At 65.1% G+C, this 57,671-nt stretch carries 50 protein-coding genes and 2 pseudogenes (2 of these 52 only partly in view); 37 read left to right on the forward strand and 15 right to left on the reverse strand.

Annotated elements, in window-relative coordinates; translation table 11 throughout:
* On the forward strand, positions 1–558 hold the 3' portion of the coding sequence (locus KTR40_RS04010) for a DUF998 domain-containing protein (RefSeq protein WP_139028160.1). It extends 204 nt beyond the left edge of the window; the window shows 558 of its 762 coding nt (coding positions 205–762); the start codon falls outside the window, past its left edge; the stop codon is at positions 556–558.
* Here KTR40_RS04010 and KTR40_RS04015 read toward each other — a convergent pair.
* Positions 551–1,180, reverse strand: a complete 630-nt coding sequence (locus tag KTR40_RS04015) for a hypothetical protein (protein ID WP_228405328.1) — start codon at positions 1,178–1,180, stop codon at positions 551–553. The two genes, KTR40_RS04010 and KTR40_RS04015, sit on opposite strands and share 8 nt — an antisense overlap.
* Positions 1,181–1,212: 32 nt before the next feature.
* Between KTR40_RS04015 and KTR40_RS04020 the strand changes: the two genes are divergently transcribed.
* Positions 1,213–2,043, forward strand: a complete 831-nt coding sequence (locus tag KTR40_RS04020; RefSeq protein ID WP_228405329.1) for an inositol monophosphatase family protein — start codon at positions 1,213–1,215, stop codon at positions 2,041–2,043.
* Here the strand turns inward: KTR40_RS04020 and KTR40_RS04025 are convergent.
* Complete coding sequence (locus tag KTR40_RS04025; protein WP_228406017.1) at positions 2,040–3,587, reverse strand: HNH endonuclease signature motif containing protein; 1,548 nt, start codon at positions 3,585–3,587, stop codon at positions 2,040–2,042. The genes KTR40_RS04020 and KTR40_RS04025 overlap by 4 nt on opposite strands.
* A gap of 151 nt (positions 3,588–3,738) precedes the next feature.
* On the opposite strand from KTR40_RS04025, the gene pcrA reads away from it, so the two are divergent.
* The 5 genes from pcrA to sucD all read left to right on the forward strand — a co-directional run bounded on the left by pcrA (position 3,739) and on the right by sucD (position 10,691).
* Entirely contained in the window at positions 3,739–6,282 is a 2,544-nt protein-coding gene (gene pcrA, locus KTR40_RS04030; RefSeq protein WP_139028163.1) for a DNA helicase PcrA, read from the forward strand.
* Positions 6,283–6,374: 92 nt separating this feature from the next.
* Entirely contained in the window at positions 6,375–7,667 is a 1,293-nt protein-coding gene (locus KTR40_RS04035) for a glycosyltransferase (RefSeq protein ID WP_228405330.1), read from the forward strand.
* A gap of 6 nt (positions 7,668–7,673) precedes the next feature.
* Positions 7,674–8,384: a hypothetical protein gene (locus KTR40_RS04040; protein WP_228405331.1), complete on the forward strand. Its 711-nt coding sequence runs from the start codon at positions 7,674–7,676 to the stop codon at positions 8,382–8,384.
* A 223-nt stretch (positions 8,385–8,607) separates the two neighbouring features.
* Positions 8,608–9,777, forward strand: a complete 1,170-nt coding sequence (gene sucC / locus KTR40_RS04045) for an ADP-forming succinate--CoA ligase subunit beta (RefSeq protein ID WP_228405332.1) — start codon at positions 8,608–8,610, stop codon at positions 9,775–9,777.
* Between the two features lie 11 nt (positions 9,778–9,788).
* A complete protein-coding gene (gene sucD / locus KTR40_RS04050; RefSeq protein ID WP_013599990.1) occupies positions 9,789–10,691 on the forward strand; it encodes a succinate--CoA ligase subunit alpha in 903 nt (300 codons plus the stop codon).
* 139 nt (positions 10,692–10,830) lie between these two features.
* Here the strand turns inward: sucD and KTR40_RS04055 are convergent.
* The 3 genes and pseudogenes from KTR40_RS04055 to KTR40_RS04065 all read right to left on the reverse strand — a co-directional run bounded on the left by KTR40_RS04055 (position 10,831) and on the right by KTR40_RS04065 (position 13,374).
* Positions 10,831–12,035, reverse strand: a pseudogene (locus KTR40_RS04055) (IS30 family transposase).
* A 498-nt stretch (positions 12,036–12,533) separates the two neighbouring features.
* On the reverse strand, positions 12,534–13,016 hold the full coding sequence (locus tag KTR40_RS04060; RefSeq protein WP_228405333.1) for an SRPBCC family protein: 483 nt from the start codon (positions 13,014–13,016) through the stop codon (positions 12,534–12,536).
* 16 nt (positions 13,017–13,032) lie between these two features.
* Positions 13,033–13,374, reverse strand: a complete 342-nt coding sequence (locus KTR40_RS04065) for a helix-turn-helix transcriptional regulator (RefSeq protein WP_139028171.1) — start codon at positions 13,372–13,374, stop codon at positions 13,033–13,035.
* 148 nt (positions 13,375–13,522) lie between these two features.
* On the opposite strand from KTR40_RS04065, the gene KTR40_RS04070 reads away from it, so the two are divergent.
* The 9 genes and pseudogenes from KTR40_RS04070 to KTR40_RS04110 all read left to right on the forward strand — a co-directional run bounded on the left by KTR40_RS04070 (position 13,523) and on the right by KTR40_RS04110 (position 24,133).
* Complete coding sequence (locus KTR40_RS04070) at positions 13,523–13,927, forward strand: tautomerase family protein (RefSeq protein WP_228405334.1); 405 nt, start codon at positions 13,523–13,525, stop codon at positions 13,925–13,927.
* Between the two features lie 186 nt (positions 13,928–14,113).
* Positions 14,114–15,139, forward strand: coding sequence for a 5-dehydro-2-deoxygluconokinase (iolC, locus tag KTR40_RS04075; protein WP_228405335.1), 1,026 nt, complete (start codon positions 14,114–14,116; stop codon positions 15,137–15,139).
* The gene (locus KTR40_RS04080) at positions 15,136–16,071 is read left to right on the forward strand and encodes a deoxyribose-phosphate aldolase (protein WP_228405336.1); all 936 of its coding nucleotides are present in this window, start codon (positions 15,136–15,138) and stop codon (positions 16,069–16,071) included. The genes iolC and KTR40_RS04080 overlap by 4 nt, the downstream gene beginning before the upstream one ends.
* Positions 16,072–16,105: 34 nt before the next feature.
* Positions 16,106–18,055, forward strand: a complete 1,950-nt coding sequence (gene iolD, locus KTR40_RS04085) for a 3D-(3,5/4)-trihydroxycyclohexane-1,2-dione acylhydrolase (decyclizing) (RefSeq protein ID WP_228406018.1) — start codon at positions 16,106–16,108, stop codon at positions 18,053–18,055.
* A gap of 32 nt (positions 18,056–18,087) precedes the next feature.
* Positions 18,088–19,599, forward strand: a pseudogene (locus tag KTR40_RS04090) (CoA-acylating methylmalonate-semialdehyde dehydrogenase); the annotation flags it as partial.
* 180 nt (positions 19,600–19,779) lie between these two features.
* The gene (locus tag KTR40_RS04095) at positions 19,780–20,691 is read left to right on the forward strand and encodes a sugar phosphate isomerase/epimerase (protein ID WP_228405337.1); all 912 of its coding nucleotides are present in this window, start codon (positions 19,780–19,782) and stop codon (positions 20,689–20,691) included.
* 46 nt (positions 20,692–20,737) lie between these two features.
* A complete protein-coding gene (locus tag KTR40_RS04100) occupies positions 20,738–21,751 on the forward strand; it encodes a Gfo/Idh/MocA family protein (protein WP_228405338.1) in 1,014 nt (337 codons plus the stop codon).
* Positions 21,752–21,791: 40 nt separating this feature from the next.
* The gene (locus KTR40_RS04105; RefSeq protein ID WP_228405339.1) at positions 21,792–22,664 is read left to right on the forward strand and encodes a sugar phosphate isomerase/epimerase family protein; all 873 of its coding nucleotides are present in this window, start codon (positions 21,792–21,794) and stop codon (positions 22,662–22,664) included.
* A gap of 11 nt (positions 22,665–22,675) precedes the next feature.
* Complete coding sequence (locus tag KTR40_RS04110; protein WP_228405340.1) at positions 22,676–24,133, forward strand: sugar porter family MFS transporter; 1,458 nt, start codon at positions 22,676–22,678, stop codon at positions 24,131–24,133.
* Between the two features lie 92 nt (positions 24,134–24,225).
* On the opposite strand, the gene KTR40_RS04115 is transcribed toward KTR40_RS04110, so the two are convergent.
* From KTR40_RS04115 to KTR40_RS04125, 3 genes are all read right to left on the reverse strand, one after another.
* Positions 24,226–25,248, reverse strand: a complete 1,023-nt coding sequence (locus KTR40_RS04115) for a Gfo/Idh/MocA family protein (RefSeq protein WP_228406020.1) — start codon at positions 25,246–25,248, stop codon at positions 24,226–24,228.
* Positions 25,249–25,360: 112 nt separating this feature from the next.
* Positions 25,361–26,380, reverse strand: a complete 1,020-nt coding sequence (locus KTR40_RS04120; RefSeq protein WP_228405341.1) for a sugar phosphate isomerase/epimerase — start codon at positions 26,378–26,380, stop codon at positions 25,361–25,363.
* Positions 26,377–27,555, reverse strand: coding sequence for a Gfo/Idh/MocA family protein (locus tag KTR40_RS04125; RefSeq protein ID WP_228405342.1), 1,179 nt, complete (start codon positions 27,553–27,555; stop codon positions 26,377–26,379). Before KTR40_RS04125 ends, KTR40_RS04120 begins: the two co-directional genes overlap by 4 nt.
* Before the next feature lie 153 nt (positions 27,556–27,708).
* Here KTR40_RS04125 and KTR40_RS04130 point away from each other — a divergent pair, with 153 nt between their 5' ends.
* The 8 genes from KTR40_RS04130 to KTR40_RS04165 all read left to right on the forward strand — a co-directional run bounded on the left by KTR40_RS04130 (position 27,709) and on the right by KTR40_RS04165 (position 36,049).
* Positions 27,709–28,722 (forward strand): LacI family DNA-binding transcriptional regulator, encoded by a 1,014-nt coding sequence (locus KTR40_RS04130; protein WP_228405343.1) that lies wholly within the window; start codon positions 27,709–27,711, stop codon positions 28,720–28,722.
* A 155-nt stretch (positions 28,723–28,877) separates the two neighbouring features.
* Positions 28,878–29,873 carry a substrate-binding domain-containing protein gene (locus KTR40_RS04135; protein ID WP_228405344.1) on the forward strand — a complete coding sequence of 332 codons (996 nt, stop codon included), beginning with the start codon at positions 28,878–28,880 and terminating at the stop codon, positions 29,871–29,873.
* Between the two features lie 52 nt (positions 29,874–29,925).
* Positions 29,926–30,975 (forward strand): ABC transporter permease, encoded by a 1,050-nt coding sequence (locus KTR40_RS04140; RefSeq protein WP_228405345.1) that lies wholly within the window; start codon positions 29,926–29,928, stop codon positions 30,973–30,975.
* Positions 30,976–30,987: 12 nt separating this feature from the next.
* On the forward strand, positions 30,988–31,923 hold the full coding sequence (locus tag KTR40_RS04145) for an ATP-binding cassette domain-containing protein (RefSeq protein WP_228405346.1): 936 nt from the start codon (positions 30,988–30,990) through the stop codon (positions 31,921–31,923).
* Between the two features lie 95 nt (positions 31,924–32,018).
* Positions 32,019–33,014 carry a Gfo/Idh/MocA family oxidoreductase gene (locus tag KTR40_RS04150; protein ID WP_228405347.1) on the forward strand — a complete coding sequence of 332 codons (996 nt, stop codon included), beginning with the start codon at positions 32,019–32,021 and terminating at the stop codon, positions 33,012–33,014.
* A gap of 115 nt (positions 33,015–33,129) precedes the next feature.
* The gene (locus KTR40_RS04155) at positions 33,130–34,224 is read left to right on the forward strand and encodes a Gfo/Idh/MocA family oxidoreductase (RefSeq protein ID WP_228405348.1); all 1,095 of its coding nucleotides are present in this window, start codon (positions 33,130–33,132) and stop codon (positions 34,222–34,224) included.
* Positions 34,224–35,009 carry a TIM barrel protein gene (locus KTR40_RS04160; protein ID WP_228405349.1) on the forward strand — a complete coding sequence of 262 codons (786 nt, stop codon included), beginning with the start codon at positions 34,224–34,226 and terminating at the stop codon, positions 35,007–35,009. Before KTR40_RS04155 ends, KTR40_RS04160 begins: the two co-directional genes overlap by 1 nt.
* Positions 35,006–36,049: a Gfo/Idh/MocA family oxidoreductase gene (locus tag KTR40_RS04165; RefSeq protein WP_228405350.1), complete on the forward strand. Its 1,044-nt coding sequence runs from the start codon at positions 35,006–35,008 to the stop codon at positions 36,047–36,049. The genes KTR40_RS04160 and KTR40_RS04165 overlap by 4 nt, the downstream gene beginning before the upstream one ends.
* Positions 36,050–36,063: 14 nt before the next feature.
* Here KTR40_RS04165 and KTR40_RS04170 read toward each other — a convergent pair whose 3' ends face one another.
* Positions 36,064–36,513 carry a MarR family winged helix-turn-helix transcriptional regulator gene (locus tag KTR40_RS04170; protein ID WP_139028187.1) on the reverse strand — a complete coding sequence of 150 codons (450 nt, stop codon included), beginning with the start codon at positions 36,511–36,513 and terminating at the stop codon, positions 36,064–36,066.
* 139 nt (positions 36,514–36,652) lie between these two features.
* Between KTR40_RS04170 and KTR40_RS04175 the strand changes: the two genes are divergently transcribed.
* A complete protein-coding gene (locus KTR40_RS04175; protein WP_228405351.1) occupies positions 36,653–37,864 on the forward strand; it encodes an MFS transporter in 1,212 nt (403 codons plus the stop codon).
* Positions 37,865–37,976: 112 nt separating this feature from the next.
* Here KTR40_RS04175 and iolB read toward each other — a convergent pair whose 3' ends face one another.
* Both iolB and KTR40_RS04185 read right to left on the reverse strand, forming a co-directional pair.
* A complete protein-coding gene (gene iolB, locus KTR40_RS04180; RefSeq protein WP_139028189.1) occupies positions 37,977–38,870 on the reverse strand; it encodes a 5-deoxy-glucuronate isomerase in 894 nt (297 codons plus the stop codon).
* A 17-nt stretch (positions 38,871–38,887) separates the two neighbouring features.
* Positions 38,888–39,628, reverse strand: coding sequence for a GntR family transcriptional regulator (locus KTR40_RS04185; protein WP_228405352.1), 741 nt, complete (start codon positions 39,626–39,628; stop codon positions 38,888–38,890).
* Positions 39,629–39,830: 202 nt separating this feature from the next.
* On the opposite strand from KTR40_RS04185, the gene KTR40_RS04190 reads away from it, so the two are divergent.
* On the forward strand, positions 39,831–40,988 hold the full coding sequence (locus tag KTR40_RS04190) for an LOG family protein (protein WP_228405353.1): 1,158 nt from the start codon (positions 39,831–39,833) through the stop codon (positions 40,986–40,988).
* Positions 40,989–41,016: 28 nt separating this feature from the next.
* Here the strand turns inward: KTR40_RS04190 and KTR40_RS04195 are convergent, their stop codons facing one another.
* Both KTR40_RS04195 and KTR40_RS04200 read right to left on the reverse strand, forming a co-directional pair.
* Complete coding sequence (locus KTR40_RS04195) at positions 41,017–41,961, reverse strand: matrixin family metalloprotease (RefSeq protein WP_228405354.1); 945 nt, start codon at positions 41,959–41,961, stop codon at positions 41,017–41,019.
* A gap of 27 nt (positions 41,962–41,988) precedes the next feature.
* On the reverse strand, positions 41,989–43,179 hold the full coding sequence (locus KTR40_RS04200) for a VIT1/CCC1 transporter family protein (protein ID WP_228405355.1): 1,191 nt from the start codon (positions 43,177–43,179) through the stop codon (positions 41,989–41,991).
* A 255-nt stretch (positions 43,180–43,434) separates the two neighbouring features.
* On the opposite strand from KTR40_RS04200, the gene KTR40_RS04205 reads away from it, so the two are divergent.
* Positions 43,435–43,668 (forward strand): hypothetical protein, encoded by a 234-nt coding sequence (locus tag KTR40_RS04205; protein WP_139028193.1) that lies wholly within the window; start codon positions 43,435–43,437, stop codon positions 43,666–43,668.
* A 103-nt stretch (positions 43,669–43,771) separates the two neighbouring features.
* On the opposite strand, the gene KTR40_RS04210 is transcribed toward KTR40_RS04205, so the two are convergent.
* Positions 43,772–45,289 carry a sodium:solute symporter gene (locus KTR40_RS04210; protein WP_228405356.1) on the reverse strand — a complete coding sequence of 506 codons (1,518 nt, stop codon included), beginning with the start codon at positions 45,287–45,289 and terminating at the stop codon, positions 43,772–43,774.
* A gap of 260 nt (positions 45,290–45,549) precedes the next feature.
* Between KTR40_RS04210 and KTR40_RS04215 the strand changes: the two genes are divergently transcribed.
* Positions 45,550–46,125, forward strand: coding sequence for a helix-turn-helix domain-containing protein (locus KTR40_RS04215; protein ID WP_139028195.1), 576 nt, complete (start codon positions 45,550–45,552; stop codon positions 46,123–46,125).
* Positions 46,126–46,255: 130 nt separating this feature from the next.
* Here KTR40_RS04215 and KTR40_RS04220 read toward each other — a convergent pair whose 3' ends face one another.
* Positions 46,256–47,083, reverse strand: a complete 828-nt coding sequence (locus tag KTR40_RS04220) for a type IV toxin-antitoxin system AbiEi family antitoxin domain-containing protein (RefSeq protein WP_228405357.1) — start codon at positions 47,081–47,083, stop codon at positions 46,256–46,258.
* A gap of 304 nt (positions 47,084–47,387) precedes the next feature.
* On the opposite strand from KTR40_RS04220, the gene speB reads away from it, so the two are divergent.
* From speB to KTR40_RS04265, 9 genes are all read left to right on the forward strand, one after another.
* A complete protein-coding gene (gene speB / locus KTR40_RS04225; protein WP_228405358.1) occupies positions 47,388–48,452 on the forward strand; it encodes an agmatinase in 1,065 nt (354 codons plus the stop codon).
* Between the two features lie 5 nt (positions 48,453–48,457).
* Entirely contained in the window at positions 48,458–50,167 is a 1,710-nt protein-coding gene (locus tag KTR40_RS04230) for a thiamine pyrophosphate-binding protein (protein ID WP_228405359.1), read from the forward strand.
* A 149-nt stretch (positions 50,168–50,316) separates the two neighbouring features.
* The gene (locus KTR40_RS04235) at positions 50,317–50,787 is read left to right on the forward strand and encodes a MarR family winged helix-turn-helix transcriptional regulator (RefSeq protein ID WP_228405360.1); all 471 of its coding nucleotides are present in this window, start codon (positions 50,317–50,319) and stop codon (positions 50,785–50,787) included.
* Between the two features lie 11 nt (positions 50,788–50,798).
* The gene (locus KTR40_RS04240; RefSeq protein WP_228405361.1) at positions 50,799–52,418 is read left to right on the forward strand and encodes an MFS transporter; all 1,620 of its coding nucleotides are present in this window, start codon (positions 50,799–50,801) and stop codon (positions 52,416–52,418) included.
* A gap of 163 nt (positions 52,419–52,581) precedes the next feature.
* Entirely contained in the window at positions 52,582–54,315 is a 1,734-nt protein-coding gene (locus KTR40_RS04245) for an ABC transporter ATP-binding protein (protein ID WP_228405362.1), read from the forward strand.
* Positions 54,312–56,381, forward strand: coding sequence for an ABC transporter ATP-binding protein (locus KTR40_RS04250; protein ID WP_304940891.1), 2,070 nt, complete (start codon positions 54,312–54,314; stop codon positions 56,379–56,381). Before KTR40_RS04245 ends, KTR40_RS04250 begins: the two co-directional genes overlap by 4 nt.
* Positions 56,382–56,497: 116 nt before the next feature.
* Positions 56,498–56,914 carry a thioesterase family protein gene (locus KTR40_RS04255; RefSeq protein ID WP_228406024.1) on the forward strand — a complete coding sequence of 139 codons (417 nt, stop codon included), beginning with the start codon at positions 56,498–56,500 and terminating at the stop codon, positions 56,912–56,914.
* A gap of 82 nt (positions 56,915–56,996) precedes the next feature.
* The gene (locus tag KTR40_RS04260) at positions 56,997–57,230 is read left to right on the forward strand and encodes a PLDc N-terminal domain-containing protein (protein ID WP_139028201.1); all 234 of its coding nucleotides are present in this window, start codon (positions 56,997–56,999) and stop codon (positions 57,228–57,230) included.
* 71 nt (positions 57,231–57,301) lie between these two features.
* A protein-coding gene (locus tag KTR40_RS04265; protein WP_228405363.1) for an McrB family protein crosses the window boundary here: on the forward strand, positions 57,302–57,671 show its beginning. Its footprint extends 1,862 nt past the window's final position; 370 of the gene's 2,232 nt are visible here — the first part of the coding sequence; its start codon is at positions 57,302–57,304; its stop codon lies off the right edge, out of view.

Genomic DNA, 57,671 nt, shown 5'->3' on the forward strand with positions numbered 1-57,671 from the left:
GTCTATGACGGCCGCCAGGTGTGTTCCCCGCTCAACTGGCTGATGAACGCCTCGTTCGTGGTCCAGGGGCTGGGGATGCTGCTGGGTGCTGTTCTGCTGACTTCCGGGCTGCTGTGCGTCGCGGCCCGGGCGGACCTGCGGGTTCAGCCGCGGCGGAGGCCCTGGCTGGCGGCCGCGTGGGTGCGGATCCTGACCGGGGCCGCCGGGGCAGGGACTGTGATCGTGGGGCTGGTCCCCGAGGACGCCGGCTCCAACTGGCATCTCGTGGGCGCCGTGGTGTACTTCCTTGCCGGGGCGGCTGCCCTGCTGCTCCTGGGCATCCTTTGGCTGCGGAAAACAGCTTTCGCCTGGTTCATCCTCGCCTGCGGTGCTGTTTCGTCCGCTGCTTTGGTGACCGGCGGACTGACGCGCATGGAGGTGCCGGAGCCCGGCACCCTGGAGCGGCTGATGGGCTATCCCGTCACGGTGGGCATGGCCACCGCGGGCCTGGTGATCGCGCACCGGGTGCACCGGCACCGCAAGGAGGTCCGGGCCCGCGCCGCGGCCGCGGTCAGCTAGCGGCCTTCGGCTTCCGGGAACCGAGGATGACTGCGGCGGCGCCCGCGAGGAGGCTGAGGACCAGCAGGACCCAGCCGGAAACGGTCAGTCCGGATGCAAGTGCCACCTGGCCGGCGTCGGCCGTGTCCGAGGCCAGCACGCCGTCGATGGCCACGTTGCCCCAGAGCCGCACCACGACGAAGAGCAGCGGGATGGCCCAGAGGGCCCAGCGGAGCGCCTTCCGGGCTGTGTTGGTCCCGATCAGCAGCAGCCAGCTGAACCCGAAGATCAGCGGAAACAGGGTGCCCGCCGTCTTGTGCACGTAGTTGAGCTGCCCCCGGGCGTCACCGTCCATGGCGGCGTGCAGGGTGCTGATGTAGGCGTGGTCGAAACCGCCAATGAGCGAGTCCGGCATGGCCAGGCCGCCGGAGAGCTGCCGGAGCTGGTCCAGGGTCAGCAGGTGGAGGTACCAGAAGAGGAACAGGCTGGCCACCACGCCCGCGATGAGGATGAGGTTGCTGTTGGTTTGGGCTTTTTGCGGGGTACGGGCCGTGGTGGGGTTCACCACGGGCGGGAGGTGGTGCTGGGGTACCGCCGCCTTGGAACCGTGCTTCTTGATCCGCTGGGCAGGTGTCTTGGCCATGGCACCATTATCGCGCCCCATAAACTGATGCCATGACCATTGGCAGGCACAGCGCTGTTGAACTTGACCCTTCACTTGACGACTACCAGCTTGCAGCAGCCTTGGTGCGGGAGGCCGGCCAGTTGGCGCTCCTCATGCGGATGGCAGGGCTGCAGTCGCGGCAAAAGACGTCCATTTCGGACGTGGTGACCGCGGCCGACCACGCCGCCGAAGCCTATGTGCTGGAGCAGCTGCAGCGCTGCCGGCCCCAGGACGGCATCCTGGGTGAGGAAGGCGCGTCGGTGCAGGGGAGCAGCGGCCGGACGTGGGTGATTGATCCCGTGGACGGCACCTACAACTTCCTGCACGGGTCCACGTACTGGTGCTCGGCCATCGCCCTGAAAGACCAGTCCGACGTTGTGCTCGGCGCCATCTTCCAGCCGGAGGAGGACAAGCTCTGGCTGGGCGGGCGGGTGCACCCCGCCAGCCTGAACGGTGAACCGCTGACGGTGTTTCAGGACAACAAGGGTGAGCGGAACGCCACCGCCGTTGCCGAGCTGGGGGCGGCCACCTACATCCACCCCAGCTGGTTGATGGACCCGCTCTGCGCCATGCCCTGGCATGCGGCAGCGACGTCGGCCGCAGCACTGCGGATGCTCGGCTCCGGCTCCTGTGACCTTGGCCGGGTGGCGGACGGACAGATCGGTTGCTGGTTCCAGCACAGCTGCCCGGAATGGGACTGGCTGCCCGGCAAGGCGATTGTGCGGGCCGCCGGCGGCGCTGTGGACACCGTGCGCGTCAACGGCCTGGAATGGTTCATGGCTGGGGGCACGACGGCGGTACGCGAGCTCCGTGCAGCCCTCCAGTCGGGCTCCGTGGCCTAGGGTCCAGCCGCGGCAGGGACCAAGGGCTTAGGCGGTGCGACGTGGCCAAGGACGAGGACAGCCGGCTGCTTGGGCCTGGGGAACTGTGCGGTTCCGGGCAGTGGTGGTGCGGTGGAGTGGTAGGTGTGGCCGGTGGGTGTTCGGAGTTCGACTGAGTGGCGCTGCCCTGGTTGGGTGACTGGCCGGGCGGTCCAGCCGGGGTTTTCTTTGGTGTGGTTGCAGGCTTCGCAGAGGCCTTGGCCGTTGTGGCTGGTGGTGGGTCCGTTGGTGTGCCAGGGGATGATGTGGTCGTGGTGGCGGATCGGGGCGTCGCAGTAGGGCGTGCGGCAGGTGTCGTCCCGGACCTGGAGGAAGCGGCGAAGTCCTGGCGGGAAGAGCCGGGCCTTGGAGTCCATCGCGACCAGTTCGCCCTCCGCTGGCGTTGTGTAGAGCCGGCGCAGCCAGACCTGAAGTTCGGTATTCTCCGCGCTGCCCGCGGACCCGGAATCAGTTGCCGGACCAGCCGCCCCGGGGCCGGCAGACTCCGGCCCGGCCACTGCGCCGAGCACTGCTTTCCGTGCCCATTGGGCGGGGACGGTGCCGTAGCCGGTGAGGCGGGCTGGTTCGCTGTCGCCTTGGAGGAGGGTGCGGTCGGTCATGACGAGCTGGATGTCGATGCCGGTGATCCCGGCCGGGGTCCCGGTGAGGCACTCAACCAGGCGGTCGGCCATGATCTGGCCCTTGCCCCGGCCGTTCCCAGTGCCCCGGCTGTCACCGGTGGCCCGGCCGTCTCCGGAGGCCCGGCCGTCTCCGGTGGCTCGGACGGTGTCAGCGTGCCGGGTCAGGGCCGCGTAGGCGGCAACGCCCTGGGCGACCGGAAGCAGGGCGGTCAGGCGGGTCATGGTGTCCGGTGCCGGGCGCAGCGTCACGGTCCGCTCGTTGGCGGCCCGGGATGCCCGCTGTGCGACCGAGGACGGGTCCCGCCGGTACGCCGCGGCCCGGGCGGCCGCGGTCACGGCCCGGTCCCCGGCACCGGCCATGGACCCTGTATCGGCGGCGAGTTCCTCGTCCACGGCGCACCGGTCCTCGGCGGACAGGCAGGCGGTTTCCTTCACCACGAGGGTGGCGCGCCATTCGTTCAGCTGCCCGGACTCCAAAGCGGCCAAGGTCCGCGGCATCTCGGTGGCCAGTGCCCTGGCAAGGCCCAGGAGCCTGCCTCCACGGGCCGGGGACTCCCGACGCGCCAGCGCTATCTCGGCCCCCACACCCGCACCCCGGTCAGCGGCAGGGACGCCGGCGGCGGCCTGTTCCTGCCGCACGTCGTGATCGTAGGCCACTGCGATCCGTGCCTGCTTCGCGGCAACCGCGGACTTCACGTCCTCGAATTCCCGTATCTGGCTGATCTTTCCCGGACCATCCTTGACGACGGGAACAGCAGCCAGCAACGCAAGGACATCAGCAACACAAGGCCCAGGGAGGCCTCCCGCGTCCGGGCCGGAGCCCGTCTGTAGACCCGACTCTGTTGCCAGACCTGCCCCCGTCTGCTTGCCCGCTTCGGCATCCATCCGGGCCGCCGCCGTCGTTTCCGCTTCCATACGCCGAGCCTTCCAGCCCGTGCCGCACTCGGCACGCACTCCTCAGCGCTATGTGGATAAAGCCTTGTAATCCACAGCCTGGAACCGGGTGTCGGCCCCACCGCCTAGACTTGTAGGCACCATGGATATGTTGTTTGACCCGTACTCTGACGGACCGTTCAAGGCCGCTTCCGCAACGGCTGCCCGCACCAAGTCGCGCCCTGAAGGCGCTACGGCGGCTGGTCCTGGCGGTGCCGCGCCCTGGGAGAACCTGCAGCGTCCGGGGCTGCCCGGTGGCCAGAATGGTGAAGATCGGCCCCAGGCGGAAGGCCAGCACCACGGCAGTCGGCGGCCGGATGCGGCCCAGCTGCTGGAGGGGCTGAACCCCCAGCAGGAAGAGGCAGTCAAACACGTCGGTCCGGCGCTGCTGATCGTGGCCGGCGCCGGTTCGGGCAAAACCCGCGTGCTGAGCAACAGGATCGCCTACCTCATTGCCACCGGACGGGCCCACCACGGCGAAATCCTGGCCATCACCTTCACGAACAAGGCCGCCGCGGAAATGCGGGAACGCATCGAAAAGCTCGTGGGTGGACGTGCCAAGATCATGTGGATCTCCACCTTCCACTCATCCTGCGTCCGTATCCTCCGGCAGGAGGCGGCCAATGTTGGCTTGAAGTCGAACTTTTCCATCTACGACTCCGCGGACTCGCTCCGCCTGGTCACCCAGGTATCGAAAGCCCTGGACCTGGACCCCAAGAAGTTCGCGCCCAAGGCCATCCAGCACAAGATCTCGGCGCTGAAGAACGAACTCATTGATGCTGACTCGTACGCCTCTGCGGCGAACTATAACGATCCCTTTGAGCAGGCCGTCGCCGACGTCTTCAAGGGCTATACCCAGCGGCTGCGGCAGGCGAACGCCATGGACTTTGACGATCTCATCGCGGAAACCGTCTACATGTTCCGTGCTTTTCCCGCACTCGCCGAGTCCTACCGCCGCCGCTTCAGGCACGTGCTTGTGGACGAGTACCAGGACACCAACCATGCCCAGTACGCGCTGGTCCGGGAAATCGTGGGGGAAGGACCAGGTGCGTCAGAGCTGACGGTGGTGGGTGATTCCGATCAGTCCATCTACGCGTTCCGCGGCGCCGACATCCGCAATATCGTCGAGTTCGAAAAGGACTACCCCGAGGCCCGCACCATCAAGCTGGAGCAGAACTACCGTTCCACCCAGAACATTCTCAACGCAGCCAACTCCGTCATCTCAAGGAATCCCAACCGTCCCGAGAAACGGCTGTGGACGGCCGAGGGTGACGGCCACAAGATCATCGGCTACGTCGGCGAGAACGAGCACGACGAAGCCCAGTTCATTGCCAAGGAGATCGACCGCCTGCAGGACGAGGACAACCTCCGGCCCGGCGATGTGGCCATTTTCTACCGCACCAACGCCCAGTCCCGCTCCATCGAAGACGTTTTGGTGCGTGTGGGCCTGCCCTACAAGGTTGTGGGCGGCACGCGGTTCTACGAGCGCAAGGAGATCAAGGATGCCCTCGCCTACCTGCGCGTCCTGGTCAACCCCGACGACGACGTCAACCTGCGGCGGGTGCTTAACGAACCAAAGAGGGGCATCGGGGACCGGGCCGAAGGTGCCGTAGCGGCGCTGGCCCAGCGTGAGCGTACCTCCTTCATGGCTGCTGCGCGCCGGGCAGACCAGGCTCCCGGAATGGCAACCCGGTCCGTCAATGCCGTCCTCGGCTTTGTGAAGCTGCTGGATGACCTGGCCGAGGTGGCTGCTGGTTCGGGCGCGGCGGCGGCGCTGGAGGCAGTCTTGGAGCAGACCGGCTACCTCGCTGCCCTGCGCGCAAGCACCGACCCCCAGGACGAATCCCGGGTGGAAAACCTGGCCGAACTCGTTGCCGTGGTGCGTGAGTACGAGCAGGAGAACCCGGAAGGGACACTCGAAGCGTTCCTCGAGCAGGTTTCCCTGGTGGCAGACGCTGACCAGATCCCCGACGCACCCGGGGCGGACATTGATGCTGCCGTCGCCGAGGCCAAGCGGCTTGGAGTGGTGACCCTGATGACACTGCACACCGCGAAAGGCCTGGAGTTCCCGGTGGTGTTCCTGACCGGCATGGAGCACGGACTGTTTCCACACCAGCGCTCAGCCACCGATCCCAAGGAACTGGCCGAGGAACGCCGGCTTGCCTATGTAGGGCTCACCCGCGCGCGGAAACGGCTCTACGTCACCCGCTCCGAGGTCCGCAGCATGTGGGGACAGAGCCAGTACAACCCGGCCAGCCAGTTCCTCGAAGAGATTCCCGCCGAGCTCCTGGAATGGAAGCGCGAAGGAACCAGCAGGCAGGGCGGCTGGGGGAGCAGCGGTTCCATTGGCTCCAGCCGCTACAGCGGGTCCTTCTGGGGCGCCGGGACTGCGCGCGGCGCGTCGGCGGATGCCTCGGCCGGGTTCAATGCCGATGTTCCCGCCGCCATCGCCCGAAACAGGGTGCAGCCGCAGAAGGAAATTGTGGCAGTCAGCGTGGGGGACAAGGTCAACCACACCAGCTTCGGCAACGGAACAGTCCTGGCGCTTGAGGGAGCGGGAGACAAGACAGTGGCCAAGGTGAAGTTCGACGTCGGCGAGAAGCGGCTGCTCCTGCGGTACGCGCCCTTGACGAAACTCAGCGCCTAAAAACCGGAACGGGGCGCTTGCCCGTCTCCGCCCTCGGTACTACAGTTCAGGAACCCTTCCCCAGCAACCGCATCCGAAGTCGGAGTGGGACCATGAACATCCTGTTCGCGAGCCAGGCAATTGACGGCCACTTCAATCCGATGACCGGAGTGGCCATGAAGCTGAAACAGCGCGGCCATGACGTCCGCTGGTACACGGGCCCGGTGTTCGCCGGCAAGCTCCAGGACCTCGGGATTCCCTTCTTTCCCTTCAAGCGGGCCATTGAACACCGCGCCGACAACCTCTTTGATCTGTATCCGGAACGGGCGAAACTCAAGGGACCCAAGGCCATCGGTTTTGACGGTGAAAAGATCTTCGCCAGCAACATCAGCAACCTCTTTGAGGACATCCGGGAGCTGGACCAGGAATTCCCCTTCGATGCCCTGGTAGTGGACCACTCCATGTTCATCCAACGGCTTGTTGCGCACTTGCTGGACAAGCCGGTGGTCAATGTAGTGGTGATCCCCAACATGGAAAGCGATCCGCTGGTGCCACCGCTCTTCTTCGGCTTCCGGCCGCCGCGGAACCCTGCCGAGAAGGCTCTGCAGGGCACCGCCGGGCTGTTGTCGGACAAAGTCATTCTCCGTCCGGCCCACAAAAGTTACCGGCGCCAGCACAGCTTCTATGGCCAAGAGGTGCCCAAGGGGGCCAGGCTCACCGACGATGCCTACCGGTGCTCGGATGCCGTCATCCAGGCCGGCACCGAGTCCCTTGATTTTCCGCGCCGCAACAGGAACCCGAAGGTGAGATATGTCGGGGCGCTCCTGCCATACCGGCGTCCCGGCGCTGGAGACCGGGAAGAGCTGCCGGAGGGATATCAAAGGACCATTGTGGTCACCCAGGGCACACTGGATAACACGGACCAGAACAAGCTCATCATTCCCGCGTTGGAGGCGCTCAAGGACATGGATGCACTGGTCATTGTGGCAACAGGCGGCAGGAAGTCCGCGGAACTGCGTGCGCGCTACCCCCAACCGCATATCCACATCCGGGACTACGTGGATTTTGCCGCGGTGTTTGACTCCACGGATGTCTTTATCACCAACGGCGGTTTCGGCGGGGTGCAGCTTGCCCTTTCCGCGGGCGTCCCGCTGGTGGTGTCTGGCATCAATGAAGGCAAGAGCGACGTCAACGCAAGGGTGGAGCATGCCGGAGCCGGCATCAACCTCCGGAGCGAGGCTCCCACGCCGGAGAAGATCCGCGCGGCCGTGCGTTCCATCCTGGCCGACCCGCAGTGGAAGAACCGCGCCCAGCAGATGCGGGAGGACTTCGCACGGCAGGACCCGGCACAGGCAGCAGCAGAAGTCGTCGAAAATGTTCCTGGCTCCAGGCGGCCGCCGGTGTGAAGCATAATGGAGCCCATGCGACGGACCATGTGGGGGACACTCGCCGCCCTGTTCCTGCTCGGCGCCACCGGGTGTGCTGTGACGGTGGAGGACCCCGGGTATGTGGCCCCGCCGCCGCTGCCACCCATGGAACAGTTGGAGCAGGCAGCCCTGGCTGACCCGGAGGACTTCTCCGGCGGAGCTGATGGCGTCCTCTCGTTCATCACGGAGGACCGGACAGTGGCGTGCTCCCTCACGGCAGCCAGGGGGCCGCACATCAACCTCCCGTATGAGCAGAACAGCTTCGGCGACAGCGAAAACAACAAACTGGCCATCGTGCCGGTGGCCCACTGCGAATTGGCAAGGTACCCCAAGCCGCAGACGGACGACGTCAAAGACAACTGTGCCGGAACGGACCTCGGCTACCTGGGCGGGGTTGCCCTGCTGACGCCTGACACCGCAACCTACGGCGAGTGCCGTTCCGGCGTCACACAAATGGAGGCAGCGTACGGCCCCCGAGGCAGCAAGGCAGGACCGCTGGCGCAGCTGCAGGTCCTGGCAGGCGGGAAAAACCTCGAACGCAACGGGCTGCGCTGCTCTGCCTACAACGGCGGCGTAGCGTGCGGAAACGTCTCTGCCGGCGTCGGTTTCTTCGTGTCACCGGATCATTACGAACTGATCCCAAGGCCGGCCGAAACCGCCCCGGCGGCCACGGCAGGGGCCTCAAAAACCCCGTAATTCCGCGGTTTTTCTACGCTTCATAGAATAGTGTCCTTACTCACATAAGGGGTACTCTGGGACGGGCCGGTCCCTTCAAAGGACTAGAGTTCCCAATGGAGCATCACGCCGCGTGGCTCGTTTCCAACAGGCCGCCGGTGCGTGCAATTCCGCAGCCCGGTCATCGTCTTGCGATGGTGTCCGACTGTACAGAAACTACTTCGACGTAGAAGGACACTAAACCGTGGACCTGTTTGAATACCAGGCGCGCGATATGTTCGAGGCGCACGGTGTACCCGTGCTTGCTGGCATCGTGGCGTACACCCCAGAAGAAGCAAAGGCAGCTGCCGAGAAAATCGGCGGCGTTACTGTCGTTAAGGCACAGGTCAAGGCTGGCGGCCGCGGCAAGGCCGGCGGCGTCAAGGTGGCAAAGTCCGCGGATGAGGCACTTGAACACGCCACCAACATCCTGGGCATGGACATCAAGGGCCACACCGTCAACAAGGTGATGATTGCCCAGGGTGCGGACATTGCCGAGGAGTACTACTTCTCCGTCCTGCTGGACCGGGCCAACCGCAACTACCTGGCCATGTGCTCGGTTGAGGGCGGCATGGAAATCGAACAGCTCGCCGTCGAACGCCCCGAGGCGCTCGCCAAGATCGCCATCGACCCCGCAGTGGGAATCGACCAGGCAAAGGCAGACGAAATCGTCGCAGCCGCAGGCTTCGCTGAGGAACTGCGCGGCAAGGTCGCCGCTGTGATCCTCAAGCTCTGGGACGTCTTCAAGAAGGAAGACGCCACCCTGGTGGAGGTCAACCCGCTCGTCAAGACCGGCGCCGGCGAAATCGTAGCCCTCGACGGCAAGGTCTCCCTCGACGAGAACGCCGAGTTCCGCCACGCCAAGCACGCCCTCCTCGAGGACAAAGACGCTGCTGACCCGCTTGAGGCCAAGGCAAAAGCGCAGGACCTCAACTACGTCAAGCTGGACGGTGAAGTAGGCATCATCGGCAACGGTGCAGGCCTGGTGATGTCCACCCTGGACGTCGTCGCCTACGCCGGCGAGAACCACGGCAACGTGAAGCCCGCCAACTTCCTGGACATCGGCGGCGGAGCATCCGCAGAGGTCATGGCCGCCGGACTGGACGTCATCCTCGGTGATGAGCAGGTCAAGTCCGTCTTCGTGAACGTCTTCGGCGGCATCACCGCCTGTGACGCCGTGGCCAAGGGCATTGTTGGCGCGCTGGCCGAACTGGGCCACTCCGCGAACAAGCCGCTGGTAGTCCGCCTCGACGGAAACAACGTCGAGGAAGGCCGCCGCATCCTGAACGAGGCCAACCACCCGCTGGTAACCCTGGCCGCCACCATGGACGAGGGCGCCGACAAGGCAGCCGAGCTCGCCAACGCAGCTAAGTAAAGGGACGCACCATGTCTATCTATCTGAACAAGGACTCCAAGGTCATCGTCCAGGGCATCACCGGCGGCGAAGGCACCAAGCACACCGCCCTGATGCTCAAGGCGGGCACCAACATCGTTGGCGGCGTCAACGCCCGCAAGGCCGGCACCACCGTCCTGCACGGGGACAAGGAAATCACCGTCTTTGGCACCGTGAAGGAAGCCATGGCGGAAACCGGTGCCGACGTCTCCATCGTCTTCGTGCCGCCGGCATTCACCAAAGCCGCAGTGGTTGAAGCCATCGAGGCGGGCATCGGCCTTGTCGTCGTCATCACCGAAGGCGTTCCGGTCCAGGACTCCGCCGAGTTCTGGGCGCTGGCCCAGTCCAAGGTCGACGCCGACGGCAACCAGGTCACCCGCATCATCGGGCCGAACTGCCCCGGCATCATCACCCCCGGCGAATCCCTGGTGGGCATCACCCCTGCCAACATCACCGGCAAGGGCCCCATCGGCCTGGTTTCCAAGTCGGGCACCCTGACCTACCAGATGATGTACGAACTGCGCGACCTGGGCTTCTCCACCGCGATCGGCATCGGCGGCGACCCCATCATCGGCACCACGCACATCGACGCCCTGGCGGCGTTCGAGGCTGACCCCGAGACCAAGGCCATCGTCATGATCGGTGAGATCGGTGGCGACGCCGAAGAGCGCGCAGCCGACTTCATCAAGGCCAACGTCACCAAGCCCGTGGTTGGCTATGTTGCCGGCTTCACCGCTCCCGAGGGCAAGACCATGGGCCACGCCGGCGCCATCGTCTCCGGTTCCGCCGGAACCGCCCAGGCCAAGAAGGAAGCCCTTGAAGCCGCTGGCGTGAAGGTCGGCAAGACGCCGTCCGAAACCGCCAAGCTGCTGCGCGAGGTTTACGCAGCCCTCTAGGCTGCGAAGCAGTACAGCTGTAAAGCGGGGCAACCTGCCGGCCTTCGGGACGGCAGGTTGCCCCGCTTTTTTCTGTCAAGTACGACGACGGCAGGCCGCCTCCGCGGCGGTTTCTAGGGGTCGTTGCAACACCTGCTGGTTAGGTGGTTAGTAGTAAATCACGTAAACGCTCGGCTGGGGTCTTCCAGCCGAGCGTTTTGCGTGGGCGGCCGTTGAGTTCCTGGGCGACGTGTTCGAGGTCTTCAGTGCCGTAGGCGGACAGGTCGGTGCCTTTAGGGAAGTACTGGCGCAGTAGCCCGTTGGTGTTTTCATTCGAGCCGCGTTGCCAGGGGCTGGCGGGGTCGCAGAAGTAGACGGGCATGTCGGTGGCCATGGTGAAGGATCGGTGTCCGGCCATTTCGGCGCCTTGGTCCCAGGTCAGTGAGCCGCGCAGGTGCGCTGGAAGGGAACTGATGGTCCGGACGAGGCCGTCACGGACGGTTTCGGCGGTGTGGTCATTTGGCAGGTGGACGAGCATCACGTACCGGGTGGTGCGTTCGACCAGGTTGCGATGGCGGACTGGTTTAGTGTGCCGGTGATCAGGTCGCCTTCCCAGTGGCCGGGTACGGCGCGGTCCTCGACCTCGGGCGGTCGTTCGGAGATCATGACCATGGGGTCGGCGAAGCGGGAGATGCGCTGTTCGCCGGTGTTATGGGGTTTGCGGCGGGTCCGGCCGGTGCGCAGGGCCGCCTGAATTTCGCGTTTGAGCCCCCCTCTGGCCTGGACGTAGAGGGCTTGATAGATCGTCTCTGGGCACACACGCATCTCCGGCAGTTCGGGGAAATCTTCGACCAGCGTGTGGCTGATCTGCTCTGGAGACCAGCGTAGGAGCAGTTTCTCCTTCACGTAGTTGCTCAGATCCGATTCACCAGCGAGTTTCCCGGTTTTGGGCCGGGCGCGGCGTGAGGCAGCTTGACGTTGCGCCGCATACGGCTGGTAGCCAACACCCGGGTGGCCGTTACGGGCGATTTCCCGGCTAACGGTCGACGGCGATCGCTGCAACACTGCCGCGATTGAACGCAGCGAGGCCCCAGCGCCGTTCAGGTCCCGGATGGTCTCGCGTTCTTGCAGCGACAGAAACCTCGGGTCAATGGCCCGTTCAAGCACCGAGATCGATACCGACCGGGTCTGCTGCCTTTTGCCGGGGACGGCAGGAAGTGTTGAAGAATCCACATCATGGTTGTAATGCATTCTCTGTCCACCTGGATAAATGCGTCGACCGCCAGATTTCCTCACCCCAAGCTCCCACTCCCGTGCACTGCTGCGGGGAACGCCCAGGGCCTTGACCGCATCGCGCCGGCTCAGTCCTTGGTCCCGTAAGCGCAGGTACTCCACTCGCCTGCGATGACTCACCGGCCGGCTGGAAATGCCCGCCTCGCGGGCCCAGCGGAACGCAGTGTTTACATTCAGGCTGATCTCAGCTGCGGCAACAGTCACACTCCCTTCCCGCTCGAGAACGGACAAGAACTCACGTTTCTGTTCGGATGTGTATTTGGTTCTGGCTGCCTGGCGGGTTGATGCGGTGTTCCCGGAAGTGAGGCCAGCCCTGCGGAGCCACTGATAGCAGCTGTTCCGGTTCAAACCCAGTTCTGCCGCGGCTGATGTCGCACTTCCGAGTCGGTCAAAAACCTGGAAGAACTCTTCCCTCTGCTGAACAGTCGATCTCGCGTACTTCCGGGACTCCGCTGGAACATCGCTTAAATACGGCACGGTCGTTGCAACTCCCAAAATCTATGGGTGTTGCAACGACCGCTAAAACTCAAGCGCTGCAAGGGCGGCGTGTCGTCGTCGTACTTTTTTGCTTCAGACCTTGGCGCCGCTGAGGAGTTCGTCCAGCCGCTCGTAGCCCTCGCTCATGCCGCCTTCCATTCCGGACTGTGCCATCCCGTCGCGCGCCTCCTGGCTGGGATAAACGGAGTGGCCCCGCAGCCGGGTCCGCCCGTTGCCGAGGTCCTCGAACGTCATGAATTCCAGGCTGACGATGTCCGGGTAGCCGCCAAACTCAAAGGTTTGGATGGCAAAGTCGTTGTCGCGGACGGTGTGGAAGATGCCCTTGAACTCGTACGGCACCCCCTCCGGTCCCGTGTGCAGGTAGCTGTAGCTGCCGCCGGTGCGGAAGTCGTAATGGTCGATCTCCATCTTGTAGCCCCGCGGGCCCAGCCACTGGACGATCAGGTCAGGTTCCTTGTGGGCACGGAAGACGTCCGCCACCGGGAAATCGAACTCGCGCTCATAGTCGATGAAGGGGACGCCCTCAGGAACGCTGAGTTTCAGGGAATTGCTCATGATGACTCCTTGGAGATTAGTCGCTGCCAGACGCAGCATGTGATCTAAGTACGGCGTCGAGGTTCCGGAACTGCCCTTCGCGTACCAGCCTGTACTGGTCGATCCAGGCGGTCAGCGCCTCAAGCCGCGCCGGGTTCAGGTGGACGGGCCGGCGCTGCGCATCCCTGGTCCTGGTGACCAGTCCCGCCTGCTCGAGTACCTGGATATGTTTCGAGACCGCCTGCTTGGAGATCTCGAACGGTTCTGCCAATTCGTTCACGGTGGCCGCACCCCGGCTGAGCCGGGCGATGATGCTCCGCCGCACGGGATCGGCCAGGGCCATAAAGGCCGAGTCCAAGGCCGCGCTTTCGGAGCTCATCAGGGCCCTCCTTATCAATCTTCTCGTTTATCAACCTTTCGGTTGTTTAAGAGTAGGCGCGACGCGCTTCCCTTTCAAGCCTTTTGGCCTTGTTTCTGGCTCACCCCCTTTGTTAGTATGTCAGTACAAACTTTGAACGGAGCGAAACATGCCGCTTGTGCGCATTGACGTAAATGAAGGACGCAGCCGCGGGGAGCTGCAGCAGCTCAGCAGGGGAATCCATGATGCCATCATCGCTGAGTACGCCATCCCCGAGCGGGACTACTTCCACATCCTCAGCGAGCATACCGAGGGGCAGATTTTTGCCCAGGATGCCGGCCTGGGGTTTGAGCGGACCCGGGATGTGGTGATGATCCAGATCTTCACGCAGGGCGGCCGGTCCCAGGAGGCGAAGCAGCGGCTGTTCGCTGCAGTGGCGGAAAAGCTTGCCGAGGCCGGCACTGCGGGGGAGGACGTGTTCATCGGCTACGTGGAGAACACTGCGGTTGACTGGTCCTTTGGATTTGGCCGTGCGCAGTATGTCACCGGCGAGCTGGCTGTGCCCAAAAAGTAGCCCCTCCGTGCGGGGCGGATATGTGGATTTTCATAGCCACGTCTCGTTGTAAGTATGTCAGTACAAAGCTTTGACAGGACATCCAAACTAGGGCAAAGTAGTGCCCGTGGCGTAAGTCACGGCAGCGAGTCCAGGGCTCCCTCAGAACAGGTTTAGAGTTCCACACCAGAAAGGTCCACGATTACCGTGACCCACGAGCTTCTTACGATCGGGCGCATCAGCGTTGATATCTACCCGAACGACATTGGGGTTGACCTGGAGGACGTGACGTCCTTTGGGAAGTACCTTGGCGGTTCTCCGTCCAATGTCGCCGTCGCTGCCGCCCGGCATGGCCGCCGGACGGGTGTGATTACCCGCACCGGGGACGATGCGTTCGGAAAGTACCTCCACCGCGAACTGCACAAGTTCAACGTCGATGACACCTTCGTATCATCCGTCACGCAGTATCCGACGGCCGTGACCTTCTGCGCCATCAAGCCGGCTACGGACGAGTTCCCGCTCTACTTCTACGGACGGTTCCCCACTGCTCCGGACCTGCAGATCAGGGCAGAGGAGCTGGACCTTGATGCCATCCGCGAGGCCGGTATTTTCTGGTCCACGGTAACGGGCCTGTGCCAGGAGCCCAGCCGCAGCGCGCACCTTGCCGCCCATGAGGCCCGGCCGCGCACCGCCCTGGCCGAGGGCCAGTTCACCATCCTGGACCTGGACTACCGGCCCATGTTCTGGGACTCGGAAGAGGAAGCCCGGGCCGAAGTGGCCAAGATCCTCCCGCATGTCACCGTTGCCATCGGCAATGACAAGGAGTGTGCCGTGGCTGTGGGGGAGGGCACTCCGGATGAGCAGGCGGACCGGCTCCTGGCAGCGGGCGTGGAAATCGCCGTCGTCAAGCTTGGACCGGCAGGCGTGATGGCCAAGACCCGCACCGAGCGCGTGGTCTCCGCCCCGGTCCCGGTGGAAACCGTCAACGGCCTGGGCGCCGGCGACTCCTTCGGCGGCGCCTTCTGCCACGGACTGCTGTCCGGCTGGCCGCTTGCCCAGGTCCTCGATTACGCGAACGCCGCCGGCGCGATCGTCGCCTCCCGCCTCTCCTGCGCCGACGCCATGCCGACGCCGGATGAGGTCACGTCGCTGCTGGCCGAACGCGGCCGCCCGGTTCCCGGCAGTGTTCCCGGCACCTCTGAGCAGCTTGCCACTGAAGGAGCAGCACTGTGACCCTTACGCCTCTCGCCTCGAACCAGGCCGTCAACGACGACCCCCGCCGCTATGAGCACCTGAGCACCATCCGGCTCGAAGACCCGGATGCCGTAGCCCGGGCCGCCAAAGCCCGCCGCCGCCATCCCGGCGTGAAGTCCGGCCGGCAGAACTTCATCGTCGCAGCCGACCACCCCGCCCGCGGCGCCCTTGCCGTCGGCAGCGACCCGGTGGCCATGGCGGACCGCCGGCAGCTGCTGGACCGGCTGCAGATCGCGCTGGCCAACCCGGCCGTTGACGGTGTCCTGGCCTCGCCGGACATCATGGATGACCTGCTGCTGCTCGGTGCACTGAACGGCAAGCTGGTCTTCGGCTCCATGAACCGCGGCGGCCTTGCCGGGCTGGTCAATGAGTTCGACGACCGCTTCACCGGCCACACCGCTGCAGCGCTCGAAGCCTTGGGTGCGGACGGCGGCAAGATGCTGACCCGGATCTGCCTGGGCGACCCCGACACGGTGGTGACCCTCGAAGCTACCGCCAAGGCCATTGACTCGCTGGCCGAGCGGAAGCTCATCGCCATGGTGGAGCCCTTCCTTTCGGTCCGCGAAAACGGCAGGGTCCGCAATGACCTCACGCCGAACGCCGTGATCAAGTCGATTGCCATCGCCGAGGGCTTGGGCTCCACGAGCGCCTATACCTGGATGAAGCTGCCGGTCGTGGCGGAGATGGAACGCGTTATGGCGGCCACCACCATGCCTACGGTGCTCCTGGGCGGGGACCCGGACAGCAGCCAGGATGAAGTTTTCGCCAGCTGGCAGGCAGCCCTTGCCCTTCCCGGAGTGCAGGGCCTGACCGTTGGCCGGACCCTCTTGTATCCCGCTGACGGGGACGTGGCAGGCGCCGTCGCCACCGCCGCTTCCCTTCTCAACCACACTTCAGAAGCATCGGAGTAGACCCACCATGGCACCAGTACAGGGAGCCCGCCGGATGACGGTGGCGCAGGCCGTCGTCGAATACCTTTCCAAGCAGTACACCGTGGACTCGGTCAACGGGGTGGACTACCGGGAGCGCCTGATCCCGGGAACGTTCGGCATTTTCGGGCACGGCAACGTGGCAGGCGTGGGCCAGGCGCTGAAGCAGTACCAGCAACTGGACCCGGCCATCATGCCGTACTACCAGGGACGCAACGAGCAGGCCCAGGTCCACCAGGCCGTGGGGTATGCCCGGCACACCCGCCGTCGCCAGACGTTCGCGGTCAGCACCTCCATCGGCCCGGGCTCCTCCAACCTGCTGACCGGCGCCGCGCTGGCCACCACCAACCGGCTGCCGGTGCTGTTGCTGCCCAGTGACACGTTCGCCACCCGCGCCGCGGACCCGGTGCTGCAGCAGCTCGAGCAGCCCTACGCCTACGACCTGACGGTCAATGACGCGTTCCGGCCGCTGTCCAAGTTCTTCGACCGGGTCAACCGGCCCGAGCAGCTGTTCTCCGCCTTCCACCACGGCCTGCGGGTGCTCACCGACCCGGCCGAGACGGGAGCGGTGACAATTTCGCTGCCGCAGGACGTCCAGGCCGAAGCCTTCGACGTGCCCGAGGAATTCCTGGCCGAGCGGGAGTGGCGGATCCGCCGACCGGAGGCGGACGACGACGACATCCGCCGCGCCGCCGAGGCGATCCGTGCCGCGAAGCGCCCGCTGATCATCGCCGGCGGCGGCATCCTCTACGCCTACGCCAACGACGAGCTGGCGAAGTTCGTGGAGCTGACCGGTATCCCGGTGGGCAACACGCAGGCAGGCGTCGGCGTCCTGCCCTGGGACCACAAGTTCAGCCTGGGTGCCATCGGTTCCACCGGCACGACGGCGGCGAACGCCATCGCTGCCGAGGCGGACCTGATCATCGGCATCGGCACCCGCTACGAGGACTTCACCACCGCGTCCCGGACGGCGTTCCAGAACCCGGACGTGCGCTTCATCAACATCAACGTCGCCCCGATCGACGCGTACAAGCACGGCACCACGCTGCCGATTGTCGCCGATGCCCGCAAGGCACTGGTCAAGCTCAACGCAGCCCTCGGCGGCTACCGCGTGGGCGGCGACCTTGAGCGACGCGTCGCGGCGGAGAAGAAGCGCTGGGACGCCACCGTGGATGAAGCCTTCGACACCCGCTACACCCCGCTGCCGGCGCAGAATGAAATCATCGGCGCCACCAACCGGGCCATGGACCCCCGCGACGTGGTCATCTGCGCGGCAGGGTCGCTGCCCGGTGACCTGCACAAGATGTGGCGCGTCCGCGACCCCTTCGGCTACCACGTCGAATACGCCTACTCCTGCATGGGGTACGAGATCCCCGGCGGCCTCGGCGTCAAGCGCGCGGCCCTCGCCGAAGCGGCAAGCACGACGGCGGCAGGCGGGTCAGGCGATCAGGTGCGGGACGTCGTCGTGATGGTGGGGGACGGTTCCTACCTGATGATGCACACCGAACTCGTCACCGCCGTCGCCGAACGCATCAAGCTGATCGTCGTCCTGATCCAGAACCACGGCTACGCCTCCATCGGTTCCCTGTCCGAATCCCTCGGCTCGCAGCGGTTCGGCACAAAGTACCGGGCACTGGATGAGGAACACCACAGCTTCGACGAAGGCGAGACTCTGCCCGTTGACCTGGCCCTGAACGCACAGTCGCTGGGTGTAAAGGTGATCCGGATCGAACCGGGGGAGAAGGTCATCGCCGAACTCGAACAGGCCATCCGCGATGCCAAGGCCGCACCCGAGCGCGGTGGACCGATCCTGATCCACGTCGAATCCGATCCGCTGCTGGACGCGCCGTCCTCTGAATCCTGGTGGGACGTGCCCGTCTCCCAGGTCTCCGAACTGGAATCCACCAAGCAGGCCTTCCAGACCTACGCCGACCACAAGTCCCGCCAGCGCAAACTGCTCGGCTGACCCCCTTTCTCCGCTACTCAAGGAAGAGTCCAATGACTGCCACCACCACTGAGACCACCACCATCAACCACTTCATCAATGGCGCCGAAACCGCCGGTGAAGGTGACCGAAGCACTCCCGTCTACAACCCGGCCACCGGTGCTGTGTCCGCAACCCTGCGCTTGGCCAACCGCGCCGACCTGGACGCCACCGTTGCCGCCGCCCGCAAAGCAGCCGACACGTGGGGCGACATCTCCCTGGCCAAGCGCACCGCCGTGCTGTTCAAGTTCCGTGAACTCGTCGCCGCCCACGTGGACGACCTCGCGGCCCTGATCACGGCCGAGCACGGCAAGGTCCTCTCCGACGCCAAGGGTGAGATCGGCCGCGGCCTGGAGGTTGTGGAGTACGCCTGCGGTATCCCCACCCTGCTCAAGGGCGACTACTCGGACCAGGTCTCTACCGGCATCGACGTCTTCTCCTTCCGCGAACCCCTCGGCGTGGTGGCGGGCATCACCCCGTTCAACTTCCCCGTGATGGTCCCGCTCTGGATGGCGCCGATGGCGATCGCCACCGGCAACGCCTTCATCCTCAAGCCCTCCGAACGCGATCCCTCTGCCTCCCTCCTGCTGGCGAAGCTGTGGAAGGAGGCCGGGCTGCCCGACGGCGTGTTCCAGGTCCTGCACGGCGACAAGGAAACAGTGGACGGGCTGCTGACCCACCCGGACGTTGACGGCATCTCCTTTGTCGGCTCCACCCCGATTGCCCAGTACGTCCAGGAGACCGCCACGAAGCACGGCAAGCGCGTGCAGGCCCTGGGCGGGGCAAAGAACCACGCCATCATCCTGCCCGACGCCGACCTGGACAACGCCGCAGACCACCTCGCCGCCGCCGCATTCGGCTCCGCCGGTGAACGCTGCATGGCCATCTCTGTCGCCGTCGCCGTCGGGGACGCCGCAGAACTGCTCGTGAAGAAGGTCGAAGAGCGCGCCCTGGCCGTGAAGGTCAACAACGGCACCGCCCCCGACGCCGAAATGGGCCCGGTCATCACCCCGGCCTCCAAGGAACGCATCGTCAGGATCGTCACCGAAGCCGAAACCGCCGGCGCTGCCATGGTGGTGGACGGCCGTGGCCTGGTGGTCCCCGGCCACGAAGACGGCTTCTGGGTGGGACCCACCGTGATCGACCACGTCAAGACCGAAATGACCGCCTACAAGGAGGAAATCTTCGGACCCGTCCTCGTGGTGGTCCGCGTGGATACCCTCGAAGACGGCATCAAGCTCATCAACGCCAACCCTTACGGCAACGGCACCGCCATCTTCACCTCCTCCGGCGCAGCAGCCCGGAAGTTCCAGCGCTCCGTCACCGTCGGCATGATCGGCATCAACGTGCCCCTGCCCGTCCCGGTGGCCTACCACTCCTTCGGCGGCTGGAAAGCCTCGCTCTTCGGTGACAAGCACATCTACGGCCCCGAAGGCGTCTCCTTCTACACCCGCGGCAAGGTCATCACCTCCCGCTGGCCCGAAACCCACCACGCCTCCGGCGCCTCCTACAACTTCCCGTCCCACGCCGACGACAGCCATGCCGTCCGCCACGACGGAATCGCAGAAGGCCTCCCTGACGAGCTGGCGCACGGAGAAGACGCCGTTCCAGGCCGGGCCGACGATGCAACTGAAGGCCGCGGACGGCGCGACTGACCCCTTCGCTATCCCAGCTGAGCACCCCGACAATAGAAAGACAACGCTGTCATGACTGAAAACAAGCTGATCATCGGCACCGCTCCGGACTCCTGGGGCGTCTGGTTCGCGGACGATCCCAAGCAGACGCCGTGGGAGCGGTTCCTGGACGAGGTGGCCGAATCCGGCTACAAGTGGATTGAGCTGGGCCCCTACGGCTACCTTCCGACCGACCCTGCCCGCCTGGCCGAGGAGCTCAAGCAGCGCGACCTCAAGGTCACCGCCGGCACCGTCTTCACCGCTTTCCACCGCGGGCTGGACCAGTGGGAGACCGCCTGGGAGCCGGCCCGCAAGGTGGCCGAACTGACGGCAGCAATGGGCGGCGAGCACATTGTGGTCATCCCGGCCATGTGGCGCGACGACGTCACGGGTGAGGCTGTGGAAAGCGGCACCCTGAGCGACAAGGCCTGGAGTGACCTCTTCGACGGCCACAACCGCCTGGGCAAGACCCTGCTGGAAGACTTTGGCCTGAAGCAGCAGTTCCACTCCCACGCCGACTCCCACGTTGGCGCGCAGGAAGACATCGAAACCCTCCTGGCCGCCACGGATCCGCAGTACCTGAACCTGTGCCTTGACACCGGCCACGCCGAATACTGCGGTGCCTCCAGCCTGGAACTGATCAAGAACTACCCGGACCGCATCGGCTACCTGCACCTGAAGCAGATCAACCCGGAGATCCTGAAGAAGGTCAACGAGGAAAACATGACCTGGGCCGCAGCCAACCTGGCCGGCGTCATGACCGAGCCGCCGAACGGCCTGCCGGACCTCCGCGCGGTCATCGAAGCTGTGGAAGGCTTGAACCGTCCCATCTTCGGCATCGTGGAACAGGACATGTACCCGGTGGCGTTCGATGTGCCCATGCCGATCGCCAAGCGCACCCGCAACTACCTGCTGTCCTGCGGTTCCCGGACCACCGTCAACTGACAGCCACACCGCCCGCATCCGCCACAGATACTGAAGGAACGAAACAATGACTGAAACCCTCCGCGTCGCCGTCATCGGCGCCGGGCGCATGGGCGCCGACCACATCCAGCGCCTTAACACCCGCATCCACGGAGCCGAAGTTGCCGCCGTCGTGGACGTGGACCTGGCCCGTGCCCAGGCCGCCATCGAGGGCATCCCGGGCGCCGTGGCACTTGCCGACGCCGAGGAAGCCCTCAACAACGGCGATGTCAACGCGGTACTGATCGCCACCCCCGGTTTCCTGCACGAGGACATCCTGTTCAAGGCCCTCGCCAAGGACATCCCCATCCTCTGCGAAAAGCCGCTGACCCCCGACGCCGAATCCTCCTGGAAGATCGTCGAGGCCGAGGTGGCGCTGGGCCACAAGCGCATCCAGGTGGGGTTCATGCGGCGGTTCGACGCCGAGTACGCGGCATTGGGCGGAATCATCCGGAACGGCGAACTGGGCGAACTGCTCATGCTGCACCACCAGCACCGGAACCCCACCACACCGGATGGCTTCACCAACGAGATGCTAATCAACGACTCCGTGGTCCACGAGTTCGATGCCATCCGCTACTTCACCGGCGAGGAAATCACCAGTGTCCAGGTCCGCCTGGGCAAGGCCACCAAGAACGCGCCCGCAGGCCAGCACGATCCCCAGCACGTCCTGCTCGAGACCGAGTCAGGCGTCCTGGCCGACGTCGAAATCTTCGTCAACGCCAAGTTCGGCTACGAAGTGGCCACTCAGGCTTCCTTCGAAGAAGGCATTGTCAACATTGGCGGCGACAAGGGGCCATACACCCGCAGCGCCGGCCACTGGGGCGGCAACGTCACGCCCGGCTTCGAGGAGCGCTTTGGCGCGGCGTACGACGTCGAAATCCAGTCATGGGTGGACGCGGCGCTTAAGGGCGAAATTGGCGGTCCAACCGCCTGGGACGGTTACGCCACCGCAGCGTGCTGCGAAGCAGGCGTCGAAGCGCAGAAGAACGGCGAAAAGGTCGCCGTGAAGCTCGCCGCAAAGCCCGACCTCTACAAGTAGCCCCCGCCCTGCCGTTCTGATCCACGATGGAGTGTTTTTCGTGAAAATCGCACTTGACCCCACGCCGTTCCACCACTCGCATAGCCTGCTTGAGTTCCCCAAGGTGGTGGCGGACCTCGGCTACAAGTACATGCAGATGACCCCGCACGCCGATTTCATCCCCTTCTTCAACCATCCCAAGGCGGATGACGAACTGGTGCGCCAGCTGAACAAGGCCTGCAAGGACGCGGGAATCGAAATCGCCTCCGTGCTGCCGGTGCTTCGCTGGTCCGGACCGGACGAGGATGCCAGGGAAGCGGCTGTCCGCTACTGGAAGCGTGCCATCCAGATCACCGTGGACCTTGGCGTGAGCACCATGAACACTGAGTTCAGCGGCCGCCCGGAGAAGGCGGAGGAGTCCGAAAGGGCCTTCTACCGTTCCATGGAAGAACTGCTGCCCATCATCGAGCGGGAGGGCATCGACCTGCTGATCGACCCGCACCCGGACGACTTTGTGGAAGAGGGCCTCGCCGCCATCCGCGTGATCCGCGGGGTCAATTCGAAGAATGTGGGCATGGTCTACGTGGCTTCGCACAGCTTCCACATGAAGAACGCGCCCCTGGACATCATGCGCGCCGCAGGTGACAAGCTGCGGCTGGTCCACGTGGCGGACACCATGGACCATCACGCCTCCCATGGCCTGCGCTACATCACCAACCCTCCGGGCAACCCGGTCCGTGTCCACCAGCACCTGAAAATCGGCGATGGCGACGTGAACTGGGATGAGTTCTTTGGTGGCCTGAAGGAAATCGGGTTCCTGGACCGGGATGACACGGTCATGGTGTCCAGCGTTTTTGCCGAGGACGAGCATGCGGAGGACGTCTCCCGGTACCAGCTGGAGACGATGCAGGACTATATCGCCAAAACGAAATAGTGGACGCGCCGATGGAAAACAGCAAAGGAACCATGACCGCGCCGGGCGCGGCGGGAACGCCCGGCATTGCAAGGAACTCCACACCGTCAAAGTCCTCGGACCCGAAGAAATTCATGCGGAAGGTGGCGATCTTCTCCACCTTCGGCGGCCTGCTGTTCGGCTACGATACCGGCGTCATCAACGGCGCACTGCCCTTTATGCAGCGGGATCTTGGCCTTACTCCGCTGACTGAAGGGCTCGTCACCTCCACGCTCCTCTTCGGTGCAGCATTTGGCGCCATCAGTGCCGGACGCTTATCGGACCGCTTCGGCCGGCGGAAAACCATCATGGGGCTGGCGCTGATTTTCGTCGTCGCCACCATCTTCTGCACTATTTCGCCGAGTACTGAACTGCTGATAGCGGCAAGGACCTTGTTGGGCCTCGCCGTGGGTGGTGCGTCGGTGATCGTCCCGGTATACCTCGCGGAGATGTCGCCGGCGGCCCAGCGCGGCCGCATCGTCACGCAGAACGAACTGATGATCGTTACCGGGCAGTTCCTGGCCTTCACGTTCAACGCGGTGCTGGGTAACGCGTTTCCTGAAGAAGCGAACATCTGGCGCTGGATGCTCGTGATCGCTACGTTGCCGGCCGTGGTGCTCTGGTTCGGGATGCTCGTCCTGCCGGAAAGCCCTCGCTGGCTTGCGTCCGCCGGCAGGTTCGGCGCCGTCCTGGAGGTGCTGCGCTCCACTCGCGCTGCCGGGGACGTGTCAGCAGAGTTCGACGAGGTGCGGCAGGCGGCCCGCGAGGATTACCAGGCAAAACTCGGCACGGTCAAGGACCTCACCGTCCCGTGGATCCGCAGGATCTTCGTGGTGGGTCTCGGCATGGCGATCATCAACCAAATCAGCGGTGTGAACGCGATCATGTACTACGGGACGTCCATCCTGTCCTCGTCAGGATTCGGCGACCGTGGCGCACTGATCGCGAATGTCCTCAACGGCATCACTTCTGTGGTGGCCGTGGTTATAGGTATGTACCTGATGTCGCGCGTACGCCGTAAACCCATGCTGATTGTGGGACTGTGCGGCACGTCCTCGTCCCTGCTGGCGATCGCGATCATCTCCTTCGCCCTGCCGGCAAGCACCCTGCGCGGCTACCTGGTCCTGCTGTTCATGGTGACGTTCCTGGCCTCCATGCAGGGCTGCATTGGCACCGTCACCTGGCTGACCATGTCCGAGATCTTTCCGATGCACGTCCGTGGCGTTGCTATGGGTATCTGCGTTTTTGTGCTGTGGATGGTCAACTTCCTCATTGGTTTCTTTTTCCCACAGATGGTTGCGTGGACCGGTGTTTCGGCTACGTTCCTCATCTTTGTGGCACTGCAGCTCGGCGCCATCGTTTGGGTCAAGCGGGTGGTCCCGGAAACCAAGGACAAGTCCCTCGAGGAGCTCGAGCACCTGTTCAAGGAACGCTCCCGCGTGGACGCCTAAGGCCCCCAAAACGGGGCGGCGCAGCAGGTGCCACAAGAAACGCCCGACGCCTGCCGGCGTCGGGCGTTTCTGCCTCCAGGGTGACGGCGGTGCTAGAGCGCAATCACCGTGTTGCGCAACGCGCTTTCGCGGGCGGCGTCAAGAACCTCCAGAGTCCTGATCCCTTCAGCCGCCGGTACCGGTTCGGGGCCTTCTCCCCTGACAGCGCGGGCGAATTCCACGTAGAAGCCGGCGTAGTTTCCCTGGGCTGAGGCGATAACCTCGCGCCCTCCCTGTAAAGAAAGCGTCCCCCAGTTTTCCGGGGCATCAATTCCCCACGCCGCCGGTTCCGCCGCAGGACGGCGGCCTGCGAACAGAGCCTCGGCCTGGACATCCGCACCTGTTGCCACATAGCTGCCGTTGCTGCCGTAAGCGCGCAGTTCCCTGGTACTTGAATGGTTCAGTTTGCTGGCGGACACTGTGGAGACAACTCCGGATGCATGCCTCATGGTGACGACGAAGCCGCAGTCCGTCCGTTCCCTGAAGCGGTCCGTCCAGTCAAGGGTTGCATAAACGGAGCTGGCCGGACCCAGGAGCCACAGCATCTGGTCCACAAGGTGGCTGCCAAGATCCCGGAGGAGTCCGCCACTGGCACCAAGTTCCAAGGTGTCCGCGTTGTCCTGATCCATCGTCGAGTGGACACGCCACAGCTCACCGAGTTTCCCTGATGCAAGGACGTTCGCGAGAGTAATGATATCGGCATCCCGCCGCCGGTTGTGATAAACGTTCAGGAAAACCCCGGCCTGGCTGGCTGCGTGTTCCAGCTCCCTGGCGTCTTTCGCTGTGGGCGCGAAGGGCTTATCCGCCACAACGTGGACACCAGCGCTGATAGCTTCCAAGACCAGATCCCTGCGGGTGTGCGGCGGCGTAGTGATGGTTACTGCATCCACCCCTGTTGCCAGCATTTCGGCAAGGCTGCCGTAGACCGGAAGGCCCGGATAGTCCTGTTCCACGTGTGCCCGGTTGACCGCCGACCTGGCCACCACCCCGGCGAGTTCCACGCCGTCGGCCGCTTCCACAAACGGGGCATGGAAGTACCGGCCGCCTGCTCCATAGCCCACAACGCCGATTCGCATCATTCGTCTCCTTTGCCTGTTGGATTTATTGTTCGGGTGGAATGAACGGAAAACAGCAGGAGGGGCGACGCGTTTGCGCCGCCCTCCTGCTGTCAGGGTGTCCCTCGGGTTATCAGGCGGTCGGGTTCAACGAGGCTGCGAGGGCTGCGTCAGCGTCCTTCAAAACTTTGGCGGCTACTTCCAGTCCTTCGATCCTGCCCAGCGAAACGTCCTCGTGCTCGATATTGACCAGCATGTCCGGATCTACCTCGTGCAGTGCGCGAAGGAACTCCGTCCAGAAGGCTGTGTCGTGCCCGCGGCCCAAGGCCACGAAGTCCCAGGCGGAGTTCTTGGGCCACTCGTTGGCCCATTCATCGCCGCCAAGGTTGGTGCGGTTCTCCTCCGGGGAGAGCCGACGGAAACTGTTGTCCAGCACGCCGTAGAGCGCCGCGTTTTCCGTATTCACGCGGACGTCCTTTGCTGCGGCCTGGAACACCAGGGGGCCGAGTTCGCGGACCACAGCTACCGGATCCATCTGCTGCCAGAACAGGTGGGAGGCATCAAGTTCCACTCCGACGTGTGTTGCACCCGTAAGCTCGATAAGTTTGCGGACATCGGCGGTGTTGAAAACGAGGTTTTGGGGGTGCAGCTCAAGAGCCACCTTGACGTCGTGGTCAGCAGCAAGGCGGTCAGTTTCCTTCCAGAACTCCGCTGCCACGCCCCACTGGTAGTCCAGTACATCCAGCGCAGCCGAGTTCCAGGCGTTGACCACCCAGTTGACGGTGGTGGCGCCCGGTTCGCCTCCGGGCAGGCCGGACATGGTCACCACCCGGTTCTGCCCCAGGCGGTGTGCCAGCCGGATGGAACGGCGGATGTCTTCGGCGTGCTTCTTACCGATCTCACGCTTGGGGTGCAGCGGGTTGCCGTTGCAGTTCAGGCCGGCGATCGAGACGCCGGTGCCTTCGAAAATCGCAAGGTAGTCGTCGCGCGCGGTGTCGCTTTCCAGGATTTGGTCCATGGTGGGGACATGGACGGCGGGCAGGAATCCGCCCGTGTTGATTTCAATGCCAGTGAGGCCAAGATCGGCTATGACCTTCAGCGCTTCGGGAAGTGGACGGTCATGCAGGATCGCGTTGTAGACGCCGAGTTTCATAGCGTGATTTTCTTTCCGTTGCTAAGGGCGGATTCGGTGACGGCGCCCAGCAGTTCCATGTTCCGCACGCCCTCGTCAAACGTGGCGCAGCGGGGGAGCGACTCTTCTTCGCTGAGGCCGGCAATCTCTTCGAGGAATGCACGTGCCTGGTAGCCAAAGGCATCGTTCTGGCCAAAGCCCACTTCGGGGGCGTCCATTGCGAGCCCGCCGGCGATATATGGGTGGCCCGGGCCCAGGATGACCTGCCGGTATCCATTTTCGTTGCCGGAGCCGTCGTTGAGGAACAGCTGGATTTCGGACGGACGGCGCTGGTCGAACTTTGCGGCACCGTTTTCGCAGAACACCTCGAATTGGAGGCTGTTGGCGTGTCCGGCCGCAACGCGGGAGACTTCAAAGCTGCCGGCGCCCGTGGCGAATTCCGCATTGAAAGCGGCATAGTCGTCGTTCTCGACGGCTTCGAAGGTGTCGCTGACAGGGGCATGGTCATGGCCCATCACAGCAGCGAGCGGCAGTGGCCGCTTGTTGATGACCGTGCTGAGCTGACCGCCGGAAACGGACTTGATGTCGCCGCACAGGAACTCGGAAATGTACGTCAGGTGGGATCCGACGTCGGCGAGGGCGCCTGAGCCGGGGCCGCCTTTATAGCGCCAGCTCATGGGAGCGGAGGGGCTGAAGCCGTAATCCGTCCAGTAGCGGCCGCTGAAGTGCAGGACGTTGCCGAGCACCCCGGTCCGGATGAGGTCCCGGATATAGGCGATGCCCGGTGTGCGGCGGAAGGTGAACCCGATCCGCGCGATACTGGACGCGCTGCGGGCTGCGTCAGCCATGGCCCGGGCGTCTTCCATGGAATCACTCAGGGGCTTCTCGCACAGCACGTGCTTGCCGGCGGCCAGCAGGCCCTCAACAACCTCACGGTGGAGGGCGTTGGCGATGACGACGCTGACCACGTCGATATCATCGGCTTCGGCGATTGCCTGCCATGAGGTGTCGTTACGCTCGTAACCGAAGCGCCGGGCGGCCAGGGAGCCGAATTCGGCATTGACGTCACCGATCGAAACCAAGCGCACCGGAGGAAGGACCGGGCTGTAGAGGGCGGACGCCGTCCGGTATGCGGCAGCGTGGGCCTTGCCCGCCATGCCTGCACCGATGACGGCTACACCAAGGCTTTCAGCCATTGATTTCTCCTTTGAAATTCAGCCGCGACATGGAACGTCCGACGGCGTTTTGTAGCGCTACAATTTTTACGCTGGCCTTGAGCGTAGCTATGTCTATTTGTCCTGTCAATGATCGGCCGGGATATTCTCAACCCAGAGATGAAAGGCTTTTTCATGACGCATGATCGCTCCAGAACCCGGCGCCCCACCATCTATGACGTGGCAAAGCAGGCGGGCGTCTCGCCCTCGCTGGTTTCGCTGGTGCTGCAGAATCCCGTGCGGGTAAGCGAGAAGCGGCGCGACGCTGTGCAAGCGGCAATTACGGAACTTGGCTACCGCCCCAGCCGGGCAGCCACGGCCCTCGCCAGCAGTCGGACGAAGAGCATAGGCCTCGTGATCGACGACTACCGGAACCTGTGGTTCGTGGACCTGCTGCGGGGCATGGAGTCCGTGCTGACGGAGGAAGGCTACCGGGTGATGCTGGCTGACTCCCGGCCCGGCGAGAACCGGATCAGCGAAGCCGTGGACGGCCTGCTTGCCATGCATGTTGACGGTTTGGTGATTGCGGCTGAGCCCAGCGCGTCAATGCTCGCCGGCGCAGGTGTGCCCACGGTGGTGGCAGGGTGGCGGAACGGCGTGCCTGTCGGCGCGGACCTGATCACCAATGACGACGACGGCGGCGGCGCCATGGCTGCCGACCACCTCCTGGGTCTCGGCCACACCAGGATTGGGCACCTGTCGGGGTTCGGCGGCGCCGCCGCCCACCGCCGCGCCGGTTTTGCCGGCCGCCTCCGGGAGGCGGGCGCGGATATGCACGTCGTTGGGGAGGCGGGGGGTACGTCGGAGGAGGATGGGTACGCGTCGGCCTGCTGGCTGCTGGACCACCATCCGGACACAACGGCTATTTTCGCTGCCAACGACACCATGGCGCTGGGTGCCTTCGGAGCCATCAAGGCGCGCGGCTTGGCCGTCCCGTCCCAAATTTCCGTGATCGGATATGACAACTCAACCCTCGCCAAGTCCCGCTATCTGGAGTTGACCTCGGTGGACAACCGAAGCGACCTTGTGGGCAAGGACGCGGCTAAGGTGCTGCTCGCGCGGATAGAAAGCGGTGCCCCAAGCTCAGGGCGGACCCTTATTGCGCCGACATTGGTTGTCCGGGGAACCACTGGTCCGCTACCCGACTGAGGGTGCAAGGAGGCCGAGCGTCCAGGTTTGGTCTAAACATCCTAATGTCAGGACAAAGTATTGACATTCGTGAAATAGATCACCATGATCGAGGTAGGCAGTGCCCCGGAGGTTGCAAAATGGCAGCGCGGGACCTGAGATCAAAGGAGATTATGGTGGCTAATTTTTCTTGGCGTAAAGCGGCTCTGGTGACAGCAGTAGTTCCAATGCTGGCCTTAAGCGCATGTTCAAGCGGTGGTGGACGGACCCCCGAGACTGGCACAGGAGGCGGTGGTGGCCAGGTTGCCACCACCGAGCGGATGAAAATAGCACTGATTGCGCACGCCCCCGCTGGTGACACCTTCTGGGATACCGTCCGTAAGGGCGCAGAAGAAGCTGCAGCAAAGGACAATGTCGAACTGCTCTACACGTCAGATCCTGAGGCCGGCCGTCAGGCGCAGCTGATCGAGCAGGCGGTGGACCAGAAGGTGGACGGGATCGCGGTAACGCTGGCCACTCCCGACGCACTGAAGAGTGCCCTCAAGAAGGCCTCTGATGCGGGAATCCCGATCGTCAGCTTTAATGCCGGCGAAGCGGCTTCTGCCCAGCTCGGGGCGTTCACCCACTTCGGCTCGAATGAGAAGCTCGCCGGGGAAGCAGTGGGTTCCAAACTGGCCGAGGGCGGCTACAAGCACCCGGTCTGCGTCATCCAGGCGCAGGGGCACGTGGGGCTCGAGGCCCGGTGCGCCGGTGTGAAGGCCAAAGTGCCCGGCACCGAAATCCTGTATGTCAACGGTGCAGACATGACGTCTGTTGAATCGACGGCGACCGCAAAGCTCCAGGCTTCCGCGGATGCTGACGTCATCATCGGCCTCGGCGCGCCCATCACGCTGACGCTCATGAAGTCAGTGTCTACGGCCGGAAGCTCGGCCAAGGTTGCCAGCTTCGACCTGAACAAGGAACTCGCGCAGAAGGTTGCTGATGGCAGCGTACTGTTCACCGTGGACCAGCAGCCTTGGCTGCAGGGCTACGGCGCAGTGGATGCGCTGTGGCAGAACAAGCGGGGCGGCTTCAAGCTCGGTGGCGGACAGTCCGTCCTCACCGGTCCGGCAATCGTCGACAAGTCCAATGCAACCGAAGTCCTGAAGTTCGCCGAACAGGGAATCCGCTAACAGCCCGCTTGCCGGGCCGGCCAGCGCCGGCCCGGCAGCAAGGAGAAACATCATGACCATCACCCAGACCAAGATTGCATCACCGGCGACCGATGAGCGCGTCGCCAAGCGCAGTCCCTTGCAGAAGCTCCTCGGCCGGCCTGAAGTCGGTGCCCTGGTGGGCGCAATTGTCCTTTTTGTCTTCTTCGCGTTGGTGTCCCCGACGTTCACCCAGCCCAATGCGCTGGCGACCATTCTTTATGGCAGCTCCACAATCGGAATTATGGCCGTAGGGGTGTCGCTGCTGATGATCGGCGGAGAGTTTGATCTTTCCACTGGTGTCGCCGTGATTTCATCGGCGCTGACGGCGTCGATGTTCAGCTGGTACTTCAGCACGAATGTCTGGGTAGGGGTCCTCCTGGCTTTGCTGGTGTCCCTCGGTATCGGCTTCATCAACGGCTGGATCCTGATGAAGACCAAGCTGCCAAGCTTTATCGTCACCCTCGCAACCTTCCTGATGCTGACCGGCCTGAACCTCGGCCTCACGCGTCTGATTGGTGGTTCCGTCTCATCGCCGTCAATCTCCAACATGGATGGTTTCGATACCGCCCGCGGTGTCTTCGCCTCCGCGGTGAACATCGCCGGCATTGAAGTAAAAATCACGGTCTTCATCTGGATTGCACTCGTCGCCGTAGCCACCTGGGTGCTGATGCGGACCCGGGTTGGGAACTGGATCTTCGCCGTCGGAGGTGACGAGAACGCGGCCCGCGCGGTGGGTGTGCCGGTCAAGGCCACCAAGATCGGCCTGTTTATGGGCGTGGGATTCTGTGGCTGGGTCCTCGGCATGCATAACCTCTTCGCCTTCGATACCGTGCAGTCCGGTGAAGGCGTGGGCAACGAGTTCCTCTACATCATCGCCGCGGTGATCGGAGGCTGCCTCCTGACCGGTGGTTACGGTTCTGCGATCGGCGGTGCTATTGGAGCCTTCATCTTCGGCATGGCCAACAAGGGCATCGTCTATGCGCAGTGGAACCCTGACTGGTTCAAGTTCTTCCTGGGCCTGATGCTGCTCCTGGCCACCATCGTCAACCTCATCGTCAAGCGCCGCGCAGAACTGAAGTAAGGGGCCGGAAAAATGAACGCACATGAAATAGACCAGCAAACGCTGCTCCAGAACGAACGGGACCCCCTAACCCATACCCCAGTCCACCTGCTCTCCCTCGAGGGCGTGGGCAAGCATTACGGCAACATCATTGCCCTGAGCGACGTCACCATGGCCGTGGACAACGGCCGGGTCACCTGCGTCCTTGGCGACAACGGTGCAGGCAAGTCCACTCTGATCAAGATCATCGCAGGCCTGCACCAGCATGACGCAGGGGTGTTGAACATCATGGGCGAGGAACGGACGTTCTCTTCCCCCCGTGATGCTTTGGATGCAGGCATTGCCACCGTGTACCAGGACCTCGCGGTGGTGCCCCTGATGCCGATTTGGCGCAACTTCTTCCTCGGCTCGGAACTGACCAGCGGGTTCGGCCCGTTCAAGAGCATGGACGTCGAGAAGATGAAGGCCATCACGCTCAAGGAACTGGCCGAGATGGGCATCGACCTCCGCGACGTGGAACAGCCCATCGGGCAGCTCTCGGGCGGTGAGCGGCAGTGTGTCGCCATCGCGCGGGCTGTTTACTTCGGCGCCAAGGTCCTCATTTTGGACGAGCCGACGGCGGCGCTCGGCGTGAAGCAGTCAGGCGTCGTTTTGCGCTATATCCTCCAGGCCCGTGACCGCGGCCTCGGGGTCATCTTCATCACCCACAATCCGCATCACGCTTTCCCAGTGGGCGACCGGTTCCTCCTGCTCAAACGCGGCAAGTCGATCGGCTACTACGACAAAAAAGACATCACCCTGGACGAGCTCACCGCTCAGATGGCCGGTGGCGCCGAACTCGCAGAGCTCGCCCATGAGCTCGAGCAGCTCGGCGGCCACAGCGACGTCGTCAAGGAAGTGCAGGCCGAGGTCGCGGACGTGACCCACACGTCAGAAGCACCAAAGGAAAGCAGCCCCCGGCACGCCTAGCAGGGACGGGCATGGGGGCCTGCCGGAAATAACCGGACAGGCCCCCAATCGCCATGCCAAGGCGCAAAAGGAACCACAAGCAGACGGGAAACATCATGACCATCCGGGTTGGCGTCATCGGCGCCGGTGTCATGGGTGCAGACCATATCAGGAACCTCTCCACCACCATCAGCGGCGCCGAAGTCACCTATGTGGCAGACCTCGACGCCGGGCGTGCAGCGGCGGCCGCGCCTCCGGCGGCCCGGACCACCACCGACCCGTCGGAGTTGATCAACTCCAGTGAGGTGGACGCCGTCGTTATTGCTTCCCACGATTCCACCCACGCCGGGCTGGTGTTGGAATGCTTTGAAGCGATGATGCCCGTGCTCTGCGAGAAGCCCCTGGCCCCTACGCTCCTCGAGAGCCTCGAGGTGGTGGAGGCTGAGGCGGACATCTTTGCAGCAACTGGTGCCAAGCTGCTGTCAATGGGTTTCATGAGGCGCTTCGACCCGGGCTACGTGGCTCTGCGCCAGTCAGTGCAGGACCGGGTCCAGGGCGAGCCGCTGATAGTCCACTGCACCAGCCGCAACGCCTCGGCGGGTCCCGGCACCACAGCCGAATCCGCCATCACCAATTCCGCCATCCACGAACTGGACATCGTCCCCTGGCTGCTGGACTCGCCCATCGCGGAAGTCTCGTGGCAGGCGGGCCGGAGTTCCCGCTACGCCGGCGGAGGCCTCCAGGACCCGGCGTTCATGCTGTTCCGCCTGGCAGATGGAACCCTGGCCACCCTGGAGTTGTTCCTCAATGCACAGTACGGCTACACAACCGCGTGTGAGGTTGTGTCGGAGCGGGGCACCACCGCCCTGCCGGAACCGGCGGACCTGCCCGTGCGGGAGGAAGGCCAACGGCGCTCACGGATTCCCGCTGACTGGCGTCCCCGCTTCGCCGACGCCTACCGGCTCGAGCTGCAGGCATGGATCTCCTCGCTCGAACTCGGTGAACCGGCCACGCTTGCCACGGGAGAGGACGGTTTGCGGGCATCCCAGGTTGCCCAGGCAATGATCCGGTCGCTGCACAGCGAAGATGCCTTCACGAAGGTCATCTACTGATGGCGCCTGCACGCCTGCACGCCTGCCCGCGGCACGCGTGCCCGACTCCAATCTCCCGGTGAAGGCAATTCGCCCGCCTGACCCATTCCTGTAAGTACACCGAAAGGACGAGCCCTTGGCTTACATCACCCAGAACCCCACGGCGGGCCCAGTACCGGTACGGATCGGTCTTATCGGCTCAGGCTGGATGGGTGCGTTCCATGCCGAAAGCATTGCCCGCCGCGTCCCCAGCGCTGACCTGGCCGCCATCGCCGACCCCAACCTCGAGTCCGCGCAGAACCTTGCCCTGGAGCTGGGTACTGCCAAGGTGACGGCCAGCGCTGATGACATCTTGGCCGATCCGGAGATTGACGCCGTGATCATCGCCAGCCCTGCACGGTTCCACTCGTCACTCATCGCGCAGGCGGCCGCCGCCGGGAAGCACGTTTTCTGCGAGAAGCCCGCCGGCCAGACCCTCGCTGAACTCGACGCCGCGCTCGCCGCCGTGGACGAGGCGGGCATCCTGTTCCAGATCGGATTCAACCGCCGGTACGCCGATGACTTCAAGGCAGCGAAGAAGGACCTCGCCGCCGGAACCGCAGGAACCCCGCAGCTCCTGCGCTCGCTGACCCGCGACCCCGGGACCGGAAGCATCCCCAACGCGGCCAGGGTCCCGGCCTGGACAATCTTCCTTGAAACCTTGATCCATGACTTCGACACCCTCAACTGGTTCAACGAGGGGGCCGAAGCCGTGGAGGTCTACGCCGTGGCCGATGCGCTCGTGGAGCCGTCCCTGCGCGACCAGGGGTTCCTGGACACCGCCGTGGTGACCATCCGGTACAGCAACGGCGCCGTGGCGGTGGCCGAAGCAAACTTCAGTGCACTCTACGGGTACGACGTCCGTGGCGAAGTCTTCGGCTCCAAAGGCATGGTGCAGGCCGGCCGGTCCACCGAAACGGCGGCCCGGCGCTACACCGCAGAAGGACTTTCGGCGGATACACCGCGCCTCAACGTGGAGCTGTTCCGCCAGGCCTACACGGACGAACTCGCCGACTTCGCCGCGGCCGTGCGGGCAAAGCGCGACGGCGTGCCGTCGCCGTCGCCGTCGCCCGATTTCACGCTGACGCCCGGCGCCGCCGATGCCCGCCGTGCCCTGGCTATGGCCCTGGCCTGCATCGAATCGGTCAAACGCGGGGCCCCCGTCATCGTCAGCGAGAAGGCAGCCCTCTGATGCGCCTGGCCGTCTGCGCCGAGATGGTCTTTTTGGACCTGCCGTTCCTGGAACGGGTGCGCAGGATCCATGAGGCGGGATTCGACGTCGAACTCTGGGATTCCCGGACCAAGGACGTCCGGGCACTGAAAGCTACCGGGGCCGTCTTCTCCTCCATGACCGGCTACACGTCCGGCAGCCTGGTGGACCCGGACACGGCCGACGACGTGGTGCGGTCAGCTGAAGCGCTGATCCCCACCGCCGTCGAGCTCGGCGTCAGCCGCATGGTGGTGCACCCGGCTGAACTGGTGGACGGCCGCGCCGCCCGCCCGGCATACCGCTCCACCGGCCGCATGTGGGCAACGGGCGCGCGCACCCTGCAGCGGCTGGGCGCCCTGGGCGAAAAGCACGGCGTGACGTTCTGCTTGGAGAACCTGAACACAATCGTCGACCATCCCGGCATTCCGCTGGCACGCGCCAAGGACACCCTCGCACTGGTGGAGGCCGCGGGGCACCCGAACGCCAAACTGATGCTGGATCTCTACCACGCCCAACTGGGGGAGGGGAACCTCATCGAACTGGTGAGGTCGGCAATGCACTACATCGGTGAAATCCAGGTGGCGGACGTTCCCGGACGCTGCGAGCCGGGCACCGGGGAAATCAACTACGCGGCTGTGGCCCGGGCCCTGGCCGAGGCCGGCTATGAGGGCACAGTAGGCATGGAGGCGTGGGCGAAGGATGACAGCAACGCAGCCCTCGACGCCTTCCGGACCGCTTTTACCGTCTATGCAGAGGAAAAATCATGAAGAATGTAGCGCTTGGCTTGGTCGGCGTAGGCCGGATCGGCGTCATGCACGCCCAGAACATCGCCGCCCTCAACGAGGTGTTGAATCCGAAGGGAATTAACGTGACCCTCCGCCTCACGGACGTGGCTGAAGAGCATGCCCGGAACGTTGCCGCGGGCCTCGGCGCCGAGTACCTTTCTTCCGTGGATGCACTGCTCGCCTCCCGCATTGACGGCCTGGTGGTGGCCACGGGCACCGCGACCCATCCCGAGCTGATCAAGGCGGGAGTGGACGCTGGCATCCCGGTCTTCTGCGAAAAGCCGGTGGCCATGAACGTTGCGGACGCCCTGCCGGTCCTGGACTACATCCGGGACAACAACGGCGTGGTCCAGATCGGCCACCAGCGGCGTTTCGATGCCGGATACCTTGAGGCACGGCGGGCGTACCAGGCCGGCGAGCTTGGATGGATCCACTCCCTGCGCGCGGTCACCTGCGACATGGCTCCGCCGCCCGTGGAGTTCCTGGCAACCTCCGGTGGACTCTTCCGGGACTGCTCGGTCCACGACTTCGACATCCTGCGCTGGCTGACGGGCCGCGAGATCGTCGAGGTCTACGCCAAGGGCTCCAACAACGGTGACCCGGCAATCGGCGAAGCAGGGGACGTGGATACGGCCCTGGCGCTGGTGACGTTCGACGACGGGACGGTAGGCACGGTTTCGGCCACGCGGTACAACGGGGCGGGCCATGACGTGCGCCTGGAAATCCAGGGGTCCAGCCGGTCGCTGACGGTGGGCCTGGACGAAAAGACCGCCATGGCCTCGGCCGAACCCGGCGTCGTTTTCCCTTCGGGTGAGCCGCACAGGACCTTCGCCGAGCGTTTCGACCAGGCATACCGTTCCGAAATGGCCGCCTTCGTTGAGCTTGTCCTGGGCGAGCGGGACAACCCGTGCACGCCCGAGGACGCTGTGGCCGCCTCCCGGGTGGCAGACGCCGCCCAGGAGTCCCTGGCCAGCGGCCTCCCGGTGTGGGTGGCAGGAGCTACGGCCAGCCAAATGTCCTGAGCGACCTTGACGGGTCAGGAAACTGCGTGCAGCTTGGGTAGCGCGTCCACCAGGGGGGCCAGCTCAGGGATGTCCTGCGCCGCCCCCAGCGCACGTTCGAGGGTGGCGTCGTGCACCGGCCTCGCTTCCTCAAGGAGGCTGAGGCCTGTGGGCGTCAGCTCCGTATAGATTCCCCGGCGGTCGTCAGCGCACAGGATGCGTGTCAGCAGGCCCCTGTCCTCCAGCCGGTTGACCAGCCGGGTGGTGGCACTGGGGCTCAAAGCAGAAGCGCGGGCCAGCTGCTGCATCCGCATGTGCCAGCCGTCCTGCCTGCTCAGGGCATCCAGGACCGTGTATTCCACGACCGATAGCTTGTACCGGGACTGGAGGGAGCGCTCCAATTCCGTCTCGATGAGGCCGTGGAGGGCCGCAAGCGTGCGCCAGCCTTGCGCGCGGACCTCAACGGCGTCGTCCTTAATGCCCATGGTGGTACTCCTCACCCAGATAGTTGCTTGCGCGGTATATTTGCGTGTGCAACAATAAATCCCGCGCCTGCAACTAGTTTACGCGCAATCCTGCGCACACCAACATGCGCGTCCCCACACAACACGGAGGAGTACCGGCATGCCTGTCGGATTGATAGCACTGGCCCTTGGAGGCTTTGGAATTGGACTTACGGAGTTTGTGATCATGGGCCTGCTGCCCGAGGTGGCAGCGGACTTCGGTGTCACCGAAGCGGAAGCGGGCTGGCTCATTTCCGGCTACGCGCTGGCGGTGGTGGTGGGCGCCCTGGGCCTCACCGCGGCCGTCACCCGTTTCCAGCGGAAGCCGGTGCTGGCGGCGCTGCTGGTCCTGTTCATCGCAGGCAACCTGCTGTCGGCCACCGCAGCCGACTACTGGCCCATGATGGCAGGCCGGGTTGTCGCGGCGCTGGCCCACGGCGCCTTCTTCGGCATCGGCTCGGTGGTGGCGGCAGGCATGGTTGCCCCTGCGAAGAAGGCGGGCGCCATCGCGCTGATGTTTACCGGCCTGACGGCGGCCAACGTCCTGGGTGTGCCGCTCGGCACCCTCCTGGGCCAGGCTGCGGGCTGGCGTGCCACCTTCTGGGCCATCACCATCATCGGTTTCCTGGCGCTCGCCGGGATCCTGGCGCTCGTCCCCAAGGCAGCCGGAGCGCGGGGCGAAACCGGAGGGCTGCGCGGCGAACTGCGGGCCTTCCGCTCCGGGCAGGTATGGCTTTCGATTGTGGTGACCATCCTCGGTTTCGGGGGCATGTTCGGCGCCTTCACCTACATCGCCTACACCCTCACCGAAGTGTCCGGTTTCGCTGCCGGCACGGTGCCCTGGCTCCTGATCCTTTTCGGCCTGGGGCTCTTCGCGGGCAACACGCTCGGCGGAAAAGCGGCTGACCGGAACCTGGACCGCACCCTGCTGGTGGTTCTCGCGGCCCTTACCGCCATCCTCGTCGTCTTTGCCCTCACGGCCACCAGCCAGGTGCTCACTGTGGCCTCACTGGTACTTATGGGCGGCTTCGGTTTCGCCACCGTACCCGGCCTACAGATGCGGGTGATGAACTACGCCAGCAGCGCCCCCACCCTGGCCTCCGGTGCAAACATCGGGGCGTTCAATGTGGGCAACGCACTGGGCGCGTGGCTTGGCGGCGTCACCATTACTGCAGGGCTCGGCTACACCTCGCCCATCTGGGCAGGAGCGGGCATTACAGTGCTGGGCCTGGCGGTCATGGCTTTCGCAGCGGCTGGCGCCAGGCGCAGCAAGACACCGGCGGGAGTCCTGGAAGCGGCGCCGTCGGACGTCGAAGACGCCCTCAAAGTGTGAGTCGCCCTCAAAGTGTGAGTCTTCGTCCAGATGTGCAGGGCTGGATGGCTGACGACTCCACCCTGCCATCGGGGGAGGGGGTGCCGGACGGCGTCCAGGGCCCGCGCGGCGTTCAGGCGCCGAACGGCAGCCGGGGGTCGATGTCCTGTCCGTCCCACGTCTGGCGCACCCAGCCGTGGTGCGGATCGTCGCTGATGAGCCACTCGCGAACCGGTCCCGGGCCGGCCATGACGTTCAGGTAGTACAGGTCATAGCCCGGGGCCGCCATGGCGGGGCCGTGCCAGCCGTAAGGCACCAGGACAACATCGCCCGTACGCACCTCGGCGGACACGTCGATGGGGCGCTCATCGGAGGCGTACACGCGCTGGTAGCCCATGGCATCGGCGTCGGCCGGGGCTGCGGAACTGGCAGCCACCTGCGTTTCGAAGTAGTAGATCTCCTCCAGCTGCGTCTCGCCGTCCTTTTCCTCGTCGTGCTTGTGAGGGGGATAGGAGGACCAGTTGCCGGCGGGAGTGAGTACTTCACAGACGATGAACCTGTCGGCCTCCAGCGCGGCGGGCGTCCCGAAGTTGTGGACCTGGCGGGAGCAGTTGCCCGCCCCGCGGAGTTCCACGGGGGTCTCGACGGCGGTCACCAGGCGGGTGGGGTACGAATCCTTCGCCGGTGCTGTGGCAATCGCCACGCGACCGCCGTCGGCCGAGCTGATGGTGACCTCCCGGCCCGCGCCGGAGTAGAGGACGTCGCTGGGGCCGTGGAACACGGAGGCACGGCCCGCCAGCTGGTATTCCGTGCCGTCCACGGTGACGGTGAACGAGCCGTTGAGCGGGACCACAATGCGTTCCTCTGCCGCGGCGGGAAGGACGACGTCGGCCCTTGCGGCCAGGGTGGCCACCTTCAGTCCGGTGTGTGCCCACCCCTCCACGGAGAGGGAGGAATCGGACGTCCCGATCGAAACATCCCACTTGCCGTCGGCGGCTGTGCCCAGGGGATAGACCCAGTTGGTCATGCAGTTGGCTCCTTGAACTAGCGCTGTACGAGTGTCATTTCAAAGCTGTAGGAATCCGCGCGGTACACATGGTGGCCGGTTTCAACCCGGCGGCCGGTGTCGTCCACTGCGGTGCGTTCCATGGTGACGAGGGCGGATCCCTGCTCGGCGTCGAGCATGCCGGCCTGGTATTCGTTAGCGGTCATTGCCCCGATCCGCTGGGTGGCCAACCGGAAGTTGACGCCCCCGCGGCGCAGGATTGCGTAGAGCCCCTCGGCGGACAGCATCGCCTCGTCCATCTCCGTGATGTCGTCGCGGACCCAGTTCTCCATCAGGGCCAGGGGCTTGCCCCCCACTTTCCGCAGCCGGGTGAAGTGGTAGACCTTTGAACCGGCCGGGAGCTGCAGCGTGGACAGGGTGGCCTCGTCCGCCTCAATGTGGGAGAAGCTCAGGACCTCGGTGGTGGGTTTCTTGCCGTTGTTGGTGAGGTCGTCATAGAGGCTGGAGAGCTCCAGCGGGCGCCGGACCTGGCTTGACACCACCTGGGTTCCCACGCCGCGTTTCCGCACCAGCAGCCCGGACCGGACCAGTTCGTCCATGGCCTTCCGCATGGTGGGGCGCGAGAGGTTCAGCTGGGCGGCAAGGTCGATTTCGTTGTCGAGCCGGCTGCCCGGTTCCAGCACGCCACTGTAGATGGCCGCTTCTATGCCCTGGACCACCTGGTGGTACAGGGGCACGGGGGAGGAGCGGTCGATACTGAGACCCAGGTTGTTTGCCACGGTACGTTCCTTTCTGCGGCTTCAGCCCGATCGGGAGCCAAACGCAGTACGGCAACTTTGCCGCTATATGTTCGCTTGATAGGACATACTTCCTTTTGATCGTAGCAGGCACCGGCCCGGCAGGCCAAGGTCTCCGAGGGCCAGTCCATTCCGGAGCTCCGGACAGGCAGAATCCGGCCCCGCTTTGCTTTAGGTTTAGACCGTGAACCTCTCCGGAAACCTGGGCCCCCACCCGCACAACCTCGAAGTCCAGGACCTGGAAAGCTTCGACCGGTTGGTCAGCGCAGGTGCCCTGGACATGCACGGCTGGCACGCACAGTCCCTGGACCTGCGGGGGAGGACCGCTGCGCTGGAGGGCATGCACGTGGAGGGGGCCATCTTCCTCGGCTGCACGTTCGACGACGGCACCGAGGACCTCCTCCGGCAACGGGGAGCGTTGATCTTTCCGCGGCTGGAGGCGGTACCTTTCAACCCCTACCGCGCCACCCTCTATTCACCGCAGGAGCTTTACGCGGGGCTGCCGCACTCCCCGTACGAGCAGCTCCCGGATGCCCGGATCTACCAGTGGAGCATCCACGACGGCCAGCGGCACCGGCTGGATGCCACCCTCGCCTCGGCGCTGCACGACCACGCCATCGGCGACGCCCTGGACGAGCTGACCCGGGCAGCGCCGTGGCGGGACCGGGCCATGGTGGGAGTGATGGGCGGGCACGCGGCGCAGCGCGGCAGCACGGACTTTGCCCAGGCCGCGCTGCTGGGCCGGCTGCTTGCGCGGGACGGTCGCGTGGTGGCCACCGGCGGAGGGCCGGGGGCCATGGAGGCGGCCAACCTGGGCGCGTACCTCAGCGAGGCGTCCGACGGCGAGGTGCGGGCGGCGCTGGACACGCTCGCCGCCGTCCCCGGCTTCCGTCCCTCGGTGTCCGCGTGGGCGCGCGCCGCTGCCGCCGTCGTCGAACGCTTTCCCGGCGGGACGCCGTCGCTCGGCATTCCCACGTGGTTCTACGGGCACGAGCCGCCCAATTACTTCGCCACGCACATCGCCAAATACTTTGCCAACGCCATCAGGGAAGCCATCCTGCTGGAACTGTGCAAGGGAGGCATCGTCTTCCTTCCCGGCGCCGCGGGCACGGTGCAGGAAATTTTCCAGGACGCCTGCGAGAACTACTACGGCGCGCGGGAAAAGGTCACGCCCATGGTGCTGGTGGGCAGGGACCACTGGGAACACCAGTACCCCGCCTGGCCCATGCTCCGCAGCCTGGCAGCCGGCCGGCCGATGGAAGAACACATATTCCTGGTGGATTCCGTGCAGGATGCGGTGGAGGTGCTGCAAAGCCAGTTGGGCCCAGGGCAGGCCCCCTGAAACCTGGCAGGTATGCCGGCCCGGCCGGTCAGAGGTCCTTGCGGCACTGGGCCTTGCCCAGCTCAAACAGCCCGTTGAGGTCTCCGGCGGACAACCCCTCCGGCGTGCCGATCTCCGGGTACATCAGCTGCGTGGGGTCCTCCACATGGTCAAGTCCCATGACATGGCTGAGCTCATGCAGGATCACGGCGCGTGCGTAAAGGTGGCCATCGGGGTTCAGGAGTTCGTCGGCGATCTGCGGTGAGTCCAGGTCCAGGCCGCCTGTGACGAAGGCCTTGGGGCCGTCGTCGTAATTGAAATGGGTGCTGCCCCCGGTGCCGATCACCTTGCCCCTGAGCTGCGGAGCCACCTCCGGTGTTGTCCAGGCGATGAGCAGCGGCGCCCAGCGCTCGCCGTAGGCCTCCGGCTGGTACGGCGGCCGTTGGGGTGAGGGCAGTTCACGGGTGGTTCCTTCGTAGGTGAACTGGATGCCGGTGGCGGCCGAGATGGTAGTGATGGCCTCCGCAATGAGCTGCTGTGCGCCGGCAGGGGCCAGCTCATCATTGACTACATAGTGCAGCGGCCTGCAGGGGGAATACCCCACCGGGCTGCCGTCCCCGTTGACTGCCAGGAAACGGTAGGAATCGCTGCCCGGCGGCGGCGGGTTGGCCGCTCCCAGGGGAGCCTCCGACTCCTCGAATCCGGGAGGCGGCGTTTTGGTCCGGCCCTCGGCCGGCGGTGCCTGGCCTGCGTGCCCTGTGGGGCCAGCGCCCTGCCGGCCTTCCGGCTCCCCCGACGTTCCGCCTGGCGGGCCGGTTCCCGGGCCGATGCGGACATCCAGGAATCCCTTGACCCGCGGATCGCTGACCGCCACGGCCGCACCGAACACGGCAGCCGTGGTCAGCGCGGCGATGACCAGGAGCCTGCCAATACCGCGTGCGCCCCGGCGGACCCTGGACCGCGCATGGCGGGACCCCGCGCCGTGGTCCTCCACTAGCGCGCGCCCATTAGCAGGCCACCGCTAGCCCACCACGGTGCCGAAGACGAGCCCCAGCAGGTAGGTGACTGCCGCCGCGCCCAGGCCAATGGCCAGCTGGCGGATCCCGCGCGTCAGGGGTGACGTGCCGGACAGCAGGCCAACGGTGGCGCCTGTGACCAGCAGGGCGAGGCCTACCAGGACGCCCGCCACCACCAGTGCAGGCACGCCGGTCAGGCCGAACACAAACGGCAGGATGGGAACAATTGCCCCGGACGCGAAGAAGCAGAAGCTGGAGAGGGCCGCGCCCCATGCGGTGCCAACAGCCTCGTGCTGGTCATCGACGTCGGGCAGTTCCGGCTGCAGCGAAAGGCTGGGGTCGCAGTCACAGGGCAACAGGCCGGTGCGCTCGGCCACCCGGTGCTCCGCCGCTTCCTGGGTCATGCCCCTGGCAAGGTATACCAGGAGCAGTTCGTTGTGCTCGAGGTCCAGCTTGGGAGCCGCCACCAGGGTGACCTGTGTGGGCCGGGTTGCCGCCAGCAGTTCCCGCTGGGAACGGACGGAAATGAACTCGCCGGCCCCCATGGACATGGCACCGGCCAGGAGGCCGGCGATGCCGCTGAGCAGCACCACGCTGCTGGCCACGCCGGAAGCGGCCATGCCCATCACCAGGGACAGGTTGCTGACCAGTCCGTCATTGGCGCCGAACACCGCCGCGCGGAAAGTTCCCGCCAGGCGGTTGCGTCCCCGTGTGGCCAGCCCGCGGACCACTTCCTCGTGGATCTGTTCATCAGCGGCCATGGCGTCCGTGGCGTTGGGATCCTTGGCGTAGGGGGAGCGGCCTTCGGCGCGCTGGGCCAGCGCCAGCACGAACACGGAGCCGAAATGCCGGGCCAGGAAACCGAGCAGCCGGCTGCGGAGTGACGCCCGCCGGGGCTTGCCCGCACGGTCTCCCAGCAGGCCCAGCCAGTGTGCTTCGTGGCGGCCTTCGGCCTCGGCCAGGGCCAGGAGGATGTCGCGTTCTTCGCCCTGCCGGTTTTGCGCGAGGTCCCGGTAGACGGCGGCTTCGGCGCGCTCGTCTGCGAGGTATTGCCGCCATCGCTTGATGTCCGACGGCGACGGCTGGGGCTGCTGGTCCGGTGCGGATGCTTCCGGTGCAGCTGCTTCGGGTGCAGCGGGAAGGGGCGACGACGCCTGGGGCGTGGCGTTGCGGTTGTTCTGGGCGTGCGGAGACACGGACACTCCTGGGCTGGATGGGGCATGGTTCGGCCCCATTGCAGTGCCAGCTTACTGCGAAAATCCGCGGATTTTTGGCAGGTATTCCTCCCTAGGGGGTTTCGGTCCGCCGTAATCCAGGGCAGGCCCTGAGGGTGACTCCGGCCGGTTATTTGCGCTATTGACCCGTATGCCGGGCGGTGCTGTGATGAAAGTGTGGCGCAGCCAGCGCCCTCACTGAAAGAGCACGTCAGGCGAACAAACGGAGGTTCAATCATGAGCACCACCGGACAGCACCCGGACATGCCGCACCTGGATGCCGTAGAGGCGGACCCCGCCTATGACTACGCAGAGGATGCACCGGTAGTTGAGGACGACTGGGACACCGAGGACGAATACCTGGACGAAGAGGAGCCGGTAGTCCAGCCGCCTCCTGTCGTCATCGACGCCGAGGACCGCCCGGTCCCGCTGGAGGACCCGGACGAGGTCCGCGAAGCCGAGCAGGACTGACGACGGCGGCACCTCCTTCGCTGTAACGCGGGAGGAGGTGCCGCCGTCGTGCTTTGCCGTGGAACCTTCCGCCGGGCCTGGCGGGCCTGCCTGATTTAGCGGATTAGCCGACGGCGGCCGGAGCCGGCACCTCTTCGTTGTCCTGCCCGGCAACCCGGCGCTGCCAGTTGCGCATGACCTGCGGGTCGGTGGGCCTGGTCAGCAGGGACACCGCAATGTAGGCCACGGCGGAGGTCAGGAGGCCGTAGTAGATGGGCTCGTTGGCGTAGATGCCGTCCAGCGGCGCCTTGGCGTTGACTTCCAGGATGATCATGGTGCCCAGGGTCACCACGGATCCCACCGCCATGGAAACCGCGGCGGCCAGGCCTGTCCCGCGCTTCCATACCAGGCCGCCGAGGATTGCCACCAGGAGGCCGCCAACCAGGATGTCGTAGGCGATGGTCAGGGCTGCCACCACGTCCTTGGTGATGATGGCGATGACGATGGCCACGATGCCCAGGGCGAGGACCCAGGCGCGGTTGGCTTTGACGTCGTGCTCCGGGTTGTCCGTGTCTTCGGTGTTGATGGTCTTGCCGAACCAGCTGGCAACAAAGGGCAGGACGTCTGCACGGGCAACGGTGGCCGCGGCGATAAGGGCGCCGGAGGCTGTGGACATCATGGCGGCCACGGCTGCCGCGAGGACCAGCCCGCCGATGCCGACGGGGAGCAGGGTCTGGGCAACTTCGGCGTAGACGTCATCCTTGGCTGCGATCTCGATGTTGGCCAGGGCAACGCTGGCGGCCATGCCGATCAGGGCGCCGGCCACGCCGTAGAGGATGCAGTAGATGCCTGCAGTGGCACCGCCCCACCGTGCCACTGCCGGGGTCTTGGCCGTGAAGACGCGCTGCCAGATGTCCTGGCCGATCAGCAGGCCAAGGGTGTAGACCACGAAGTAGGTGATGATCGTCTGGAGCCCGATGCCGTCAATCTGGAAGAAGCTTTCGTCCACGCGGCTGCGGATGCCGTCCAGGCCGCCGGCGGCGCTCAGGGTGAAGGGGAGCATGAGGAAGAAGATGCCCACTGTCTTGATGACGAACTGCACCTGGTCGGCCAGGGTGATGGACCACATGCCGCCCACCGTGGAGTAAACCAGCACGATTGCTCCGCCGACCGCGATGGCAAGCGCCCTGTCCCAGTCGAAGAGGACCACGAAGATGGTGGCGTAGGCGCCGGTGGACGTGGCGCACAGCATCAGGGTGTACGCGAGCATCACGATCCCCGAGGCTTCGGTGGCCCGGCTGCCGTAGCGCAAAGTGAGCATCTGCGAGACGGTGTAGATCTTCAGTTTCTGGATGGTGCCGGCGAACAGGAGGCTGAGCAGCAGGACGCCTGCGCCGATGGCCACCACCAGCCACATGCCGGAGATGCCGAACTTGTAGCCCAGCCCCACGCCACCGACGGTTGAGGCGCCGCCAAGGACGACGGCGGCCATGGTGCCTGTGTAGAGGAAGGGGCCGAGGCGCCGGCCGGCTACCAGGAAGTCGCTGTTGTTCTTGGTGCGGGACTTGCCCCACCAGCCAAAAGCCAGCATCGCCAGCAGATACACCACCACGATTGCGATGTTGATGACATTTACGTCCATGTTGGCTCCTTGGAGCGTGTTGGCAGCGGGCCCGGTCCGGGTGCCGGGGAAGCCGGGCAACCGCTGCGGAAATGGGGGAAGGTTCTCGGTTATTGCTATATAGGCAACAACTGTTGTCCAAAGCTAGGCTGTGACCGTGGTAACAGTCAAGGGAGGTTTACGGTCCCCGGGCCACGCCTGCAATGACGCGTCACAGTAGGGGTGGCCCATTAGGATTGCTCCAGAGCGGAGCCGGGCGGCCGGCCATGAAAGGTTCGTAGATGAAGGCACTGCCAGTTGAGCCGAGCAACGTTCCGGTAGCCATCGGTTCCAGGATCCGTGCGGCCCGGCAGTCCCAGCGGCTCACCATAGAGCAGGTGGCCGATGCCACGGGCCTCACCAAGGGGTTCCTTAGCCGCGTGGAGCGGGACCTGACGTCGCCGTCTGTCGCCTCGCTCGTGACGCTGTGCCAGGTGTTGTCCATTTCAATCGGCGATCTGTTCGCGGCCCCCGAGACGCACCTGACCAAACGCAACGAGGGGCCAAGGATCTCCCTCGGCGGCGAAGGCATCGTGGAGCGGCTCCTCACCGCCCGTTCGGAGCGGCGCATCCAGATCATCCAGGCCTCGATCGACCCGCGCGGCCGCGGCGAGTCCGAGCTCTACGCCGTGGACTGCGACGTTGACGTGCTCCACGTGATCAAGGGCAGCATCCGGCTGATCCTCACCAATGAGGAATACGACCTCAATGCCGGAGACACGGTGACCTTCCCGGGCCGTGAACCGCACACCTGGGTCAACCCCACGGACAAGCCGGTCGAGGTGCTGTGGGTCCTGGTTCCCGCTGCCAGCCGGTAACTCCTGCCCAACCGCGTGCGTTCCTTCCCGGTTACTCACGGCGGCACGTTGTTGCAGCCGCCCGTTCTGTGGGAACTCGTCCCGCCCAACGGCTGTTGTCCAACAGTAACTGGGCTGGAGCGCATGCAAATCAGTGAGCTGTGAAGTGCCGGGCCGCCAACACGGTCCTAATTTCCGCCATGACCTGGTCCGGGCTGAACCACACGTGCTCGGGCATGTAGCGCAGGACGGAATACCCGTTGACGGTGGAGGTGTTGTTGCGGTTCCGGTCGCGGAGCATGTCCTCGCGTTTGGAATGGAACGCGAAGCCGTCGATCTCCACGATGAGGAAGCCATCCAGCAGGAAGTCCACCCGGCCAATCCCGGGCAGGAAGACCTGCGCCTCGTAGTCGATCCCGTTACTCCGGAACAGGTGCTGCGCATCGACCTCGACGATGGATTCGGCGCGCACGTCGAGTTCCCGCAGTACGCGGAGTGCTGTGCCGGAACGGTCTGCCCGCAGGTGGTGCACCAGCAGTTCCGGGGATACGCCATGCAGCCGGATTGCCGACGTCGCCATCGCGGTGGATGCTGGCGGCGGGAGGCAGCCCAAGGCATGCAGGGCTACGTCTTCCACTGCGGCTACCGGTGCGAACGGATGCCCCTCGAACCTGACTGTGCGGTGGCGGACAAAGCCGCTGCCGTGGCCATGGTTGCAGGCCAGGTGGAGCCGTGAAGGTGGCTGTCTCAGCCAGAGCCCATAGTGGGCGGCGGCGCTGGCGCAGCTGAGCCGGCCGTTGTGCCGGATTGCCGCCTGGTAATCCTCATCGCAGCCCGGGAGGGCGAAGACCCCGCGCCTGGGCTGGCTGGCTCCGGACTCCCTGAGCCGTAGCAGGTCACGGCGCGAGAAGCCAGCGTGGAGGAGTTGGGCCGATCGCGCAACTCCGCCGGCCTTCTGCAGATACTCAAGAATGTCCACATCGCCATCTGATCGCCGCAATTGCCGCAGGGGAATCGGATGCCCGCCCTATGTGGACACTCCTCCCCGACCGTGTGTGCATTCCATCCCAGTTACCTGCCGTGCACCGGGTTCCTGCTGACGCGGAGTGCCGGAATCCTGCGGTTGAGGTGGGAGGGCCCCAGTGGCGCCGGGAGTAACTGGGCAGGAACGCACGGGTCTGCTGTGCCACCGAGTGGGAGGTAAACAGATGATGCTCTGTGGAAAACAAGCTGTATGATGGCAATCACAACAGTCCCTCAACTCCTCGAAGGAGAGGCCTCCAGTGGAAGAGCTGCGCATCGAAGCCAACGGCAACCTTGGCCCCATCGATTCATCCCGGATCCCGCGCTACGCGGGTGCTGCCACATATGCCCGCCTGCCGCGGCTGGACCAGGTGGCCAAAGCTGATGTCACCGTGGTGGGCGTGCCGTTCGATTCGGGCGTCTCCTACCGCCCGGGTGCCCGCTTCGGGTCCAACCACGTCCGCGAAGCCAGCCGGCTGCTGCGCCCTTACAACCCGGCATGGGATGTCAGCCCGTTCGAGAACATCCAGGTTGCCGACGCCGGGGACATGGCGGTCAACCCGTTCAACATCCATGAGGCGATTGAAACCATCCAGCAGAACGCGCTGGACCTCACCGCAGGCGGCAGCAAGCTGGTAACCCTGGGCGGGGACCACACCATCGCCCTGCCGCTTCTCCGCGCAGCGGCTGAGCGGGCGGGAGCGCCGGTCGCCATGCTCCACTTCGACGCACACCTTGACACCTGGGACACCTACTTCGGCGCCGAATACACCCACGGCACGCCGTTCCGCCGCGCCGTCGAGGAAGGCATCCTCGACACCGAGGCCATCAGCCACATCGGCACCCGCGGCCCCCTCTACGGCAAAAAGGACCTCGACGACGACCATCGCTTCGGGTTCGGCATCGTCACCTCGGCGGACGTCTACTACCAGGGCGTCCTGGAAACTGTGGCCAAGGTCCGGGACCGGATCGGCAACCGTCCGCTGTACATCTCCGTGGACATTGACGTCCTGGACCCGGCCCATGCCCCCGGCACCGGCACTCCCGAGGCCGGCGGCATCACCAGCCGCGAGCTGCTGGAAATTATCCGCGGCTTCCGCGGCATGAACCTGGTGGGCGCCGACGTCGTGGAGGTCGCTCCCGCTTACGACCACGCCGAGATCACCGGCGTCGCCGCAAGCCACGTTGCCTACGAACTGGTCACGCTGATGGCGGACAATGCCGTAGAAGGGGACCGCTTCGGCGCGGCAACAGGCTACGCCGCCCAGGCCCTCGGCCAGGAGGCCCGCCGCCCGGCAGGCTTCGCGCCGGCAGGCAAGGAGTAACGGAGATGGCCGATCACGATCCGGATCAGGCAGCTGTGCCCGCAGGGAATGGTCCACGTACCGGCACCCGCAACGGCGGGGACCTCGTCGTCGAGACACTCGAAGCGCTGGGCGCAAAAACCGTCTTCGGCATCCCCGGCCAGCACGCCCTGGGACTCTTCGACGCGATGGGCCGGGGCAACCTGCAGTTCGTTTCCTCGCGGGTGGAGAACAACTCCGCCTTCGCCGCAGACGGGTACTCACGGGCAACGGGTGAAGTGGGCGTCCTGTTCCTCTCCACCGGTCCCGGTGCACTGACGTCCCTGGCTGGGCTGCAGGAGGCCTATGCCACCGGCGTGCCGATGGTGGTGGTGGCGAGCCAGATTCCGCTCGACGGCTTGGGCGCCCGGCGCAAGGGCATGCTGCACCAGCTCGATGACCAGAAGGCCTCGGCCGCGAACGTCACCAAGAGTCAGCGCCTGATCCAGCATGCCTCCGGCATTCCGTCCGCAATCCAGGACGCCTGGACCGAGGCGATCTCCTCGCCCCAGGGGCCGGTGTGGCTTGAGATCCCCCAGAACGTCCTGCTGGATCCGATCATGGTCCCGCCGGTGGAGGATGCGCTCGCGGAAGCGGCGGACAACCCGCCGCGTGTGGAACTGGTCCGCGAAGCCGTGAAGTGGCTCCAGGCTGCGGAACGCCCGGCCATCATTGCCGGCGGCGGCACCCGCCGGGGCCGGGCGGAGAAGCCCTTGCTGTCCATCGCGGAGAAGCTCCGTGCCCCGGTGATCTGCACGCCGGGCGGCAACGGCGCGTTCCCGTGGAACCATGAGCTCTCGCTGCAATCCTGGATCGAGGACCGCTACATGACGGACCTGCTCGAGGACGCCGACGTGCTGGTGGTGATCGGCTCGTCCCTGGGCGAGGTCACGTCCAACTACTTCACCTTCGAACCGCGCGGCAGGATCATCCAGATCGACGCCGAACCCCGGGTCCTGGAATCCAACCGGCCCGGGCTGGGCATCCGCGCTGACGCCGGCCAGGCGCTGGCTGCCCTGGACGAGGCGCTGGAGGTGGGGCCCGCGCATGCCACGCCCAGCTGGCACGGCACCGCTCCGGAGGACCTGGTCAAGGAAACCCTGGCGAAGGTCCGGGCCCGCCTGGAATCCCAGGACCTCGCCAAGGAGATGAAGTTCATGGCAGACATCCGGGAAGCAGTCCCGGCGGACATGCAGACCTTCTGGGACATGACCATCGCCGCATACTGGGGCTGGAGCTGCTGGGACGCCCGGGAGGGCCAGTTCCACTCCGCCCAGGGCGCCGGCGGCCTGGGCTACGGCTTCCCGGCGGCGATCGGCGCGGCCGTAGGGCTGGAAACAGTCGGCAAGCCGGGCCGGGTGCTCGCGGTCTCGGGCGACGGCTCGTCCATGTACTCCATCTCCGAACTTGCCACAGCGAAGCAGCACAACGTGCCGGTCACCTGGCTCATTGTGGACGACGGCGGCTACGGCATCCTGCGCGAATACATGGTGGGCGCCTTCGGCAAGGCAACGGCCACCGAACTGGCCCGCCCGGACTTCGTCAAACTCGCTGAGGCCTTCGGCGTGCCGGCCACCAAAGTGGCCCCCGAGGACGTGGGGAAGGCGCTAAAGGCGGGCTTCGCTGCGGACGGGCCCAACGTCGTCGTGGTGGAAACACTCCTGAAGATGTTCGCCCCAACCCACCTCCCTCGATAACGCCCGAACCCAACCGAATACGCAGTGAAGGGTCCCGGCATCCACAGGATGCCGGGACCCTTCGTCATCTCCGCCCACGCTTTAGTTTCCCAAAGCAACCAAATAGATATATAGTTGCTTCAGGCAAACAAATAAGGAGGCCTGAACCCATGGCAGTAGCACCGGACACGGCGGCCGATCTCGTCTACCAGATTTTCGATCTCCAGCGCGCGGTGCGGTGCATTGCCGCCGCCGGCGTGCGCGGGCAGGAAACCGGAGTGGCGCTCCAGGGCGTCCTGCGGTTCGTGGGGGAGGGGGAGTCCCGCGCCACGAGCCTGGCCGAACGGCTGGGAGTTAGCGCGCCGGTCCTCAGCCGCCACATCGCGGACCTGGAAGAGCACGGCCTGGTGGTCCGCAGGCAGGATCCCGACGACGGCCGGGCGCAGCTGGTTGCCCTCACGCCCCTCGGAGCGGACAAACTCCGGAGCATCGAGGAGCAGCGGACGGCAGTCCTGCAGGGCTACCTGCGGGACTGGAGCGAGGAGGACGCCGGCAACACGGCGAAAACCCTCCACAAGCTCACCGAATCACTCAGGAAATCAGCCCGGGCAACGGCGGCCGGCACTATCACCACCCCCTAGGAGCAAAACCTATGGCAACCACAGCCGCCCCGGCCACCACGCCGAGTTCACCCGCTGCACCGCCCGAAATGTCCCACCGCCAGATCATGGAAGCCCTCACCGGGCTCCTGGCTGCCTTCTTCACGGCGATCCTCAGCAGCACGATCGTGGCCAACGCCTTGCCCACTATCATGTCCGACCTGCACGGAACCCAGACCGACTTCGCCTGGGTGATCACCGCCGCTCTGCTGGCCAACGCGGCCACCACCCCCATCTGGGGGAAACTGGCCGACCTCTTTAACAAGAAGGTCCTGGTGCAGCTCACCATCATCATCTTCGTTGCAGGCTCCGTCATGGCCGGCCTGTCCGAAACCATCCCGCTGCTGCTTGGCGCGCGGGTCATCCAGGGCGTGGCCATGGGCGGCCTCACGGCGCTTGCCCAGGCCATCATCGGCACCATGATCCCGCCCCGGAACCGGGGCAAATACTCCGGCTACATGGGCGCGGTCATGGCAGTTGGCACCGCCGGAGGACCGCTGCTGGGCGGCTTCATCGTGGACAGCCCGCTCGGCTGGCGCTGGACCTTCTTTGTCTGCGTGCCGCTCGCCGTCGTCGCCCTGATCCTGCTGCAGGTCACCCTCAAAATCAGCCACATCCGGCGGCCCGCCAAGATCGACTGGCTGGGCTCCATCCTGCTGACCTCCGGTGTGAGCCTCTTGCTGATCTGGGTCTCCTTCGCCGGCAACCCCGCCTACTACGACTGGATCTCCTGGCAGTCCGCCCTCATGGTGGGCGGCGGAATCCTCCTGCTGGCCCTCCTGGTCCTGGTGGAATCCAAGGTGGAGCAGCCCATCATCCCGCTCAAGATCATCTCCGAACGCACCACGGCGCTGGCCATCCTCGCCTCCGTGGCCGTGGGCATCGCGATGTTCGGTTCCTCAACCTTCCTGGGGCAGTACTTCCAGGTGGCCCGAGGCGCCACCCCCACCGAGGCCGGACTCCTGACCCTGCCCATGATCGCTGGCAACCTGGCGGGCTCGGTGGCCTCCGGCCTGCTGATCAGCCGCACCGGAAAGTGGAAGGGCTACCTGATCGCGGGATCCATCCTGCTGATCGGCGGGCTGGGACTGGCAGGCACCATGGACCACACCACCGAGCTCTGGCAGGCCGGCGTCTTCACCGCCATTCTGGGCCTTGGGCTGGGCATGCTGATGCAGAACCTCGTGCTGGCGGTGCAGAACACCGTCCGGGCTGCGGACATTGGAACGGCCAGCGCCTCGGTGGCGTTCTTCCGGTCCGTGGGCGGCGCCATTGGCGTCTCCGTGCTGGGCGCCGTCCTGGCCAACAGGGTCAGCGAACTGGCCACCCAGGGCATGGCGGCGGCCGGCATTCCGGTCCAGGGCGGCGCGGCAGGCTCCAGCATGGACCTGGCCCACATGCCGGAACCGGTCCGCGAGATAATGCGGGCCGCCTACGGCGACGCCACCGCGGAAGTGTTCCTGATCTCCGCCGCCGTGGGTGTCGTGGCCCTGGTGTCCGTGCTGTTCATCAAGGAAAAGCCGCTGCGGCGCACAGTTGACATCCAGCCGGCGTCCGAGCAGGCGCGCCAGCAGGAAAGCACGACGGCGGAGCCCGCCCCGGCGGGCAGGTGACGGGCGGAAGCACTCCCGGCGGATGATCTTTCGCGGGGCCGGTTTCACCGCGGGGAGGAGTTTCGTAGAGTTGGAAAGCTACGGATGTCAGCCCCGGCTGCTACTACTTAAGCCTCGTGCTTTTACGAACCCATCGTCGAACCCATCCTAAGGACCCGCGGGCATGCTCCTGACCCTGATAAGGCAGTTTTCCAGGCCGTACAAGCCGTACATAGTGGCCGTCATTGTTCTTCAGCTGGCATCCACCATGGCGGCGCTGTACCTGCCCAGCCTTAACGCCCAGATCATCGACGAAGGGGTTTCCCGCGGGGACACGGACTTCATCTGGCGCACGGGCGCCGTGATGCTGCTGGTGGCCTTCGTTCAGGTGGGCACCGCCATTGCCGGTGTCTACTTCGGGTCCAAGACCGCCATGGCCATGGGCCGCGACCTGCGGCGCGGTGTGTTCCGCAAGGTCACCAGCTTCTCGGCCAAGGACGTGAACGCCTTTGGCGCCCCCACGCTCATCACCCGCGGCACCAACGATGTCCAGCAGGTCCAGATGCTTGTCCTGATGGGACTGAACTTCATGGTGGCCACGCCTATCATGTGCGTGGGCGGCATCATCATGGCGCTGCGCGAGGACCTCAACCTGTCCTGGCTGGTGTGGGTTTCGGTGCCCCTCCTGACAGTGGTGGTGGGGTACCTGGTGGTCCGGCTCATGCCGCTGTTCCGGTCCATGCAGAAGAAGATCGACCGCATCAACGCCGTGCTGCGGGAACAGATCATTGGCATCAGGGTTGTCCGGGCCTTTGTGCGCGAACCCTATGAAACGGAGCGCTTCGGTGAGGCCAACAAAGAACTGACGGATGTGTCGCTGAAGATCGGCGCCCTCTTTGTCCTGATGTTCCCGGCCATCAGCATGATCCTGCACCTGTCCACCGCCGCCGTGCTGTGGTTCGGCGGGCAGCGCGTGGACTCGGGCGACATGCAGGTGGGCGCCCTCACCGCTTTCCTGCAGTACCTGCTTCAGATCCTGGTGGCCGTCATGATGGGCACCTTCATGGCCATGATGATTCCGCGCGCCTCGGTGTGCGCGGACCGCATCGGTGAAGTGCTCGACGTCGAACCCTCCATCCACGATCCGGAGCGTCCGGAGGCGCCGGCCGCCCTGCGCGGCGTCGTTGAATACCGGAACGTCACCTTCGCCTACCCGGGCGCTGAATCGCCCGTGCTGAGCAACATCAGCTTCACGGCGCGTCCCGGGCAGACCATCGCCATTATCGGCTCCACCGGTGCGGGCAAAACCTCCCTCCTGTCCCTCCTGCCGCGGCTTTACGACCCCGTGGAAGGGGAAGTGCTGCTGGACGGTGTCCCCGTGAGCCGGATGGACCGTGCCGACATCACCAAACGCGTTGCCCTGGTACCCCAGCGGCCCTACCTGTTCTCCGGCACCATCGGGCACAACCTGCGGTTCGGGAAGACGGAAGCCACGGACCAGGAGCTGTGGGAGGCCCTGCAGGTGGCGCAGGGTGAGGAATTTGTCCGGGCCAAGAAGAAAGGGCTGGGCTCGCGCATCGCCCAGGGCGGCACCAACGTTTCCGGCGGCCAGCGCCAGCGCCTGTGCATCGCCAGGGCCCTCGTCACCAGGCCCCGGGTGTACCTGTTCGACGACTCCTTTTCGGCCCTGGACGTGGCCACGGACGCCCGGCTCCGCGCCGCGTTGAAGGGCATTACGGCGGACGCCACCGTGATCATCGTGGCCCAGCGGATATCCACCATCACTGAGGCGGACCAGATCCTGGTACTGGACAACGGACGGATCGTGGACCGCGGAACCCACCAGGAACTCCTGGAAACCTCGCCCACCTACCAGGAAATCGTTGAATCCCAGCTGAGCGTGGAGGAAATGGCATGAACGCCCCCAAGCAGGACTCCACGGACACCAGCGAAACAGCCGCAGCCCAGGCCAAGCTGGGCGCGGGAGACGCGCCGGTCGAGGACGACGACTTCGTCGAGGAGGAGTACACACCCTCCGAAGCCGACGGGGACATGTTCGGCGGGATCCCCGCAAAGAAAGCCCAGCACTTCTGGCCCTCCGCCAAGCGGCTGATGGGGCTGCTGAAGCCCGAAGCCCTGGGGATCTACGTCGTGGTGGGCATGGTGGTGGTCGCCGTGGTCCTGAATGTCATCGCCCCCAAGATCCTGGGCCAGGCCATGGACGTGATTTTCGCCGGCGTGGTGGGCAAGCAGCTTCCGGCGGGCGTCAGCAAGGAACAGTTTGTGGACGGGCTGCGCCAGCAGGGCCAGGGCAACTTCGCGGACATGGTGTCCCGGATGGAACTGGTGCCCGGCGCCGGCATCGACTTCGATAAGCTCACCACGCTCATCGCGGTGGTCCTGCTGATGTACTTCGTGGCCAACATCTTCCTCTGGCTGCAGGGCTATGTGCTCAACCGCATCGTGATGAAGGTGATCAGGCGGCTCCGCGATGATACGGAAAAGAAGCTGAACCGGCTTCCGCTGAACTATTTCGACACCCGCCAGCGCGGCGACGTGCTCTCCCGGGTGACGAACGACGTCGACAACATCCAGCAGGCGCTCCAGCAGGCCTTCGCCCAGCTGATCAACTCGCTGCTGACGGTGGTGGGCATCGTGATCATGATGTTCATCGTGTCCTGGCAGCTGGCCCTGATCGCCCTGGTTGCGCTTCCGCTTTCCGGCGTCGCAGCGGGCATGATCGGGGTGCGCAGCCAGAAGCTCTTCGCAGCGCAGTGGAAGAACACCGGTTCCCTCAACGGCCAGATCGAGGAATCATTTTCGGGCCACGACCTTGTCCGGGTCTTCGGCCGGGACGCGGACATGCTGGAACGGTTCGAGGAACGCAACGAGGCCCTGTACAAGGCCAGCTTCGGGGCCCAGTTCGTGTCCGGCATGATCTTCCCCGTGATGCAGTTCGTTTCATACCTCAGCTATGTGGGCATCGCTGTGGTGGGCGGCCTGCGGGTTGCTTCAGGGTCCATGTCCCTGGGTGATGCCACCGCGTTCATCCAGTACTCCCGGGAGTTCACGCAGCCGCTGGGCCAGATGGCCGGGATGGCCAACATGCTGCAGTCCGGGGTGGCGTCCGCGGAGCGGGCCTTCGAGTTCCTGGATGCCGACGAGCAGGACACGGAAACCGCCACGGAGCACCTGCCGGCCAGGACCGACGGCCACGTGGACTTCAAGAACGTCACCTTCAGCTACACGGAGGACAAGGCGCTCATCGAGAACCTGTCCTTCACGGCGGAACCGGGAAACACCGTGGCCATCGTGGGGCCCACCGGGGCCGGAAAGACAACCCTGGTGAACCTGGTGATGCGGTTCTACGAGCTCAATGCCGGCTCCATCATGCTGGACGGTGTGGACATCACCCACCTCAGCCGCTCCGAGCTCCGGTCAAAGGTGGGCATGGTGCTGCAGGATGCCTGGCTGTTCGGCGGTTCCATCTACGACAACATCCGCTACGGCAACCTGGACGCCACCGAGGACCAGGTGATGGGGGCGGCAAAGGCCACATTCGTGGACCGCTTTGTGCGCGCCCTGCCGGACGGCTACAACACCGTGATCGACGAGGAAGGCAACAACGTCAGCGCCGGTGAAAAGCAGCTGATCACCATTGCCCGCGCGTTCGTGGCCAACCCTTCACTGCTGATCCTCGATGAGGCCACCAGTTCCGTTGACACCCGCACCGAACTGCTGGTGCAAAAGGCCATGGCAGCCCTGCGCACGGACCGCACCAGCTTCGTCATTGCGCACCGTCTTTCCACCATCCGCGATGCCGATACCATCCTGGTCATGGAAAACGGAAAGATCGTGGAACAGGGCAACCACAAGGCCCTCCTCGCCGCGCAGGGCGCGTACTACCGCCTGTACATGTCCCAGTTCGCCGGAGCGGACGCGGAGGAAGTCCCGGTGGATGATTCGACGGCGGTGCACAGTTGAGCACGCAGGAGGCACCCGCCCAGCACGAAAGCCCGGCGCAGCGCACGCAGGCGCAGCAGGACACCCCAGCGCAGCCAGGCACCGACGGCGGCCGGCGGATCGAGGTCCTGGTTCCCATGCGCTGGGGCGACATGGACGCGTACGGGCACATCAACAACGTCCAGATTGTCCGGATGCTGGAAGAAGCCCGGATCGCAGCCTTCGGCCCGCCCCGGGGCGCCGGTCTGCCCGGGATGGAACCGCACGTTTCCCTCTTCAACGACGTCCCGGAGGGCACCATGGCGCTAGTGGTAGACCACAAGATCCGGTACGTCAGGACCCTCGAATACCGCAACGTGCCGGCCGTGGTCCTGGTGTGGATCGGGGCAGTGAAGGGGGCCAGCTTCGACATCCACTATCTGGTCCAGGATCCGGTCACCCGGGAGGACTGCGTGAAGGCAAGCAGCCACCTGGCGTTCGTGGACGAAGCCACGGGACGGGTGCAGCGGCTTACCCGGGAACAGAAGGAACGGCTGGCACCGTTCACGGCCTGAGCCGCAGTGCGGGGGCACTGCCACCCATTGCGCAGCGGGCGCCTGCATCGGAAACTGAAAGCCCAACCAAGGAGCAGCGAACATGGCCAAGAAAAAGACCTGGAAGGAAATGTCTCCGTCAGCCAAGGCAGGCACCATTGTGGTGGGCATCGTGCAGATGTCACTGCTGGTAGCAGCGCAGCGGGACATCTCCAAGCGCCCGGCCGCAATGATCAACGGTCCCAAGGCGGCTTGGCGTGCGGCGTCCTTCATCAACTTCATCGGCCCCATGGGCTACTTCATTTTCGGCCGGAAGAAGCCCGTCACCGCCATGTAGGGGGCCAGGCCGAGCCGGCCGTTCACAGTCTGTTGAGCGCCCGTCCAGCTTGACCCTGTAAATTTGAATTCATGACCCCCGCCTCCACTGCTGCCATGACCCGCGCCCTCGGCATTTCAAAGGAGATTGAGGACGCAGCGTGGTTCGTATTGGGCCCGGGGCTTCTGGGAAAGCCGTCTGCCCTGGATGGCCGGACGCTGACGTGGACGGCGGACGCGGCGGCTGAGCTCCTGGAGCGCCTGGAACGCGGGACGCCGGACCCGAAAGCCCCCATGATGACCAACCTCCGGCATAACCTGGAGGGCGCCTCCCGGGAGGCGAAGCAGCTGGCCGTAGAACTGCTGTTCCTGCAGTCCCTCCCGCTGGCCCATGAGGTGAAGTCACTGAAGGTCAAGCGTGCCCGCGTGGCCGAGGCTGCTTCATGGCTGGAGCCTCCTCTGG

This window comes from Pseudarthrobacter sp. L1SW (assembly GCF_020809045.1).
GTDB lineage: Bacteria > Actinomycetota > Actinomycetes > Actinomycetales > Micrococcaceae > Arthrobacter.

Coding starts and splice junctions, on each gene's coding strand:
- KTR40_RS04015 (WP_228405328.1), bottom strand. CDS start 1,180: ATGGCCAAGACACCTGCCCAGCGGATCAAGAAGCACGGTTCCAAGGCG.
- KTR40_RS04020 (WP_228405329.1), top strand. CDS start 1,213: ATGACCATTGGCAGGCACAGCGCTGTTGAACTTGACCCTTCACTTGAC.
- KTR40_RS04025 (WP_228406017.1), bottom strand. CDS start 3,587: ATGGATGCCGAAGCGGGCAAGCAGACGGGGGCAGGTCTGGCAACAGAG.
- pcrA (WP_139028163.1), top strand. CDS start 3,739: ATGGATATGTTGTTTGACCCGTACTCTGACGGACCGTTCAAGGCCGCT.
- KTR40_RS04035 (WP_228405330.1), top strand. CDS start 6,375: ATGAACATCCTGTTCGCGAGCCAGGCAATTGACGGCCACTTCAATCCG.
- KTR40_RS04040 (WP_228405331.1), top strand. CDS start 7,674: ATGGAGCCCATGCGACGGACCATGTGGGGGACACTCGCCGCCCTGTTC.
- sucD (WP_013599990.1), top strand. CDS start 9,789: ATGTCTATCTATCTGAACAAGGACTCCAAGGTCATCGTCCAGGGCATC.
- KTR40_RS04060 (WP_228405333.1), bottom strand. CDS start 13,016: ATGAGCAATTCCCTGAAACTCAGCGTTCCTGAGGGCGTCCCCTTCATC.
- KTR40_RS04065 (WP_139028171.1), bottom strand. CDS start 13,374: ATGAGCTCCGAAAGCGCGGCCTTGGACTCGGCCTTTATGGCCCTGGCC.
- KTR40_RS04070 (WP_228405334.1), top strand. CDS start 13,523: ATGCCGCTTGTGCGCATTGACGTAAATGAAGGACGCAGCCGCGGGGAG.
- iolD (WP_228406018.1), top strand. CDS start 16,106: ATGACGGTGGCGCAGGCCGTCGTCGAATACCTTTCCAAGCAGTACACC.
- KTR40_RS04095 (WP_228405337.1), top strand. CDS start 19,780: ATGACTGAAAACAAGCTGATCATCGGCACCGCTCCGGACTCCTGGGGC.
- KTR40_RS04100 (WP_228405338.1), top strand. CDS start 20,738: ATGACTGAAACCCTCCGCGTCGCCGTCATCGGCGCCGGGCGCATGGGC.
- KTR40_RS04110 (WP_228405340.1), top strand. CDS start 22,676: ATGGAAAACAGCAAAGGAACCATGACCGCGCCGGGCGCGGCGGGAACG.
- KTR40_RS04115 (WP_228406020.1), bottom strand. CDS start 25,248: ATGCGAATCGGCGTTGTGGGCTATGGAGCAGGCGGCCGGTACTTCCAT.
- KTR40_RS04120 (WP_228405341.1), bottom strand. CDS start 26,380: ATGAAACTCGGCGTCTACAACGCGATCCTGCATGACCGTCCACTTCCC.
- KTR40_RS04125 (WP_228405342.1), bottom strand. CDS start 27,555: ATGGCTGAAAGCCTTGGTGTAGCCGTCATCGGTGCAGGCATGGCGGGC.
- KTR40_RS04130 (WP_228405343.1), top strand. CDS start 27,709: ATGACGCATGATCGCTCCAGAACCCGGCGCCCCACCATCTATGACGTG.
- KTR40_RS04140 (WP_228405345.1), top strand. CDS start 29,926: ATGACCATCACCCAGACCAAGATTGCATCACCGGCGACCGATGAGCGC.
- KTR40_RS04145 (WP_228405346.1), top strand. CDS start 30,988: ATGAACGCACATGAAATAGACCAGCAAACGCTGCTCCAGAACGAACGG.
- KTR40_RS04150 (WP_228405347.1), top strand. CDS start 32,019: ATGACCATCCGGGTTGGCGTCATCGGCGCCGGTGTCATGGGTGCAGAC.
- KTR40_RS04160 (WP_228405349.1), top strand. CDS start 34,224: ATGCGCCTGGCCGTCTGCGCCGAGATGGTCTTTTTGGACCTGCCGTTC.
- KTR40_RS04165 (WP_228405350.1), top strand. CDS start 35,006: ATGAAGAATGTAGCGCTTGGCTTGGTCGGCGTAGGCCGGATCGGCGTC.
- KTR40_RS04170 (WP_139028187.1), bottom strand. CDS start 36,513: ATGGGCATTAAGGACGACGCCGTTGAGGTCCGCGCGCAAGGCTGGCGC.
- KTR40_RS04175 (WP_228405351.1), top strand. CDS start 36,653: ATGCCTGTCGGATTGATAGCACTGGCCCTTGGAGGCTTTGGAATTGGA.
- iolB (WP_139028189.1), bottom strand. CDS start 38,870: ATGACCAACTGGGTCTATCCCCTGGGCACAGCCGCCGACGGCAAGTGG.
- KTR40_RS04205 (WP_139028193.1), top strand. CDS start 43,435: ATGAGCACCACCGGACAGCACCCGGACATGCCGCACCTGGATGCCGTA.
- KTR40_RS04210 (WP_228405356.1), bottom strand. CDS start 45,289: ATGGACGTAAATGTCATCAACATCGCAATCGTGGTGGTGTATCTGCTG.
- KTR40_RS04215 (WP_139028195.1), top strand. CDS start 45,550: ATGAAGGCACTGCCAGTTGAGCCGAGCAACGTTCCGGTAGCCATCGGT.
- KTR40_RS04230 (WP_228405359.1), top strand. CDS start 48,458: ATGGCCGATCACGATCCGGATCAGGCAGCTGTGCCCGCAGGGAATGGT.
- KTR40_RS04235 (WP_228405360.1), top strand. CDS start 50,317: ATGGCAGTAGCACCGGACACGGCGGCCGATCTCGTCTACCAGATTTTC.
- KTR40_RS04240 (WP_228405361.1), top strand. CDS start 50,799: ATGGCAACCACAGCCGCCCCGGCCACCACGCCGAGTTCACCCGCTGCA.
- KTR40_RS04245 (WP_228405362.1), top strand. CDS start 52,582: ATGCTCCTGACCCTGATAAGGCAGTTTTCCAGGCCGTACAAGCCGTAC.
- KTR40_RS04250 (WP_304940891.1), top strand. CDS start 54,312: ATGAACGCCCCCAAGCAGGACTCCACGGACACCAGCGAAACAGCCGCA.
- KTR40_RS04255 (WP_228406024.1), top strand. CDS start 56,498: ATGCGCTGGGGCGACATGGACGCGTACGGGCACATCAACAACGTCCAG.
- KTR40_RS04260 (WP_139028201.1), top strand. CDS start 56,997: ATGGCCAAGAAAAAGACCTGGAAGGAAATGTCTCCGTCAGCCAAGGCA.